The sequence below is a fragment of the Neomesorhizobium albiziae genome, assembly GCF_900114255.1.
Classification (GTDB): Bacteria; Pseudomonadota; Alphaproteobacteria; order Rhizobiales; family Rhizobiaceae; genus Neomesorhizobium; species Neomesorhizobium albiziae.
The window spans coordinates 1-56,825 of record NZ_FOSL01000012.1; the positions used below are offsets into that span (position 1 = coordinate 1).

Annotated in this window: 52 protein-coding genes, 1 tRNA gene and 2 pseudogenes (1 of these 55 running past the window's edge); 29 read left to right on the forward strand and 26 right to left on the reverse strand. The window is 61.3% G+C overall.

From position 1 onward, the window contains the following. A partial coding sequence (locus F3H98_RS18360; protein ID WP_149761697.1) for a transposase occupies positions 1–258 on the reverse strand: 258 nt, incomplete at its 3' end. A 275-nt stretch (positions 259–533) separates the two neighbouring features. On the opposite strand from F3H98_RS18360, the gene F3H98_RS18365 reads away from it, so the two are divergent. The 4 genes and pseudogenes from F3H98_RS18365 (at position 534) to F3H98_RS18380 (ending at position 4,001) form a co-directional block, all read left to right on the forward strand. Then, positions 534–1,157, forward strand: coding sequence for a DsbA family oxidoreductase (locus F3H98_RS18365; protein WP_210249692.1), 624 nt, complete (start codon positions 534–536; stop codon positions 1,155–1,157). A gap of 85 nt (positions 1,158–1,242) precedes the next feature. Next, complete coding sequence (locus F3H98_RS18370) at positions 1,243–2,235, forward strand: cyclase family protein (RefSeq protein ID WP_210249693.1); 993 nt, start codon at positions 1,243–1,245, stop codon at positions 2,233–2,235. A 107-nt stretch (positions 2,236–2,342) separates the two neighbouring features. Continuing rightward, a pseudogene (locus F3H98_RS31805) lies at positions 2,343–2,447 on the forward strand (sulfite exporter TauE/SafE family protein); the annotation flags it as partial. 141 nt (positions 2,448–2,588) lie between these two features. Continuing rightward, positions 2,589–4,001: an alpha/beta fold hydrolase gene (locus F3H98_RS18380; RefSeq protein ID WP_149761703.1), complete on the forward strand. Its 1,413-nt coding sequence runs from the start codon at positions 2,589–2,591 to the stop codon at positions 3,999–4,001. A gap of 257 nt (positions 4,002–4,258) precedes the next feature. On the opposite strand, the gene F3H98_RS31125 is transcribed toward F3H98_RS18380, so the two are convergent. Then, complete coding sequence (locus F3H98_RS31125; RefSeq protein WP_188130459.1) at positions 4,259–4,582, reverse strand: hypothetical protein; 324 nt, start codon at positions 4,580–4,582, stop codon at positions 4,259–4,261. A 180-nt stretch (positions 4,583–4,762) separates the two neighbouring features. Here F3H98_RS31125 and F3H98_RS18390 point away from each other — a divergent pair, with 180 nt between their 5' ends. From F3H98_RS18390 to F3H98_RS18405, 4 genes and pseudogenes are all read left to right on the forward strand, one after another. Beyond that, on the forward strand, positions 4,763–5,695 hold the full coding sequence (locus F3H98_RS18390; RefSeq protein ID WP_149761707.1) for an EamA family transporter: 933 nt from the start codon (positions 4,763–4,765) through the stop codon (positions 5,693–5,695). Between the two features lie 89 nt (positions 5,696–5,784). Beyond that, positions 5,785–6,945 carry a hypothetical protein gene (locus tag F3H98_RS31815; protein WP_244621783.1) on the forward strand — a complete coding sequence of 387 codons (1,161 nt, stop codon included), beginning with the start codon at positions 5,785–5,787 and terminating at the stop codon, positions 6,943–6,945. A gap of 118 nt (positions 6,946–7,063) precedes the next feature. Continuing rightward, positions 7,064–7,732: an Ig-like domain-containing protein gene (locus F3H98_RS18400; protein ID WP_244621784.1), complete on the forward strand. Its 669-nt coding sequence runs from the start codon at positions 7,064–7,066 to the stop codon at positions 7,730–7,732. A gap of 13 nt (positions 7,733–7,745) precedes the next feature. After that, positions 7,746–8,084: pseudogene (locus tag F3H98_RS18405) on the forward strand (DDE-type integrase/transposase/recombinase); the annotation flags it as partial. A gap of 77 nt (positions 8,085–8,161) precedes the next feature. On the opposite strand, the gene F3H98_RS18410 reads toward F3H98_RS18405, so the two are convergent. Then, entirely contained in the window at positions 8,162–8,497 is a 336-nt protein-coding gene (locus F3H98_RS18410) for a cupin domain-containing protein (protein ID WP_188130460.1), read from the reverse strand. A 253-nt stretch (positions 8,498–8,750) separates the two neighbouring features. On the opposite strand from F3H98_RS18410, the gene F3H98_RS18415 reads away from it, so the two are divergent. Further along, positions 8,751–10,202, forward strand: a complete 1,452-nt coding sequence (locus tag F3H98_RS18415) for a toll/interleukin-1 receptor domain-containing protein (RefSeq protein ID WP_210249694.1) — start codon at positions 8,751–8,753, stop codon at positions 10,200–10,202. Then, positions 10,202–11,731, forward strand: a complete 1,530-nt coding sequence (locus F3H98_RS18420) for an argonaute/piwi family protein (protein ID WP_149761714.1) — start codon at positions 10,202–10,204, stop codon at positions 11,729–11,731. The genes F3H98_RS18415 and F3H98_RS18420 overlap by 1 nt, the downstream gene beginning before the upstream one ends. Positions 11,732–12,801: 1,070 nt before the next feature. Here the strand turns inward: F3H98_RS18420 and F3H98_RS18425 are convergent. Beyond that, a complete protein-coding gene (locus tag F3H98_RS18425) occupies positions 12,802–13,233 on the reverse strand; it encodes a hypothetical protein (protein WP_149761716.1) in 432 nt (143 codons plus the stop codon). A gap of 109 nt (positions 13,234–13,342) precedes the next feature. Then, on the reverse strand, positions 13,343–13,531 hold the full coding sequence (locus tag F3H98_RS18430) for a hypothetical protein (RefSeq protein WP_149761718.1): 189 nt from the start codon (positions 13,529–13,531) through the stop codon (positions 13,343–13,345). Positions 13,532–13,797: 266 nt separating this feature from the next. Between F3H98_RS18430 and F3H98_RS18435 the strand changes: the two genes are divergently transcribed. From F3H98_RS18435 to F3H98_RS31820, 6 genes are all read left to right on the forward strand, one after another. After that, positions 13,798–15,993: an adenylate/guanylate cyclase domain-containing protein gene (locus F3H98_RS18435; protein WP_149761720.1), complete on the forward strand. Its 2,196-nt coding sequence runs from the start codon at positions 13,798–13,800 to the stop codon at positions 15,991–15,993. A 445-nt stretch (positions 15,994–16,438) separates the two neighbouring features. Then, entirely contained in the window at positions 16,439–18,061 is a 1,623-nt protein-coding gene (locus F3H98_RS18440; RefSeq protein ID WP_149761722.1) for an MASE4 domain-containing protein, read from the forward strand. Between the two features lie 188 nt (positions 18,062–18,249). After that, a complete protein-coding gene (locus F3H98_RS18445; RefSeq protein WP_149761724.1) occupies positions 18,250–18,441 on the forward strand; it encodes a hypothetical protein in 192 nt (63 codons plus the stop codon). A 471-nt stretch (positions 18,442–18,912) separates the two neighbouring features. Then, positions 18,913–19,155, forward strand: a complete 243-nt coding sequence (locus tag F3H98_RS18450) for a helix-turn-helix domain-containing protein (RefSeq protein WP_149761726.1) — start codon at positions 18,913–18,915, stop codon at positions 19,153–19,155. 155 nt (positions 19,156–19,310) lie between these two features. After that, positions 19,311–19,895, forward strand: a complete 585-nt coding sequence (locus tag F3H98_RS18455) for a L,D-transpeptidase (RefSeq protein ID WP_149761728.1) — start codon at positions 19,311–19,313, stop codon at positions 19,893–19,895. 167 nt (positions 19,896–20,062) lie between these two features. Then, positions 20,063–20,197, forward strand: a complete 135-nt coding sequence (locus F3H98_RS31820) for an ABC transporter (RefSeq protein WP_149761730.1) — start codon at positions 20,063–20,065, stop codon at positions 20,195–20,197. A 572-nt stretch (positions 20,198–20,769) separates the two neighbouring features. Here F3H98_RS31820 and F3H98_RS18465 read toward each other — a convergent pair. From F3H98_RS18465 to F3H98_RS18475, 3 genes are all read right to left on the reverse strand, one after another. Further along, positions 20,770–21,912, reverse strand: coding sequence for a nucleotidyltransferase-like protein (locus tag F3H98_RS18465; RefSeq protein WP_149761732.1), 1,143 nt, complete (start codon positions 21,910–21,912; stop codon positions 20,770–20,772). 1 nt (position 21,913) lies between these two features. Further along, positions 21,914–22,540, reverse strand: coding sequence for a Cap15 family cyclic dinucleotide receptor domain-containing protein (locus F3H98_RS18470; protein WP_149761734.1), 627 nt, complete (start codon positions 22,538–22,540; stop codon positions 21,914–21,916). Between the two features lie 469 nt (positions 22,541–23,009). Continuing rightward, entirely contained in the window at positions 23,010–26,846 is a 3,837-nt protein-coding gene (locus tag F3H98_RS18475) for a vitamin B12-dependent ribonucleotide reductase (protein WP_149761736.1), read from the reverse strand. 630 nt (positions 26,847–27,476) lie between these two features. Here F3H98_RS18475 and F3H98_RS18480 point away from each other — a divergent pair. Both F3H98_RS18480 and F3H98_RS18485 read left to right on the forward strand, forming a co-directional pair. Beyond that, entirely contained in the window at positions 27,477–27,689 is a 213-nt protein-coding gene (locus tag F3H98_RS18480) for a hypothetical protein (RefSeq protein WP_149761738.1), read from the forward strand. A gap of 114 nt (positions 27,690–27,803) precedes the next feature. Beyond that, positions 27,804–29,690, forward strand: coding sequence for a CHASE3 domain-containing protein (locus tag F3H98_RS18485; protein ID WP_244621785.1), 1,887 nt, complete (start codon positions 27,804–27,806; stop codon positions 29,688–29,690). A gap of 62 nt (positions 29,691–29,752) precedes the next feature. Here the strand turns inward: F3H98_RS18485 and F3H98_RS18490 are convergent, their stop codons facing one another. The 7 genes from F3H98_RS18490 to F3H98_RS18520 all read right to left on the reverse strand — a co-directional run bounded on the left by F3H98_RS18490 (position 29,753) and on the right by F3H98_RS18520 (position 35,806). Further along, the gene (locus F3H98_RS18490) at positions 29,753–30,475 is read right to left on the reverse strand and encodes a helix-turn-helix transcriptional regulator (protein WP_149761740.1); all 723 of its coding nucleotides are present in this window, start codon (positions 30,473–30,475) and stop codon (positions 29,753–29,755) included. Positions 30,476–30,545: 70 nt separating this feature from the next. Continuing rightward, positions 30,546–32,099: an inorganic phosphate transporter gene (locus F3H98_RS18495; protein WP_149761742.1), complete on the reverse strand. Its 1,554-nt coding sequence runs from the start codon at positions 32,097–32,099 to the stop codon at positions 30,546–30,548. Positions 32,100–32,190: 91 nt separating this feature from the next. Next, positions 32,191–32,676: an NUDIX hydrolase gene (locus F3H98_RS18500; RefSeq protein ID WP_149761744.1), complete on the reverse strand. Its 486-nt coding sequence runs from the start codon at positions 32,674–32,676 to the stop codon at positions 32,191–32,193. 291 nt (positions 32,677–32,967) lie between these two features. Continuing rightward, positions 32,968–33,306 (reverse strand): hypothetical protein, encoded by a 339-nt coding sequence (locus F3H98_RS18505; RefSeq protein WP_149761746.1) that lies wholly within the window; start codon positions 33,304–33,306, stop codon positions 32,968–32,970. A 99-nt stretch (positions 33,307–33,405) separates the two neighbouring features. After that, the gene (gene gpt, locus F3H98_RS18510; protein WP_149761748.1) at positions 33,406–33,903 is read right to left on the reverse strand and encodes a xanthine phosphoribosyltransferase; all 498 of its coding nucleotides are present in this window, start codon (positions 33,901–33,903) and stop codon (positions 33,406–33,408) included. Between the two features lie 227 nt (positions 33,904–34,130). Then, positions 34,131–34,970 carry a universal stress protein gene (locus tag F3H98_RS18515; RefSeq protein ID WP_149761750.1) on the reverse strand — a complete coding sequence of 280 codons (840 nt, stop codon included), beginning with the start codon at positions 34,968–34,970 and terminating at the stop codon, positions 34,131–34,133. A 95-nt stretch (positions 34,971–35,065) separates the two neighbouring features. Further along, the gene (locus F3H98_RS18520) at positions 35,066–35,806 is read right to left on the reverse strand and encodes a competence/damage-inducible protein A (RefSeq protein WP_149761752.1); all 741 of its coding nucleotides are present in this window, start codon (positions 35,804–35,806) and stop codon (positions 35,066–35,068) included. 177 nt (positions 35,807–35,983) lie between these two features. Between F3H98_RS18520 and wrbA the strand changes: the two genes are divergently transcribed. Next, positions 35,984–36,583 (forward strand): NAD(P)H:quinone oxidoreductase type IV, encoded by a 600-nt coding sequence (gene wrbA / locus F3H98_RS18525; protein WP_149761754.1) that lies wholly within the window; start codon positions 35,984–35,986, stop codon positions 36,581–36,583. A 58-nt stretch (positions 36,584–36,641) separates the two neighbouring features. Here wrbA and F3H98_RS18530 read toward each other — a convergent pair whose 3' ends face one another. Further along, positions 36,642–37,538 (reverse strand): LysR family transcriptional regulator, encoded by an 897-nt coding sequence (locus tag F3H98_RS18530; RefSeq protein ID WP_149761756.1) that lies wholly within the window; start codon positions 37,536–37,538, stop codon positions 36,642–36,644. A 96-nt stretch (positions 37,539–37,634) separates the two neighbouring features. On the opposite strand from F3H98_RS18530, the gene F3H98_RS18535 reads away from it, so the two are divergent. The 4 genes from F3H98_RS18535 to F3H98_RS18550 all read left to right on the forward strand — a co-directional run bounded on the left by F3H98_RS18535 (position 37,635) and on the right by F3H98_RS18550 (position 40,548). After that, positions 37,635–38,258, forward strand: coding sequence for a glutathione S-transferase (locus tag F3H98_RS18535; RefSeq protein ID WP_149761758.1), 624 nt, complete (start codon positions 37,635–37,637; stop codon positions 38,256–38,258). Between the two features lie 7 nt (positions 38,259–38,265). After that, on the forward strand, positions 38,266–39,192 hold the full coding sequence (locus F3H98_RS18540; protein ID WP_149761760.1) for a pyridoxamine 5'-phosphate oxidase family protein: 927 nt from the start codon (positions 38,266–38,268) through the stop codon (positions 39,190–39,192). A gap of 101 nt (positions 39,193–39,293) precedes the next feature. Further along, on the forward strand, positions 39,294–40,268 hold the full coding sequence (locus F3H98_RS18545; RefSeq protein WP_149761762.1) for an alpha/beta fold hydrolase: 975 nt from the start codon (positions 39,294–39,296) through the stop codon (positions 40,266–40,268). A gap of 58 nt (positions 40,269–40,326) precedes the next feature. Then, positions 40,327–40,548, forward strand: coding sequence for a hypothetical protein (locus F3H98_RS18550; RefSeq protein ID WP_149761764.1), 222 nt, complete (start codon positions 40,327–40,329; stop codon positions 40,546–40,548). 67 nt (positions 40,549–40,615) lie between these two features. On the opposite strand, the gene F3H98_RS18555 is transcribed toward F3H98_RS18550, so the two are convergent. Then, positions 40,616–40,852 carry a hypothetical protein gene (locus F3H98_RS18555; protein WP_149761766.1) on the reverse strand — a complete coding sequence of 79 codons (237 nt, stop codon included), beginning with the start codon at positions 40,850–40,852 and terminating at the stop codon, positions 40,616–40,618. Between the two features lie 46 nt (positions 40,853–40,898). Continuing rightward, positions 40,899–41,819, reverse strand: a complete 921-nt coding sequence (locus F3H98_RS18560; RefSeq protein ID WP_188130461.1) for a LysR family transcriptional regulator — start codon at positions 41,817–41,819, stop codon at positions 40,899–40,901. A gap of 120 nt (positions 41,820–41,939) precedes the next feature. On the opposite strand from F3H98_RS18560, the gene F3H98_RS18565 reads away from it, so the two are divergent. Together F3H98_RS18565 and F3H98_RS18570 are read left to right on the forward strand one after the other, a co-directional pair. Next, positions 41,940–42,851 carry a DMT family transporter gene (locus F3H98_RS18565; protein WP_149761770.1) on the forward strand — a complete coding sequence of 304 codons (912 nt, stop codon included), beginning with the start codon at positions 41,940–41,942 and terminating at the stop codon, positions 42,849–42,851. 115 nt (positions 42,852–42,966) lie between these two features. After that, a tRNA-Leu gene (locus F3H98_RS18570) sits at positions 42,967–43,052 on the forward strand. Positions 43,053–43,173: 121 nt separating this feature from the next. Here the strand turns inward: F3H98_RS18570 and F3H98_RS18575 are convergent. The 5 genes from F3H98_RS18575 to F3H98_RS18595 all read right to left on the reverse strand — a co-directional run bounded on the left by F3H98_RS18575 (position 43,174) and on the right by F3H98_RS18595 (position 49,666). Next, a complete protein-coding gene (locus tag F3H98_RS18575) occupies positions 43,174–44,682 on the reverse strand; it encodes a tripartite tricarboxylate transporter permease (RefSeq protein ID WP_149761772.1) in 1,509 nt (502 codons plus the stop codon). A 10-nt stretch (positions 44,683–44,692) separates the two neighbouring features. After that, complete coding sequence (locus tag F3H98_RS18580; RefSeq protein WP_149761774.1) at positions 44,693–45,154, reverse strand: tripartite tricarboxylate transporter TctB family protein; 462 nt, start codon at positions 45,152–45,154, stop codon at positions 44,693–44,695. A gap of 99 nt (positions 45,155–45,253) precedes the next feature. Then, positions 45,254–46,231 (reverse strand): tripartite tricarboxylate transporter substrate-binding protein, encoded by a 978-nt coding sequence (locus F3H98_RS18585; RefSeq protein WP_149761776.1) that lies wholly within the window; start codon positions 46,229–46,231, stop codon positions 45,254–45,256. A 211-nt stretch (positions 46,232–46,442) separates the two neighbouring features. Beyond that, positions 46,443–47,789 carry a sigma-54-dependent transcriptional regulator gene (locus F3H98_RS18590; RefSeq protein WP_149761778.1) on the reverse strand — a complete coding sequence of 449 codons (1,347 nt, stop codon included), beginning with the start codon at positions 47,787–47,789 and terminating at the stop codon, positions 46,443–46,445. After that, on the reverse strand, positions 47,786–49,666 hold the full coding sequence (locus F3H98_RS18595; protein ID WP_425294856.1) for a sensor histidine kinase: 1,881 nt from the start codon (positions 49,664–49,666) through the stop codon (positions 47,786–47,788). Before F3H98_RS18595 ends, F3H98_RS18590 begins: the two co-directional genes overlap by 4 nt. 142 nt (positions 49,667–49,808) lie before the next feature. On the opposite strand from F3H98_RS18595, the gene ade reads away from it, so the two are divergent. Together ade and ilvA are read left to right on the forward strand one after the other, a co-directional pair. Then, the gene (gene ade / locus F3H98_RS18600; protein WP_149761780.1) at positions 49,809–51,626 is read left to right on the forward strand and encodes an adenine deaminase; all 1,818 of its coding nucleotides are present in this window, start codon (positions 49,809–49,811) and stop codon (positions 51,624–51,626) included. A gap of 285 nt (positions 51,627–51,911) precedes the next feature. Further along, complete coding sequence (gene ilvA / locus F3H98_RS18605) at positions 51,912–53,168, forward strand: threonine ammonia-lyase IlvA (protein WP_149761782.1); 1,257 nt, start codon at positions 51,912–51,914, stop codon at positions 53,166–53,168. Here ilvA and F3H98_RS18610 read toward each other — a convergent pair. Next, on the reverse strand, positions 53,161–53,679 hold the full coding sequence (locus F3H98_RS18610; RefSeq protein ID WP_149761785.1) for a hypothetical protein: 519 nt from the start codon (positions 53,677–53,679) through the stop codon (positions 53,161–53,163). The two genes, ilvA and F3H98_RS18610, sit on opposite strands and share 8 nt — an antisense overlap. Positions 53,680–53,797: 118 nt before the next feature. Here F3H98_RS18610 and F3H98_RS18615 point away from each other — a divergent pair, with 118 nt between their 5' ends. Further along, positions 53,798–54,334, forward strand: a complete 537-nt coding sequence (locus tag F3H98_RS18615) for a DUF1697 domain-containing protein (RefSeq protein WP_149761786.1) — start codon at positions 53,798–53,800, stop codon at positions 54,332–54,334. Positions 54,335–54,348: 14 nt separating this feature from the next. On the opposite strand, the gene F3H98_RS18620 is transcribed toward F3H98_RS18615, so the two are convergent. Beyond that, positions 54,349–55,677, reverse strand: a complete 1,329-nt coding sequence (locus F3H98_RS18620) for a DNA polymerase IV (RefSeq protein WP_149761788.1) — start codon at positions 55,675–55,677, stop codon at positions 54,349–54,351. A gap of 64 nt (positions 55,678–55,741) precedes the next feature. On the opposite strand from F3H98_RS18620, the gene F3H98_RS18625 reads away from it, so the two are divergent. Continuing rightward, positions 55,742–56,317 (forward strand): GNAT family N-acetyltransferase, encoded by a 576-nt coding sequence (locus F3H98_RS18625; RefSeq protein ID WP_149761791.1) that lies wholly within the window; start codon positions 55,742–55,744, stop codon positions 56,315–56,317. On the opposite strand, the gene F3H98_RS18630 is transcribed toward F3H98_RS18625, so the two are convergent. After that, on the reverse strand, positions 56,305–56,825 hold the 3' portion of the coding sequence (locus F3H98_RS18630; RefSeq protein WP_149761793.1) for a hypothetical protein. Its footprint extends 151 nt past the window's final position; the window shows 521 of its 672 coding nt (coding positions 152–672); the start codon falls outside the window, past its right edge; its stop codon occupies positions 56,305–56,307. The genes F3H98_RS18625 and F3H98_RS18630 overlap by 13 nt on opposite strands.

Here is a 56,825-nt window from a genome sequence, read left to right on the forward strand (position 1 = left end):
CGACATCGCCGCGAAGATGCGCCACCAGACACCTTTGTGGCTCCACCGGCTGAAACGGCGGAAGACGCTGTTCCAGTCTCCGAAGACATCGGGCAGATCGCGCCAGGGCGAGCCCGTGCGCACGATCCAAAGCACCGCTTCCACGAACATCCGGTTGTCGCGGCCCGACGAACCCCGCGTCCGTTCGTCACCGATGATGTGGACCGACATGCGCTCCCACTGGTCGTCGCGAAGTATCAGACGGTCGAGAACACCCATGGCTGCCTCCAAAAGACAGCCTTGAATCTGATTTGCTCAGCCTTGGGAATCCCAAGAGTCCACACCACCTAGCGTCCCAAAGCACGCAGGCTGGCAACCAAATCCTGTAATCCTGCTGCTGCCTACCGGTATTCTTGACCGGCAGCGAAAACTGTCCGTACCACGACGGGCTTACTCCCCCGCCCCGCTGTCCGTAAGTTGATGTCATCGAACAGATCGACATCACAAAGGACAGGACGATGACGCCACAAACCCCCACCGGCCACACAGCCCCGTTGATCGTCGATTTCTTTCACGATGTCGTTTGCGGCTGGTGCTATGTCATGTCACCACGTTTGCGGCAGGTCGCAGCCGAGCTAGATATCGCGGTCCGCCATCGCAGCTTCGTCCTGCAGGATTCCCGTGAAAGGATAATGGAGGCTTTCGGCACGATGGAGAAGGCTAAGACCGAGATTCTTGGCCATTGGGAAGCCTGCGCGAAACAGGATGACGAGCAGCGCATCGATATCGAAGGCATGCGCGCAGAAAGCTTCGAATATCCTAGTGGTCTTGCTGGCGCGCTCGCCTGCCAGGCAGCCCATATCATAGGCGGCGATGCTGCCCACTGGGACTATTTCGATGCCGTCCAGAATGCCCACCTCAGCCAGCATCGCAATATCGGCAACCCGTCCGTGCTGCTCGACATCGCTGTCGATCTGGGTTTCGCGCGCGACGTCTTTGCCTCCCGCATGAACAGTGAAGCCGCCGATAGCCGGGTGCAGGCAGACCGCGACGAGGCCCGCAAGCTGGGCATTCGCTCTATTCCCACCCTGATCGTCGGTCCAGATCTCGACCGATTGCAAACCATGCCTGCACCGGCGCTGAAGGCCCGGCTGCAAGCTGTCATGCAGAATGCATGACAGCATCTCGGAAACTCTCGGCCCCAACCTCCGAAAGGAAAGAAACATGAAACGCTCCCGTACACTTCGCGTATTCGGCCTGCTATTGCTCGGCAGCGCCAGCCTTTCGACCGAAGCACAAATAGCCCATGCCGACGGTAACGCAAAAGCGCCCGTTGCCACCAGCGGTCAGGAAGTTGGCATCAGCCCGTGGGGTCCGGACGATGAAATCGGCCGCCTCAACCTGATCACGCCGGAATCGCGCGCCGCCGTCCTGTCGCGGATCAAGGGCGGCAAGGCATACGATCTGGCGACGGACTACTATATAGGCATGCCGAGCTGGCAGGCTGCGGGCGATCCACATTACCAGTTCTGGATGACCCATACGCCGCGCGGCACGGAGGTGGATGACCCGATGGGCGTCGGCAAGGAAATGAATGCCACCCGTAGTTACACGGGATCGGCGTTTTCCATGTATAGCCATACCGGCACCCACATCGACGCGCTCAACCATTTCGGTATTCATGGCAAGATCTGGAACGGTTTCAAGGCCGACGAGCAGCTAGGCGATCGCGGCTGGAAGCGCACCGGCATTGAAAAGTTCCCGCCACTCATCGCCCGGGGCGTCATGATCGATATTGCCGCGGCCAAGGGCTTGGACATGCTGTCGGACGGTTATCGGATCACCCGTCAGGATATCAAGGACGCACTGGCACGCCAGAACTCCACCTTGCAGGAAGGCGACATCGTTCTGATCCGAACCGGCCGTATGAAACTGTTTAACGACCCGCAAGCCTATATGGCAAACCCTCCCGGCATGGGATTGGATGCGGCACGCTACCTCGTCGAAGAAGGTGGCGCGATGGTGGTCGGCGCAGACAATCTGAGCTTCGAAGCCTTTCCTTCGGAAGTGCCGGACGATTATGTGCCGCTCCACACCTACCTGCTGGCGCAGCAGGGCGCTCCGATCATCGAGTTGCTCGCACTTGATGAGCTGTCACGGGACAAGGTCTATGAGTTCGCCTTCATCGGCGGCCCGCTGAAAATCCGTGGCGGCGATGCAGCCCCTCTACGTCCGGTTGCTCTGCCACTCCAGTAGCTGAAAACCGGCTTTCCAATTTCGAAGCGGCGGCAGAGCACCCTCAACCGGGCGACGATATCGCGATGGCGGCCTCGGTTCTATTTCTCGAAGGGCGTATTCGGCGGCGGCTTCGCGGATTACTCGACCAACGGCAGCTCGATCGCGCCTGCTATGGATTGCTGGTCGTCACGGCATTGAAGCTGCTGTGGGACGGGGTCTCCGGGTATCTAGGCGGGTGGGGATCGGGCCGCGATTGTCCGCTTTTAGCCCCCGATGAAAAAGCGGAACGTGAGCACGCCCCCGTGGCTACACACAAATGATGGCAAGCGGCGCAATCAGGCGGCCGCACCAACCAGACCTCGAGGTACGAAATGAGTAATACACGCAAATTCGTCGTCGTTGATGGCGCATCGCAGAATATCGGCTCGGGCCCAGAAGATGCCTTCCTGAACGAGGGCAATCGCGTTGCCGCCGTACCGCGCTCGCGACAATCACTTCGAAGGATGCTCGCCGCGGCTTCTGTCGGGACAATCGGGCTTTTGGTCGCAACAGCTGCAACCGCGGAAGGGTCAGCCACCGAGGCCCCAGCCGTTGCCACGCAGCCAGCCCAGAACGCCTCGATCCGCCCGTTCAGCTTCCAAGCGTCCGAGGCAGCACTGGCTGACCTCAAGCAGCGGGTCACAGCGACGCGATGGCCGGACCAAGAACTTGTTCAAGACGACACCCAGGGCGTGCGGCTGGCGACGATGCAGAAGCTCGCCGACTACTGGGCAAGTCAGTACGACTGGCGCAGGGTCGAGGCAAACCTCAACAAGTATCCCCAGTTCGTCACCAACATCGACGGCGTGGATATCCACTTCATCCATGTGAAGTCCAAGTACAAGAACGCCTTACCGGTGATCATTACGCATGGCTGGCCGGGCTCGATCATCGAGCAATTGAAGATTATCGACCGGCTGACCGACCCGACCGCGCATGCCGGCACCGAAGCCGATGCGTTCGACGTGGTGATCCCGTCGCTACCCGGCTACGGCTTTTCAGGCAAGCCCACCGAACTCGGCTGGGGTCCCCAGCGTGTCGCGCGGGCCTGGACCGTGTTGATGGACCGTCTGGGCTACAAGAAATACGTCGCCCAGGGCGGCGATTGGGGTGACGCTGTCAACGAGCAGATGGCGGTACAGAAGCCGGCCGGACTGCTCGGCATCCATACCAACATGCCCGGCACGCTTCCCGACAATATATCGGCGGCACTGGGCGGCGCTCCGAAGCCGACGGGCCTGTCGGACGACGAGGACTACGCATGGAAGCAACTCGATTTCTTCTACAAGCATCGTGTCGGCTACGCGCTGGAAATGGGTGCCCGCCCGCAGACCCTCTATGGCCTGGACGATTCGCCGATTGCGCTTGCCGCCTGGATGATCGATCATGACCCGGAGAGCCAGAAGCTGATCAATCGCGTCTTTGACGGAGCGACTGAGGGGCTGACGAAGGATGATATCCTCGACAACATCACGCTCTACTGGCTGACCAAGACAGGGCTCTCCTCCGGGCGCTTGTTCTGGGAAAGCAAGCTCGCTTTCTTCGCGCCCAAGGGCGTGACCATCCCGGTTGCGGTCAGCGCTTTCCCGGATGAGATCTACACGGCCCCGGAAAGCTGGTCGCGCAAGGCTTTCCCAAACCTGATGTTCTACAAGCGCCATGAGAAGGGCGGTCACTTCGCCGCCTGGGAGCAGCCGCAGGCTCTTGTCGAGGATATTCGCGAGAGCTTTCGGTCGCTGCGCTGAGGTCATTGGCGGGCGGCGATACGCTGCCCCCGGTCTTGTTGAGAAAGCACGCCGCCTGCGTCCCTCGTCGGGGGCGCAGGCGGCTTTCGTCACCGCTGCCAGTCAAAAATCCAGGCAGAACTGCCCGACTAGCTGCAATCCGATCGTCGCTCCGTGGTGGTCGAGGAGACTGCCGACGCGCGGCGCTATAGGTAAAGGCCTTCGTGGAATTTCTGGCGCGTCGCCTGCCTTCCGTCATGAATGACTACGGCTGGCCCCTAAAGCCGCACCATCTCTTTGCCCTCACATATTCCAAATTGCGCGCAGTCTGGCATCCAAATTCTGTGATCGTGCTGCTGCTGCTGACCGGTATTCTTGACCGTCAGCGAAAACTGTTCGTCCCACGGCGAGCTTTTTCCCCGGCCACGCTGTCCGTAAAACAAGCAGATCGACACCACAAAGGACAGGATGATGATGCGAGCGGAACGTGCCAATGTCACACGATTGACAAGCCTCGCTGCGTTGACGGCCTCAATCGCGCACGAAGCGGTTCGCAGCGCTACGCTCGGCGCTTCGATGCTGATGATGGCTGCATCCGCCATGGGGTTCTCGACCGGCCCGATGGTCGACTCCAACGCCCATTCGTTGGTTGCCGAATTCGGGCTCGCGTCAGACGAATTGCCCGTGATGCTTGTCGCCCTGGGTCGCTGCCTGCCGCGAAACTGGCCGCAAAAGCCGCGACGGCCGATCGAACCCGTCCTCGAACTTGTGTGAGGGGGCCTATGACCAGCCGCTTTGCCGATGTTCTCGCGGCCGCGGTCGCACCCGCAATATGGGGAACGACGTACATCGTCACCACCGAATTTCTACCGCCGGACCGGCCGTTGACCGTCGCCATGCTGAGAGCGCTTCCGGCGGGTTTGTTGCTGCTCGCAGCCGTGGGTTCGATGCCAAGCGGCAAATGGTGGGGTCGCGTTTTTCTTCTGGGCGCGCTGAATTTTTCCATCTTCTGGTATCTGCTGTTCGTTGCCGCCTATCGACTGCCTGGCGGCGTCGCGGCCACGATAGGGGCGATGCAGCCGCTTTTCGTACTTGTCCTGGCGCGCTTCATGATCGGAACGCCGGTACGCCTAGTCGCCGTCGTTGCTGCGCTTGCAGGAGTTCTCGGCGTCGCGATGCTAATACTGCAGCCCAATGCGAGGCTCGATCCGCTGGGACTGATAGCAGGTCTCGGCAGCGCCGTATCTCTTGCGGCGGGCTTAGTGCTGAGCAAGCGCTGGCAAGCGCCGGTCTCGGCGCTCACTTTCTCGGCCTGGCAACTAACCGCCGGCGGATTGCTGCTTTTGCCGGTCGCTCTTATGATGGAGCCCGCCCTGCCCATTCCGAGCGCGAAGAACCTGGTCGGCTTCATCTGGCTTGCCGTGCCCGGCGCGGCTTTGACCTACATCGTTTGGTTTCGCGGCATTGCCCGGCTCGGGCCTGCGGCTGTCGCCCCGCTTGGCCTGTTAAGCCCGGTCGTCGCAGTGATGATCGGCTGGATAGTATTGGGCCAGAGCCTCGGAGCGCTCCAATTAGCTGGTATGACGATCGTGCTGCTTAGCGTTTGGGCGGGGCAGAAGGTCCCGCAGGCCGCTCAGGTACCTCGACCTAGCAGCATGCGTGACCGCATCTCCCGAAAACTCTCAACTTCCAACCTCGAAAGGAAGGAAACATGAAAGTCTCCCATGCAATTCGCGTAATTGGCCTGCTCTTGCTCGGCGGCGCGAGTCTTTAGACAGAAGCACAAATCGCCCATGCCGCCGACGTGAAGTCCGTATCGAGGCTCACATTCGGCCCCGACAACATTCTCTTTGTTGCCGACTGGAAAGCCGCCCAGGTGCATGCGCTGGCGTTGCCGGTGCCCGTGCCCAGAAGCGGCGAAGGCACCTTCAATATCCTGGACCTGGAGGCATTGCTCTCCAGGTCGCTAGGCGGTGGCAAGGTCAAGGTCGAAGACATGGCGGCGCGCTCGGGCGAGGTGTATCTGGCAGTAAGCGTCGGAGCGACCAAGACGCCGGCGGTTGTTGCAGTCACTTCCGACCAAAAGGTGCGCAAGCTCAACCTTGCGAGCATGAAGTCGACGGCGGTGACACTGACGAACCCGAACAACTCCAAGTACGAGTTCTGGAAGGAAACACCGGAACGCAGCTTCACGGTCACGGACATGAAGTGGAACAACGGCGAGTTGTTCGTTGCGGGCCTGTCAAATCAGGATTTCGCGTCGACTCTGCGTCGCATCCCATACCCGTTCACCAGCCAACAGACGATGACGTCGGTGGAGATCTACCACACCACGCACAACCAGATTGAAACGCGCGCTCCCATTCGCGCAATCTCGTTCGCAACGCTTGGTGGAAAGCCTTACGTCGTCGCCGCGTATCTCTGCACTCCGCTCGTGACCATCCCGCTCGAGGACTTGAAGGACGGTGCGCACATCAAGGGCAAGGCAATCGCGGAACTGGGCTATGGCAACACCCCCGCGGACATGATTTCGTACAGCGCCAAGGACCCGAGCGGCAAGCCGCAAGACATGCTGATGCTTTTGAATTACCAACGCTCGGGCAACATCATCCCGGTCTCAGAGGTCGAGGCTGCGAACGAGAAACCCGGCATCGACAAGCCCGTGCCTGCTGGCCACATCGTCGGCGTGCAGGAGACGCCGGCACCGCTGGTGGGGGCCACCCGCATTGACAACCTCGACGACCAGTTCTTCATCGTTGTGCGCCGAGAGCTGGAGAAGGATGCCCTGCAGTTGGTGTCGTTCGACAAGGCCATGCTGTTCCGGCTAACCGATTACGTCTCCGAGTACGACTTCCCCCAGTACCGCTACAACAACGACGAGTTCCAACTCAAGTACTTCAAGCCTGCCCATGACATCCTGATGAAGCAGGAAGGGTTCCCCGAACTCATCGGTTCGCACGAGTGAGACCGCTGTGACGAAGGCGTTAAGCGTTCTATGTATGCTGACCCTGTGGGTAGCGACTACAGCTCAGGCAGTCGCTACCCAGCTGGTGCCTGTTGCCGTCCAACCTTCAGGACCGGAGGTGCCAGCGAACCTGTTGCGCATCTCCCTGGTGTTCGCGCAGCCCGTCGGCGAGTACGTCCTGCCACGGCTGGAACTTCGCCGATCAAACGGCGATGTCATCGACAAGCCGTTCTTGGAGCAGCAGCTCTGGTCGCCCAGCGGCAAGATTGTGACGGTGCTTCTGCATCCTGGGCGCGTGAAGAGCGGGCTTATCGCCCATGACACCGTCGGACCTGTGCTCCACGCCGACGAGTTGGTGGTGTTGACGTTGGACGGTCAGGAAATCAAGCGCTGGAATGTGGGTGCGAACGACCACGATGGCCCGCGCCCGTCTGGCTGGAACGTCGGAAGCGTCATTGCTGGCACACGCGAGCCGCTGGTGGTGGGTTTGGACGTTCCTATCGACGGTCGGGATGTCGACTACCTTGCGATTGCGAACTCGAGTGGTCGCCGAATCCAAGGGCGCGCTCGTCTGGATGTCGGCGAAAAGAGATGGACCTTTACCCCCAATACTCCCTGGACTGAATCGCGGTACACGCTGGCCGTCTTCGGCAACCTCGAGGATCCTTCTGGCAACCGGCTGAACGGACATTTCGAGTCGCCCGGGACTGCGCCTGAGCCGGCAGCTGCGGACGTCTACATCCCCCTGACGATTGATCGAGCGCCGGTGACGCACAAGCGGCGCTGACGCTGCGGCGGCCAAACGACTGCTGAAAGGGAAAGGTTCTGCCCCGCGCGTCCCGATCACCGACAAGCTTCGATGCTGTGATGCCGCGAAGCGGGAGCCCGGCATCGAGCATCGTTCACACAAGGGTCTAAACAACAGTGCGGAGAAGGTTCATCAGCCGATCCGACAACAGGAAAGGATCATGAAGAGCTTCAAGTCATCACGGCAGTTGCAGCGCTTCGTCTCGATCCATGATCCGATCGCCAACCTCCTCCACATACTCCGACACGACATACCATCTCAACATCATCGCAAGCTGCGAGCGGCCGCCATGCATCTATGGAAAAGGATCGCCCATCTTCCGGCCGCATGAGCACATGCTGCCTGCCCGTCCTGTCTCGGCTATCGGTAAGTTTACAGTGTCCTGGCGGTCTGTGGGCAAATGAACGGCTATAAGTCCTCTTGGATGAAATGTGGACTGACATGTACGTCAAGTTGCACCAGCGGCGAATCGCCGATTGCTTTGAAACTGTGAACCTCTCCGGCCTTGATGACAAAGATGTCGCCACCACGGCCTTCGAAAGTCTTGCCACCGACGGTCCACACTCCGCAGCCTTCACGAATGAACTGAATCTCGTCATAAGGATGCCGATGCGGACCCGGCCCTGAACCGGGCTTCCCGTGGAACAGGAAGACCGACACACCGGTGTCGCCCTGATCGGCTCCGACAAACTCATGGACAATACCACCAACAAAGGGCAAGTCCTCTTGACGAACGTGATGCATTCCCATTCCTCCTATGCGATTAGATGAGTGTTGCGACAGCTTGGTTTAAAGGTTCTATTTTGGGAAAGGCCCGGAGGTCGGCTCTTGGCATTACGCGCGGATTCAGGGCAGTCGGCTTAGACGGCAAGAATTGACCCGAAGCCGCCTTTCATCTTCCCTTTTCGTTGCTTGATGGCGGACGTTCACTGTAACCGACGTTCCTAACCTTAGCTTGGCATTTCTGCTTTGCCTTCAGGTAGCGCGGAGGCATGTTGTGGCTGTTACACTCACAGCCGAATCATACTTCCTTCAAGGCACAAATCCGGGCATGTCAGTCCCAGCCGGACGCGATGTCGTCCTGATCACCCATGCCAATCCCGAGGACAACATGTTCTCGCGTTGGCTCGGCGCGCGCCTGTCAGCGGCTGGCTACAAGGTTTGGGCTGATTTGCGCTCATTGCGCGGTGGCGACGACTTCTGGGATGTGATCGACGAAACGCTCCGCACAGTTACTATCAAACAAATCGTAGTCGTTTCTCCCCATATCGCCAAAAGTGGAGTCAAGAAGGAACTTGCTATTGGCGACTACATGAGCAAGCAACTCAACGATCCCAGTTTCATGATCCCGATCCGGGTTGCGGAGGTAGGCTTCGGGACCCTCCCGCCTGAGTTGCTCCGTCGCAATGTGATCGACGCCTTCCCCAACTGGGCTGCATGCCTCAAGCCACTTTTGGAAACGTTAGAGGACGCCTGCGTTCCTCGCCTGCAGACAACCGACGGCGCTCTGTTGCGGTCACTGATCAACGCCCAGGAAGCCGGTCGACTGGCAATCTTGGAGGAGCCTGAGACGCTTTGGTCGAACTGGTTCGCTATCGATCCGTTGCCCGAAATGCTTCTGCTGTTCGGTGCGAAGGGAACTCGGGACCAGTTTGAACGCTGGCTCAAGTCCAGCGGAGTACCTCACGTGGTCCACAGTGGACTTGCTGCCACCTTTTGCGATCCGGCGTCGTTTCAGCAATCGGGTGGCAATGGCCCGGAACTACAAACTCGGTTCCGGATAACTTTTCCGAGTCTGTTGGATGGCAATGACATAGACCCTTTCGTAAATCGAGCAGATGCTCGAGTCCACGTCGTCAACATGCTCAGGCAGCACTGGGATCGGGCGATGTCGGTCCGAGGGTTGCAACGTTTCGAGTTCGCCGCCGGCCGGGTTGGCTGGTTCTTTCCCGACGGTCTCGTCGATGGTCCCGTGAAATTTGTCCTGCCCGACGGCCGTAAGGTGAGCCGCCTGGTATCCGGCAAATTCAAGGACCGGCGGTGGCATCTCTGCCTCGTCGCCAAGCCCATGTTGTGGCCTCTGCCTTTTTTCCGAGTGCATGCAAACATGGCACTCTCTCAAGATGGTCGAACTCCTTTGCCAGGCGCGCAAACGCAACGTGTACGCATGCGACTCACCAAATCTTGGTGGAACGATAAATGGCGCGACCTGTTGCTGGCTGGCATGAACTGGATCGCGCAAGGACAGTCCTCGATCAACATCGCCGCGGGCAGCGAAAGCCTTGGCGTCTCCAGCCTCCCGCTCAGGATGGAAACGGCGGTTTCATACCGTGCCGAAGAAGTTCGGTCGTCTGAAGAGGACGAGAGCGGGGAGATTTGGCTCGACAGCAACTTAGACGAAGACGGCTTCGCCGACGATGATCAGGCTGATCCCGAGGGGACGGCCTGATGTTTCGCGTTCACCAGCTGGACGAACCGCTGCTCCGCGTTGGTCATGATCAAGCACTTGAAGCCCCGAAGGACGGACTTTTCCTTTTCGGGCCAGTCGAACGAACGCCGGGACTCGCCTTGGCGCGGGTCGGTGTCATTGGTACCTCGACGGGGCTCGGACTTGCGGGAAACTGGATGCAGCGCCTTGCTGGATGGATCCCGGGTAAGATGGATCGGCGGAACGAACCCGTCATCTGGGCACCGGCTTGGCCGGGCTTCGAGGCCTGTTTCGGCGTCGGTTTGCCGGAGCGGTCACTTGCCAACGTTGCGGTGGATGGCGCAGCCGTAGAAGCGGCGATTAAACGCAGCAACCGCGCCGATGCCGTACGAACTGCAGTGAAGATATTTGCCGATGCGATTCGCGCGCACCTCCGCACTGAAGAACAGCGGCCCGACCTTTGGCTCGTGGTTATTCCGGATGTTGTGTATCGCTATGGCCGACCCGAGGTTGCTGCACCTCCAAGGGCCGAACGCCGTGTGTCCGACATCATCTCGGCCAGGGCCGCGAAGCGTTTTTTTGAGGGTGGCGATCTGTTCCCGGAAACTATGGAAGATGCCGAGACGTACCTGTTCTCAAGCAACTTCCATCACCAGCTAAAGGCCGAGTTGCTGATCGATCAAATCGCTCTCCAACTGGTGCTGGAAAGCACGCTGGCCGATCGCAGCATCGTCGATCCGCACAGGCGACCGCGGGGCCTGCAGGACGAAGCGACAGTTGCGTGGAACTTCGGCACCACTCTCTACTTCAAGATGGGTTCAAAGCCTTGGGCGCTGGCAAATGTGCGACCGGGCGTCTGCTATGTGGGCCTTGTCTTCAAGAGAAATGAGACGCCCCACCAGGTTGGTGAAGCGTGCTGCGCGGCTCAAATGTTCCTGGACTCGGGCGATGGGCTCGTTTTTCGCGGTGCTTTGGGTCCCTGGTACTCAGACAAGAACCGCGAGTACCATTTGTCGAGCAGCGCCGCCCAACAACTTATGTCTTCAGTCATCTTGGGCTATGAGGCCAAGCACGGCCATCCGCCCGCGCAACTCTTCATTCATGGTCGCCATCGGTTCAACGAGGCGGAGTGGGCGGGCTTCAAAGCCTCAGTGCCAAGCGAGACGTCACTGGTCGGCGTTCGTATACAGAGAGGCGACGACATGCGCCTGTTCCGGCCGACGGCATCAACTCCCGTTTTGCGAGGCACGGCGGTCGAGATTGGAGCAAAGCACGCTTTTTTGTGGACCCGCGGCTATGTACCGAGGCTTGCCAGCTATCAGGGATTCGAGACGCCGAAGCCGTTGTCGGTTCAGATTACTCATGGCGAGGGCGACCTTGCCCAAGTACTTGCTGACGTGCTTGCCTTAACCAAGGTCAACTACAATGCCTGCGATTTCGCATCGGGGCTGCCAGTCACCTTAAAATTCGCAGACCGGGTAGGAGAAATCCTAATGGCCTCACCCAAGCTGGTGAGTGCGCTGCCGCTTCCCTTCCGATACTACGTCTAGGGCGAACGGGACGCGAAGCATCGGACGGCGCTTCCAAAACTTCGGGAGTGCCTTTCGGGGCATTGAAGGCACTCCCGAGAGAATTTCCCGCCCGCCGCAACTCTAATGCGAAATATCGTGACGTTGGCGAGCTCCACACCCTAAAAAAGGCCGGCGCGAATGCCGGCCTAATCGTGGTCGGGTTTGTCGGCGATTTGGGGTGGGAGGATAGACGGGATCGCCGATGGGTGGCCTGATGCCCGGCATGTTAACTACCCACGTTACTTATACGTAATATACCGGGAACAGCCGGCCAACGATCTGAGAACGGAAGGGGTAAAGCGGGCCGGCCTTCGGGTTTCAGCCGGCCCGGCGGGCTGCTCAGGAAGGTGGCGTAGGAACAAATTCAAGGCGGCGGGCGTCGGATCATTCTCCACACGAGGACGCAGACCACGGCGATGACGACAACCGTTCCGACGATCTCGGCCAAGAGTATCAGTTCATCGGTCATCGGTCGCTTCCCTGCGCATCTGACGGATGTAGGCGGGCGATCCCCCGTCCGTGGAAACCTGCGGAACGGTTGCCGGAGAGCCTGCGCCGTTTCGAGTTCTCGGTGGTGAAATGAGCCGGGTGTCGCGTGTTTGCCCCTGGCGTATCTGGAGTATTCGGTCAGGTTTAGGGCCACCTTCCGCCCACTACGGCCTTTTGGAAATGCCCAATACCTGGCGAGCGCTACTTGCTGATGTTGTGACCGCCAGATATCAGGCGCTTCGAAACCACCGGTCGCGGCCGTCCCGTCTAGAGACTGAGATTTGGCTCCGAAATCTGATACTTTCGGTTGGTTTCAGCTACGTCGTCGAGCCGAGTATCGGCGGGAACCATATCCACCACCCGTAGCATTCCCAATTCGGCATCGGGGGCAATGTCCCTCAGCCCCAGTGAGTTTCCAAATGTCTCCAGTGTCGCGGTGTCAGGAAACCTCTGCGAGGCCACCTCGAACCTCGTGGGCTTGAGGACTTTCACGAAGAGTTCGGTCGCCAGCCTGGTGCATCGAATATCCGACATCTTCTGCGGTGTGGCCGACCGGGTGGTCAGTCTTGCTGAAGCCGCAGTTTCGTCACGGTGCGGCGCACAACACAATGCTTGAAGCCCTCGTACCCTTCGCCATGGTGAAGGCATTGTGAAACATCCGGGCTGAAGCCGAAAAGGTCCATGCACTGCTCGGTCATTGGGACCAAGGATTGCAGTTTCTGAATTGGTCCTACACCCTTCAGTTCCGCAATGGTGGCCTTTTGGCAATCGCTATATTGCCACACAGCAGCTCGCCAAAAGTCCCTGTCAACCCTGAGGGTCTCGGCGAAACCAGTGGGCACGGTCGCCGCAAGCGCCGCCGCCGCGAAAAATGCGGCTCTCATACCAGGCGTGCCTTTCGACGCAGCAAACACAGCCGCTGGCAAAAGCCCGAGCAGCCATGACAGCCATGCCCGGACGGCGAACGCCGACCGCCCATAGTCGCTGAACACATTCTTCGGATCCTGCGCGTCGATTTCGATGCCCAGGAACCCTGATGACAGATGCCGGGAATGACTGCAAGCGTCTGTCCGACATGTCAGCAATGCTGGAAGCCGGGAACTAAACCTGAGGACGGCAGGCCTCCAAGAGCTGAGCGCACATGAAGGCAGGCGGGCTCTCCCCATCGCTTTCCAGGGAGCGATACAAACGACGGATATCGGCCGAGACAACGCCGTCTGCTTTCATCACCTGGCGGATGATCGGTTCGGATAGGATTTCGTCAAGCGTCGGTTCGCGCTCGTCCAGCATGAATCGCCTCCAATTTTTCTGATTGTCCCGGATATAGCCGAGAACCGTGACCGGGTGATGTCAGCCGTTTTGGCGTATGTAGGAACCCGAGCGTCCAATGTCACGGATTCGGATCGGTCGAACGCGCCGTCCGCCGCGTCAACAATCCAGCAGCAACTTACCGGGCGAGGAGCAGGATGCTGTGAGGGTCGGCTTACGAGCGGTGCCCATCGCCTGCTTGTGTGATATCTTGAGGATTGTCTTCCAGACCGGGCGACAGGCTTTCCATGGAACGCAAGCTGGCTGCAATCCTCTCTGCCGATGTTGTCGGCTACAGCCGCCTGATGGGTGCCGACGAGGACGCCACGCTGGAGGCGCTCCGCTTGCATCGCGAGATCGTTGACGCACTGATTGAAGCGCACCGGGGAAGGGTGTTCAACAGTGCCGGGGACAGTGTCGTCGCCGAATTTCCGAGTGCCGTTGAAGCGAGTCTTTGCGCCGTCGAAATCCAACAGGATATAGCCCGACGCAACGAGCTCGTCCCCTCCGACGAGCGGCTACAGTTTCGCATTGGCATCAACATCGGTGACGTCGTCGCCGAGGGCGGCAATCTGTTTGGCGATGGCGTCAATATCGCGGACCGTGTTCAGAAGCTTGCGGAGCCTGGCGGGGTCTGCGTCTCCCGCAACGTTTACGATCAGCTTACGAGCAAGGTTAGTTTCAAACTGGAGTCTATGGGCGAGCATCGGGTCAAGAACATTGCATCGCCAATCTCTGTTTACCGAATTCTCGTCGGCGACGTGTCCAAGCCAAGGTCGGTCATCAAGAAGCTTGCCGGGTTGGTTCGGCAGCCCGGCCGTATCGCCGCGATCGGCGCGCTGCTGTTGGCTGTCGTTGTCAGTTTGGGGGTCTGGCAGTGGCAACAGCGAGCGCCGGTCCGGGAAGGCTTCCCTTCCCTAGCGGTGCTGGCCTTCCAAAACTTCAGCGACGACCCTGCGCTCAATTCACTTGGCCGCGGCATCGCCGAGGACCTCACGACCGCAATGTCCCGCTTTCCCGGCATAACGGTGCTGTCGCGAAACTCGAGCTTTGGCACTGATTCTACCCACGCGAATGCGGGGCAGGACCTGAAGGTCGATTACATCGTTGAAGGCAGCGTGCAGAAGAAGGGGGATGGGCTGGGCATCAATGCCCAGTTGATCGATGTCCATACCGATGCCCACATATGGGCAGAACGCTACCAGGGCAGCGAAGCCTCCGCCCTTCAGAACACGGCCATCGGAAGGATCGCAAACGCGCTGGCAAGCGAAGGCGGAGCAATCAGAAAGTACGAATACAAGCGGACCGAAGGCAAGGCCAAGGCCGACTTCAGCGAATACGACTACTTTCTCAGCGGTCACGAGATTATCGCCCGGTTCCCAACCATTGAAGAACACGACCGCGCGGGAGCGATTTGGCGGGAAGGACTTGAGAAATTCCCGACCTCCGCGCTGCTGCGCGTCTCGCTGGGCTGGTATCATTTCTTCCGCCCCTGGAATTTCAGCACCGACAAAGGGGCGGCAGACTATCGGAGAGCCGGGGAACTCGCACGAGGAGCCCTTGCCGAACAGAATACTTCACCGCGTGTCCAATGGAGCGGCCGCAAGCTCATGGCCTACATCCATTGGCTCGAAGATAATTTCGAGCGGGCTGTTGCGGATGCCGAAGCCGCCGTTGCCCTCGCCCCCTATGATGCCGACACCCTGTCGTTCCTGTCTCGGGTGCAGGCCGCGTCAGGCAACACGGCCCGGGCATTGGAATGGGTAGAAGAATCCGTCCGCAGCGACCCGACCGTTCAAAGGAACACACGCATACTGGCCTGGATTTACTACCTGACTGGCGAGTACGAGAAGTCGGTGGAGGCCGCAAAAAGACATCAGGAACTGAGCCGTGTGTTCGGTGACGATGCCAGCTTTTACATGGTTGCGAGCTATGTCCGTCTCGGCCGCCTGGAGGATGCACGGATGGCGCTCAAGCAAGCGCTCGAGCCTGAACCGCAATGGACCCAGCTGAACGAACGGAATAGTCATCTTGAAAGGCCCTACAAGGATTCGGCTGTCTTCGAGCGCCAGCTCGCGGACCTCGCGGCCGCCGGACTGCCGGAACTGCCGTTCGGATATGATGGCGGGTCAAAGGATCGGCTTAATTCGGAGGAGATCAAGGCGATGATGTTCGGGCACACACTCCGCGCAAAGGATATGCGCTCCGGCTCGTCCTTCACGGATGTAGTTGCCAGTGACGGTACGATCCAGTCTTTGGGGACCTTCGGCCAGGATACCGCGACGATCCAATATCTTGGCAACTCCCTGATCTGCTATCGGTGGAAAGATGCGGGACCCAATTGTGCGGCCATCTTCCGTAGCAGGAACGAAACATCGAAGTCGGCTGGCGTGTTCATTTTCGTGGATGCTTGGGGCGAATATCGGTACTCGGTGGAAAAGTAGTCGGCTTGATGTGTCCCTGGAATAGGTCCTCGAGCCGAGCTCACACCGGTCCGGCCGTGGCTGGCGTGATCGGCACCGGCAAGGGGGAGGCGATGAAAATTTACATGCGCGAGCGCAACAAACCTGACGGGCAGACGTCAGAAAGCGTTGAACGTGAACCTCCCATTTGGCAGTTGGAAGATGCAATCTGCTAACGCCTTTCTGAATCTTTCCACCTCGAGCCCCATTGAATCTTGCTGGCCAAACGAGTTGATCGAAGGGAATGTGGGCGACAGCCGAGATCGCGGCCAGGCGAAAGATCACCGGGAAAAAGCGGCATACATTGGGCGGTGACCGCTGAAGCGGGCAGGGGTCTGAGTCGGCTTTCTGGTTTTTCAGTTACCACCAGTTAGCGTAGAATGCCGGAAGCGCGCCGCTGGAGGACGCGTCAAGGTGGAACGCAAGCTTGCTGACTCAATCCCAGGCACGGCTGATCCCAAGCGCGCCGCCGAGCCGAGTGCAGAAGCGCGCGGCATTGGTCACAGCTATGCTGCTTCTGGTCGTGTTTTTTTCGGTGCTGCCGTTCGCCCATGTTCGCCTTAAACGGCTTGATGTTTTCGTCCCGGTTTTCGCGACCATCCTGTTTCTTACCGACTTGATCTCCGCCGTACTCCTGTATGCCCACTTCGCAATTTTACGTTCTTGGTCTCTTCGAGTGCTCGCTGGCGGTTATCTGTTCTGCGCGTTGATCATCATTCCATATGCTCTCACCTTCCCCGGAGCATTTGCACCAAACGGCTTGTTGCACGCCGGTCTGCAAACCTCGCCGTGGCTGTTTACCGTCTGGCAAATGGCCTTGCCGGCGACCATCATCCTGTACTCGATATCGCGGAAAGTCCCCCAGCAGGTCCCGCAGCAGCAAATGGTCCGCAACTCTGTTGCGACCGCCGTTGCCGCAGACGCTTGCATCGTGACTGCCTTGGTGTGCGCCATGACTTGGTTCCTCACGACGCACGAGGACATGGTGCCACCCTTGATCGTCACCGTAACCGACACGGCTGCTTTTGTGAAATTCGTTTCCGCCTTCATGCTGATCGTAAGTATAGCCGCATTGGCATCGATTTGGTTTTCACAGCGCTCGGTGCTTGATCTATGGCTGCTGATTGTCGCGCTGGCCTGGCTCTTGTCGTCGATCCTCTTGAACCTCGTCGGCGTTCGCTTTGACGTGGCCTGGTATGCAAACCGCATTTTCGCGGTTGTGTCAGACAGCTTGGTCTTACTCGTGTTGCTCGCCGAGTCGACAATGCTTTACGCAAGGTTGGCCATGTCGGTGCTGGCTCGCCAAAGCGAGCGCGAAGGCCAACTGATCTCAATCAATGCGGTGTCCGCGGCGATGGCGCATGAAATCAGGCAGCCGTTGACTGCCATTGAGGCGAATGCCGGAGCCGGTTTGAATTGGATCAGAAGGTCGCCGCCTAATCTCGAGAGAGCCCAACGGGCATATGAACGTATTATATCGGATACCGGCAGGGTCAGCGAAGTCATTCAATCGGTGAGAGAAATGTTCGCCGGCGGCGAGCGACAAAGAACGCTAATCGATGCCAACGAAATCATCAAGGAGACCATCGCACTGGCTCGAGGAGAACTGGAGGATGGTAACGTTCTGGTCGAGTTGGACTTGAACGAGCCAATTCCGACGGTACCAGTTCATCGAGGTCAGATTCGGGAGGTTTTGTTGAACCTTGTCAGCAATGCGATCGAGGCCATGCGACACACGAACGGTCGACCGCGAGTCCTTCGCATCAGGTCGGAACCGGATGAGCACAATGGTGTAGCGCTATCCGTGGAGGACAATGGGATCGGGGTAGCTCCGGAAAACACGGGGCGGATATTCGACGTGTTCTTCACAACCAGGTCTGATGGAATGGGTATTGGCTTGGCCGTCTGCCGATTGATTGTGGAAGCACACGGCGGTGCATTGTACATTGCGCGCACGGACTCTCATGGATCTGTTTTCCGAATCGCGCTGCCGGGATCGATTGACTCGGAGGCTGAGGCATCTCCAGCGCCAGTTCGAATGCAGCGATGAAAGAATAAAACAACATCCGGCCAACTTGGAGTCCGCCGCACGTTCCCTGAAAGTGATTAGACCTCTCGCCCGCGCCGTTCCAGGATGGTTGCCCCGCTGAAACGCCCGAACACACGTTTGCGCGGGCAAGGCCCTGGCCGCCGAAGCGCGACGGCCGGGGCTGATCCAGCTGCACCGGGAGAGATGCAATGAGCCGCACCAACTACAAGGAGGCGCTTCCTTCTCAGGCGCATGCCGAAGAGCTGCTCGAGAAGTGCCTCGCCGATGGAGAGATCATCGAAGCTGAAAGGGCGGAGATCGAAGAATACGAGGGCAACTTACCGGACGACGAGGATGGTGAACTTCTCAAACTCTGGCGGATTACCATCGTGGGTTCCTGATCCAGGCTTTGGCGCACCGATCGCGACGCGCGGCAAGCATGTACAATTTATGGCAACGATCTGCTAATTCGTGGCCAATACTAGGGTGGGATGACTGATCGGGACGCTGCCAATATAGCGCCGTTCTCGCCGCCGCCGGAATGGCCCCCTCATGTGAAGATGCTTAGTCTACATGGCTCAGGTCTGCTCGGTGTTCACGAGCAGACCCACGAATTGTATCGGGATTGGCGGAAAGTCGTCACCGAACGGAAGCTCGCTCCGTTTGAAAGGCTGATGATTGGCCTTGCGACGGGATCGGCGCTGGCCTTGGAGCTGAAAGGGAGGAAGCGAGGACCTGAAGCGTCTCTACATGGAGTGATTATTGCTGAAGGGAGCCGCCCCGTCTGCACGCTGCTGACTGTATTCGAGAGATAATGGAGGAGGTCTCATGGATGAATCCGAGCCCGACATGGTGGGGCCGAAACGGCCAGCATGAATATTGCAGAAATCTTTGCCGCCAACCTTCGGGCCGTGCGCGTTGCGAGAGGAATCTCACAGGCAAAACTCGCCAACTCGGCCGGGTTGAACACGAAATATGTCGGCAGGCTTGAGCGTGGCAGACAGTCGCCGGCGCTGACGACCGTCGCGGCGATCGCCGACGCGCTGTCCATTGAGCCTGCAGAGTTTATCGCGCACGACCCTAGTCGAGTGATCAAGCTGGCGTCCAGCACGTGAGAGTTGATTTCGGCCGCAACCTCGCAAAGTTCGAGAATGGATCAAGCATCGCGACTGCCAGCAGATGCCAGAGCACAGCCGCACTTGCTGGGATTGGCTCTTGGTGCAGAACTAGGGTACACGATACGCAGATTGAAAGCTTCCAAGGTACGGAAATGAGCGACAATGGTGTTTCTCGCCGGGGGATAATGCTGGGCGGCTTGGCACTCATGCTTTCTGGATGCGCACAGGCGTGGGGCACCAGGTCAATTGTGATTCCAGAGCGCTCGCGCCTTGACCCTCGCCTCCAGCAGCAGCTTGTGCCGTATGACGGACGCGAAAGCCCCGGCACAATCGTCGTGGATACTTCGGAACGCTTCCTCTATGCGGTCGAGCAGGGCGGCTGGGCGACACGCTTCGGTGTTGCCGTTGGCGAGGAAGGCCTTACGCTCAAAGGCAAAGCGACCGTCGGACGCAAGGCGCAGTGGCCATCGTGGATGCCCACCGACAGCATGATCAGCCGCAAGCCGCATCTGGTGCAGTATGCTGGCGGGGTTCCCGGCGGTCCAAACAATCCGCTGGGTGCGCGGGCCCTCTATCTCTATCGCGGCAACCGTGACACGCTTTTCCGGATACACGGTACAAACGAGCCGTGGCTGATAGGCACAGCGGTGTCGAACGGGTGCATCCGTCTGACAAATGAAGACATCATTGACCTCTACGACCGCACGCCTTTGGACACGCCGGTACTGGTCATCTGAACTCCGGGAGCTTTTTGTCCCCTGTTCCGGAGTGATGAACTTTGTCATTGGGCCGTATCGATAGCCCGGATACCAACTGTGTCTTTTGTGCACTAGTTATAGCGCAGTTCCCCAGTAGCTTGGATGTGTCGTACCAGCAACCCATTCCGCCTGGAGGGAAGTGCCTGATGAACAAATTTCTAGTTGCAGTTGTGGCCGCGTTGGCCGTCGCCAGTCTCAGTGGCTGCGGCACAATCGGCAAAGGCAAGGGGAAGGCCCCACCGCCAGTCGAAGAACCGGTAGCCGCGCCCGTTTACAAATAGCGATCTAACTCAGGTCATGAGGGAAGGGGGCCACACGGCTCTTCCCCTCGCAGCTGACTTATGCGTAAAAACCGCAACTTATGAGTCAAAGGACAGTCGACAGCCGTGTCCTGTGACCCATAAGTTGCCTCAGTTGCCCCTCTATTTCTCCAGAGTTGACGTCCACGTTGACTCATAAGTTGCGTGGCTTTTGACTCATAAGCTGCGCAAAACATGATTTTTGACGCATACGTTAGGTAAGGGTCGTGTCCCATGAGGTGGTGTAGCTCGGCGGATTTGAGCCGCTCGCGAGCGCGCGGTTGATAGTGCTGTAGCGAGCGAGCGGCATCGAGGTGGTCATCGGCGCTTTCCGGTAGGGTCTGGTTGTTGACGCCAACCCCTTCGGAAGGACCACCGATGACCGACGACATGATGCACCTAACCTGCGCACGCTCGTGGAGAAGACCCTCCTTTATCCTGCGGCGCACGTTAATCGCGATAAATGAAATCGATTGACTTCGATGCGATGTCACACCTGAAAGACGATGCTTGTTGCCGGCCTTCAAAGCCCTCCACCCAAGGCCGCAGCGACTTCAGCTGGGAACTAAGACGGTCGAGATAGCTTTTCGGCTTTCCTCGAGTGGGATAGATTGCTGATAGCGAAGAGCTTCGTTCTGTTCTCGTGCTACCTCGCGTGCCAGGTCATCCATCTCCGAAGACAGGGTGAGGAGGCCGTCAAACTTGCCCTCGTTGTCAAATATACGGCGTGAGCCGTCGGGCACATCCAGTGTCCGAGCAAACTCCTTATTGTGCCACAATTGATCTAGGAAACGCTGTGTTTCGGCAAGAACCGCCAACTCGTAAAAGACGCCTGTCCGCAACACGGCTTGGTTAGCGTGGTACATGATAGCGGCAATGTCGAAACTTGGCAGTTTAATAGTCTTTCCGTCTTCGATCGCGTCGTTTTTGACATTCTTGCATAGGCGGATTGCCTTTTTCAGCCCGCCTTGCGCCTCATTTTGATCCCTGTCATGCACTCGGGCAATATGCAGGAAAGGCAGGTTGTCGATCGTTTCTGGCACCTTCTTGTTCAAGATCGTGACACCACGATCGCGCTCAAGGTTCGAAGATTGATATTCAACGGTGTCGTTCCAGTGTGAAGGCACGACGTCGACCGGCCTGGCTAGCGAACCGCCAGAAATGGCGATTGCCTTTCCTCCTGATGTGTCTACGTCAGCGGCTGGGTATGCATCGATCAAGGCTTTTTCTGATCCTTTGCGCAACCGCATCAACCGCTCGACAGACTTTTCGCTTGTTGGACTAGTGTAATGGCCGAGGCGGGCCTTAAGTCCCGAAGGGAAGTAGGTGAGGAAACTGGCTTCGAGACTCAAAAGATCGACGTCGCTAACACCTCTTATGTGGACGTTAAGCGGCACCGATCCTTGCAGCCGAAACTCAACGGACCAACCCTCAGCCTCAAGCTTTTGCTTGAGTTGCTTGCCGACTCGTTCTGCCGTCTCGATGCTGATCCGGGTGTAATCTGGGCCTACTTCCTGCATCCCACCCAACGCATAACGAGTGTAGGGTTGCGATGGGGCTCGCTTTTGCCAACTCTCGTCGAGGAGACTTTTCTGCAAGACGTCAGTCTGCGCGGCTGTACTAAGGCGTCCCAGGCGATCGATGCCTGTTCGGCGAGTATTCAGGTGTTTAAGACGCTTCTGAATATCCGTGGCCATACTACAACCTTTTGAGGCTCATCCGGCCGAAGGTATAACGGCCGTGCCCATTGAAATATTCGCCGTTAGCCGACTGCAGGTCCTTGGCGAAAGTGATCTCTGCCGATCCGCGGTGGCTCCTTAGTTCGGTCTCGCCAATGTTGGGGTCGTTTTTGTAACTGTAGAAAAGCCTGTAACCGTCAGCTTCATCGCATATCAAGGCGGCGCTGGTGCTGTTGGAGCCAGATTGAGCCGTTTTGAGGCGGACCCGTATGCGATCCCAACTCTGAACGATGGTGATTTTTGCCTTCCACGGATAACCAAGTGTGCCGTCAGGATTTATTGTCTGGCCCTCACAGTCCCAACTGCCCGTCAGGTCGGGTACTTTGAGCAGCTTGGAAAGACCATTCCACTTCCAGGCAAACCGATCGAGAATCCAATAGAGAGCGAAGAAGACAGTACCAGCGCCTGCTAAGGAGAGGACTGCGGGGGGCAGATTTGCCGAGATACCGAATTTACTCGCCAAATCGATTGCTGACAGCAAAACGAATACGACACTCGCCGAAACAGCGCTGGATATGATTCCCACGTAGTGCCCGATCCGAGCGCGATTCACGCCGCCCAACACAGTATATTCATGTTCCAACATGAAAAGTGCGTCCCAAGCCCTTAGCTAAGCTAATTTGCTGTTCCTTCGTCGCTGTCCGGCAGGTCGGTCATTCAGGCAAGTGTTTGTTTTCTCTACCTGCTGGACGGAACTTTGGCTCCTAAATACAGAACTTTGGGTCTCCCACCAACTGAGGCGCTCGCTCTCTTAACTCGCTCGTTGCAACACACGTGTCGCATTTACGTCATCCGCCATTTGTCACCATGAGTTTCGGTCCTGGACGGTCGGGAGCCTTTGTTGAGACAGACTTTATCCCCAAGGGGAGATCTATGCGGTTCCAGGGCAGGACATTATGTCCATCCACCCAGAGACAGGCCTTAGGTCCCACTGGAGCCAGAATGCTTCTCACAGAGACAAAATCAGGTCGCATCCTCAATTACTTAAACATCTAGCGACAGCAAGTCGGCATACCAGTAATGGGTTCTTCTCCATTTTTTACCGCTCGGCATACTCAGCTGCACCCGGATGTACTTCCGCAGGTGTCGCACTTCTCGCAGGTGCCGTTGCGCACCATGGTGAAGTTCTGGCACTCCGAGCACATGTTGCCGGTGTAGCCCTGCATCACCGCCTTGGCGCGGCGTTCGGCGGCAAGCGCCTTGGCTTCGGCCTTGGCGGCCGCCGCGTCGGCCTGCGCCTTGTCGGAGAACAGCGCGGTCGTGGCCGAGCCTTCCGTCTCGTCCTCGAAGAGGTCCGGATGGTTTTCCTCGGCGATCTCCTCGGCCAGTTCCTTCGCCCGTTCCTCATAGTCGCGCTTGAAGGCGGTGGCGCCTTCGCTGAGCTCGGTCACCACCGGCTTCAGCGCCGTCACGGTGGCTCCCGACGAGATGGCGCGCACGTTGGAGCCCGAAAACGCGGTGGGAGCGGCGCGCTGCGGGGCGGGGGTGACCGTTGCGGCCGAGCCTTTCGGCTCGCTGCTGCCGGCGACCAGCATCGGCTTGTGGCCGCGCGTCCAGCCGGTCGACACGAGGTTGGTCTTGCCTTCCTGGATGCCCTTGCCGAGCGCGGTGTTGCCGAAGTCGGACGTGTCGACATGGGCGAGGTCGTGGCGGCCGAGATAGGAGACGGCAAGCTCGCGGAACACGTAGTCGAGGATCGACGTGGCGTTCTTGATCGCGTCGTTGCCCTGCACCATGCCGGCCGGCTCGAACTTGGTGAAGGTGAAGGCCTCGACATATTCGTCGAGCGGCACGCCATATTGCAGGCCGAGCGAGATGGCGATGGCGAAGTTGTTCATCATGGCGCGGAAGGCGGCGCCTTCCTTGTGCATGTCGATGAAGATCTCGCCCAGCCTTCCATCGCCGAATTCACCGGTTCTGAGATAGACCTTGTGGCCGCCGACGATCGCCTTCTGGGTGTAGCCCTGCCGGCGGTTCGGCAGCTTCTCGCGGTCGCGGTAGAGCCGTTCGACCACGCGCTCGACGATCTTTTCGGTGACCAGCGCGGCCTTGGCGGCGGCAGGTGCGGCGGCGATCTCGTCGATGATGTCGTCTTCCTCGTCGTCACCGGCCAGCAGCGAGGCATTGAGCGGCTGCGAGAGCTTCGAGCCGTCGCGGTAGAGCGCGTTGGCCTTCAGCGCCAGCTTCCAGGACAGCATGTAGGCTTCCTTGCAATCCTGAACGCTAGCCTCGTTGGGCATGTTGATGGTCTTGGAAATGGCGCCCGAGATGAAGGGCTGCGCGGCGGCCATCATGCGGATATGCGATTCCGCCGAGAGATAGCGCTTGCCGATCTTGCCGCAGGGGGTGGCGCAGTCGAAGACGGCCAGGTGTTCGTCCTTGAGGAACGGTGCGCCTTCGAGCGTCATGGCGCCGCAGACATGGATGTTGGCGGCTTCGATCTCCTTGCGGGTGAAACCCAGCGCCGGCAGGATCTCGAACGAAAAATCGCCGAGCTGCTCGTCGGTGAAGCCAAAGGTCTCCTTCACCCAGTCCGCACCCAGCGTCCACTGGTTGAAGACGAACTTGATGTCGAAGGCGCTCTTCAGCGCGGCGTTGACGGCGGCGATCTTCTCGTCGGTGAAGCCTTTTGCCCTGAGCGAACCGGGATTGACGCCCGGCGCCTGGTTGAGATTGCCGTGGCCAACCGCATAGGCCTCGATCTCGGCGATCTGGCTCTCGGAGTAGCCCAGCGTGCGCAGCGCTTCGGGCACGGCGCGGTTGATGATCTTGAAATAGCCGCCGCCGGCGAGCTTCTTGAACTTCACCAGGGCGAAGTCGGGCTCGATGCCGGTGGTGTCGCAATCCATGACCAGCCCGATGGTGCCGGTCGGCGCGATAACGGTCGCCTGCGCATTGCGATAGCCATGCTCTTCGCCGAGCTCGATGGCGCGGTCCCAGGCAGCCTTGGCGTGTTCGCCAAGCTCGACCTGCTTCAGGTCGGAGGCGTTGAGCGGCACCGGGTTGACGGCAAGCTTCTCGTAGCCGTCGCGGTCGCCATAGGCGGCGCGGCGGTGGTTGCGCATGACGCGCAGCATGTTGGTGGCGTTGCGGTCGTAGTCGGGGAAGGCGCCGAGTTCGCCGGCCATCTCGGCCGAAGTCGCATAGGCGACGCCGGTCATGATGGAGGTCAGCGCCGCGCAGATGGCGCGGCCTTCCGCCGAGTCATAAGGAATGCCCGACGTCATCAGCAGGCCGCCGATATTGGCGTAGCCGAGGCCGAGCGTGCGGTATTCGTAGGAGAGCTTGGCGATCTCCTTGGAGGGGAACTGCGCCATCATCACCGAGATTTCGAGCACGACCGTCCACAGGCGGACGGTGTGTTCGTAGCGGGAAATGTCGATGGTCCCGTCGGCGTTGCGATAGGGCAGAAGGTTGATCGAAGCGAGGTTGCAGGCCGTGTCGTCGAGGAACATGTATTCCGAGCACGGGTTCGACGCGCGGATCGGGCCGGCGGCCGGCGAGGTGTGCCAGTCGTTCATGGTGGTGTTGAAGTGCAGGCCGGGATCGGCCGAAGCCCAGGCGGCGTAGCCGATCTTTTCCCACAGGTCGCGCGCCTTCAGGGTCTTCAGCACCTTGCCGTCCTTGCGGGCGGTCAGGTGCCAGTCGCTGTCCTGCTCGACGGCGCGCAGGAAGTCGTCCTTCAGCGAGACCGAATTGTTGGAGTTCTGGCCGGAAACGGTGAGGTAGGCCTCCGAATCCCAGTCGGTGTCGTAGGTCTTGAACTCGATGTCCTTGTAGCCCTGCTTGGCGAACTGGATGATGCGGTAGATGTAGTTCTCCGGCACCGAATTCTTCTTGGCGGCCTTGATCTCGCGCTTCAGCGCGGGATTGACGGCAGGATCGAAGCAGTCGTCGTCATGGCCTTCACAGTTGACGCAGGCCTTCAGGATGGCGGTCAGGTGCTGGCGCACGATCTTGGAGCCGGTGACGAGAGCCGCGACCTTCTGCTCTTCCCTGACCTTCCAGTCGATGTAGGCCTCGATGTCGGGGTGATCGGCGTCGACCACCACCATTTTGGCGGCGCGGCGCGTGGTGCCGCCCGACTTGATGGCGCCGGCGGCGCGGTCGCCGATCTTGAGGAAGCTCATCAGCCCCGACGACTTGCCGCCGCCGGAAAGTTTTTCGCCTTCGCCGCGCAGCATCGAGAAGTTGGAGCCGGTGCCCGAGCCGTATTTGAACAGGCGCGCCTCGCGCACCCACAGGTCCATGATGCCACCCTCGTTGACGAGGTCGTCCTGCACGCCCTGGATGAAGCAGGCATGCGGCTGCGGATGCTCATAGGCCGACTTCGACTTGGTCAGCTTGCCGGTGAACGGATCGACATAGAAGTGGCCCTGTCCGGGACCGTCGATGCCGTAGGCCCAGTGCAGGCCGGTGTTGAACCATTGCGGCGAATTCGGCGCGACGCGCTGGGTGGCGAGCATGTAGGCGAGTTCGTCGCGGAAGGCGCGGGCGTCTTCTTCCGACTTGAAGTAGCCGCCCTTCCAGCCCCAGTAGGTCCAGGTGCCGGCAAGGCGGTCGAAAACCTGGCGGGCGTCGATCTCCGAACCGTAGCGTTCATTTTCGGGAAGCTTGGCGAGTTCGGCCTCGTCAGCGACGGAGCGCCACAGGAAGGAGGGGACGTTATTCTCCTCGACCTTCTTCAGGCGGGCCGGCACGCCGGCCTTGCGGAAATATTTCTGGGCCAGGACGTCCGTCGCGACCTGGGAGAACTGCGCCGGCACGTCGATGCCGTCGAGGCGGAACACGACAGAGCCGTCCGGGTTCTTGATCTCGGAGAGCGCCTTGCGGAATTCGATCTCCGCATAGGCCGATTGACCGTCCTTGGTGAAACGCCGTTCGATCCGCATTTTTCTGGTCCTCAGTCCCTATATATAGCACCTTCTGGGGGAAACCGCAGTCTCCGCGAAAGGCACAAATGTCCACCGCATTCCGGCCGTCCCCCAAGACTGCCGGTTCTCCATTCGCAGGTTCCCGCAGGCGGCCCGGCCACCCCCGGATTCCGGGGCTTCTGCCGGCTTTGCGCGGGACCCCGCGGTCCCTTGTCTGACGCCTGATTGTGTTTCCCCTCGTCGAGGAAGTTCACACTATCTGGTGTCGTATGCTGCCCGCAAACACTAAATATAGTGTTAACAACATATTTATTCCAGTGCCCGATCCCCGTTTTCGACAACCAATCGGCACGCAAAAACCCACCGCTTCCGCCTGCCTCGCAGCAGGGGCGGAAAGCTGAAAACTTCACACATAATCCGGAAAAAGACCGGCCCGAGAACACTCCGGCCACGCCCGCAACAGGAGCGCATGATCAATAAAAGGCGACTCGTACCGGCGCGTCAAGGATTCGTTTTTGTAGGAATTGTGACCCCAATATCTTGTGTGTCACTAATGTGGATAACGGGGAGAAGAAGGCCCGGAAAAGCGTGCTTTGTCGGGGTGCGGTGAAGGTGAGGAAATATTCTGATGGCGTATGATTTGCCGCCGTGCTTGCCCCAGGTCGGCGAATCACCCGCGCGTCAGACGCGTGGGCGAGCGGTCGGTGGCTGGCAGGTTTCGGGGAGGCAGGGCTGGCGGATTTCCACGTCGGCAAGCTCGCCGCGCTGGGATTGACCAACGGGCATTTCTGGCGTCCGCGGCTGGACTACAAGCGCGATGATGCGACCTTTGTCGTGGTGATCTGTCAGCTCTGGCGGTAACGCGGCTTGGCGTCATTCCCTCAAAATAGCGCTTGCGTCGAGAACTTCGCCTGCCTTACCAACTGGCGGATAGGGCGGATCGGGCCTTAGAGGCAATGGCGGGATGATCATCGAATGATTGCAAGGCTGCGCAGGGCCATGCGCTTGCAGCTGTTGCCGCTGCTGCTGGGTTTTGTCGTTCTCACGGCGCTCGTCGGCACCCGCTCGTGGATGATCGAAAGCCAGCGTGAAGCCAACGAGGCGGCGCGGCGGAGTTTTGAGATCGAGCGCCGCATGCTGGCAATGCTGTCGACGGTGCAGGATGCCGAAACCGGTCAGCGTGGTTTCCTTTTGACCGGTGAAGAAGCCTATCTGGAGCCCTACAGTTCCGCGGTCAAATCGCTATCCGGCGAAGTGAAAGCGCTAAGGCAGTTGCTCGCTGGCAATTCCGCGAACCTGACGCAGATCGATCAGCTGCAGGCTGCGATAAGCGACAAGTTTGGCGAACTCGGGGAAGTCATCAAACTTTACCGCGATGGCAATCTGGACGGCGCCCTGGCGGTCATCCGCACGGATCGTGGCAAGGCAGCGATGGACCGCATCCGCGAGATCATCACCGAAGTTCGGCGCGCGGAAAATGCCACCATGCAGCAGAACCTGAGCGCTGCACATGCCTTGGACGCAAAGCTCCGCTGGGCTTCGATCGGGGCGCTTGCCGGCGTGCTGCTGCTGGGTATCTATGGCGTCGTTGATGCCCGGCGGCGCATGCACGTCGTCGAGGAGGCGCATGACAATCTGACCGCGACGAACAAGGCGCTCGAGAGTGAGATCGCGACGCGGCAGAAAGCGGAAGATCAGGTCCGCCAGATGCAGAAGCTGGAGGCGATCGGCCAGTTGACCGGCGGCATCGCTCACGATTTCAACAATATGCTCGCCGTCATCATAAGCGCGATGAACCTGATCCAGCGTAAGCTTGCGCGTGGCGAGACCGACATTGACAAGCTGGTTGATGGCGCGACGGACGCTGCCGGCCGCGCTGCCAGCCTGACCCAGCGCCTTCTGGCGTTTGCGCGCCAGCAGCCGCTTGCGCCGCAATTGCTCGATGCCAATCGCATGGTGGCCGGCATGTCAGACATGCTGCGGCGGACGATCGGCGAAACCGTTCGCATCGAGACGGTGCTCGCCGGCGGGTTGTGGCGCTGCCATGCCGACACCAGCCAGCTTGAGAATTCGATCATCAATCTTGCCGTCAACGCGCGCGACGCCATGTCGGAAGGAGGCAGGCTGACCATAGAGACGGCCAACTGCCATCTCGACGACAGTTATGCCGCCGCGCACGCCGAGGTGCCGGCCGGCCAATATGTGCTGATCGCCGTCACCGACACCGGCGCCGGCATGTCGAAGGATGTGATTGCCAAGGCGTTCGAGCCGTTCTTCACCACCAAGCCGGTCAGCAAGGGCACCGGACTTGGGCTGAGCCAGGTCTTCGGTTTCGTCAAGCAATCCAACGGCCATGTCAAAATCTATTCAGAGCCGGGCGAGGGGACGACGGTAAAAGTCTACCTGCCGCGCTACTTCGGCGACGAGCAGACGGACGCTACGGCCACGGCGCGGCCATCGGCGGCAGCGCCCACCGAGCTGGTGCTGGTGGTCGAAGATGACGAGCGGGTCCGTGTCGGCAGCGTCGAATCGCTGCGCGAACTGGGCTACCGGGTGGTGCATGCCGCCGGCGGCGAACAGGCGCTGGCGCTGCTCGACAAACATGCAGACATTTCGCTGCTGTTCACAGATATCGTCATGCCCGGCATGAGCGGCCGCAAGCTAGCCGACGAGGCAACGGCGCGGAAACCACATCTCAAGGTTCTTTATACGACCGGTTTTACCCGCAATGCCGTGGTTCACAACGGCACGCTCGATCCCGGCGTGAACTTCCTGGCCAAGCCGTTCACCATCGATCAGCTCGCAACGAAAGTGCGCGAGGTGTTGGATAAGGAAGAGGCCATAGTGGAAGCGGCGAAATAGCTTTTCACGGCTGATCGAGGGCCGGTTTGGCTTCTCCGCCAAAGCTTGACGTCGATCGTTAGCTAGCTGTCCGCTTTTTCGTAGCGGGCGCGGCGTGCCTGCCGGTCCGCCTGCCAGGCCTCTTCCCACATCTTCATCAGCACGACACGGCGCTTGCCGAAGCGCTCGTCGCCCTGGCGGGCCGACCGCACCCGGTCGATGCGGAAATTGCGCAGCGCCTGCCGCATCGTGCACCAGGCGGCGAGGATGTGCTTGTCCTCGTAATAGGCGAGCGCGATCGGCCAGATCGGCCGTTCTGTCTCCGCGCCGTTCTCGTCGGCGTAGGAGATGTGAAGCGTCTTTTCCACCCGCATCGCCTCGCGCACGACGCCGAGCAGCGGCTCCTTGGCGGGTATGGCCGCGGCCTGGACCGGCCATAAGCCGGTGGCGCCGATCTTGTCGCGCAAATCCTCGGGCGTCGCCGTGGCGATCTTGCCGAGCGCGCGCGCCGCCGCCTTGGCCAGGCTTTCGTCGGGGCGGCCTTCAACCCAGCGGGCGCCGAGCACCAGAGCTTCCAGTTCTTCCGGCGAAAACATTAGCGGCGGCAGGAAAAATCCGGGCCGCAGGATATAGCCGACGCCGGCTTCGCCATCGATCGGCGCGCCGAGGCCGATCAGCGTCTGCACGTCTCGGTAGAGCGTGCGCACCGAAACGGAGAATTCCTCGGCCAGCCTTTCGGCCGTGATCGGCTGGCGATGGCGGCGCAGCGAATCCATGATGGCGAAAAGGCGCTGTGTCTTGTCCATGATAATCGCTTCGATGCCGCTCGGTCCTGGCGCGATCAGAACATGCCGGGAGGACCGGCGGCAAGTTGTACTAGGACACGATGCCGAGCAGGTAGAAAAACAATGCGGCCAGCCCCGCCGAGGCTGGCACCGTGGTCACCCAGGCGGCGACGATCGTCCTGACATGCGCGCGGCGCACCAATCGGCGGCGGATGATCTCCTGCTGCGAGCCTTTCTTGCCGCCGGCGCGCGGGTCCGCGGGGACAGGAGACGCAACGACCGGTTCCGGCAGCGCGGCCTCGTTGCGGAGCAGTTCGCTCTTGCGATGCAGGTAGGCGCGGCGCCGGATCGAGCTGATGGCTGACCACTCGCGGTAAAAGCCGACACCGAAGACGGAGCCCACCGCGATGTGGGTGGTGCTGACCGGCAAGCCGAGCCATGACGCGACGATAACCGTGAATGCCGTCGACAGCGCAATGCAGAAGGCGCGCAGCGGATTGAGCTTGGTGATCTCGGCGCCGACGATCCGGATGAGGCGCGGCCCGAACAGAAGCAGGCCGACGGAAATGCCGAGGGCGCCGATCAGCATCACCCAGAACGGCACCGTCGCTTCTGTGGAAACCGCGCCGGCGTTGGCCGAGATGATCGCTGCCAGCGGTCCCACAGCATTGGCGACATCGTTGGCACCGTGCGCGAAGGACAAAAGCCCGGCCGAAATGACGAGCGGGATGACGAACAAGCGCCTGAGCGACTGGTTGCGGTTTTCCAGCCCCTTGGATTGCCTGGCAACGATGCGATGGAAAACGACCCAGGCGGAGACGAAAAAGCCGGCGCCGATGGTGGCGACAGTCGGTGTTTCCAGCACGATCACCTTGCCGATGCCGAGCGTTGCCAGATAGGCCGCGAAGGCGCCTGCCATGGAGGCGATCAGCAGCGGCACCCAGCGGCGCGCCGCGGCGATCTTGTCGTCCTTGTAGATGATCGCCGTTTCGACGAAGGCCAGCAAAAGGGCTGCGATGGCGCCGCCGAGCACCGGCGAAAAGACCCAACTGGCGGTGATCGCGCCCATGGACGACCAGTTGATTGCTGAAAGCCCGGCCGCAGCCGCGCCGGCGCCGACGACGCCGCCAACGATGGCGTGGGTGGTGGACACCGGCGCGTGCAGCCAGGTCGACAGGTGGATCCACGATGCCGAGGCAACGAGGGCGGCCACCATCACCCTGACCAGAATATCCGGATCGGAAACGGTTTCCGGAAAGATGATGCCGCTGGCTATGGTCTCGACGACCCGCCCGCCTGCAAGCAGGGCGCCAGCGGTTTCGGCGACCGCCGCCATAATGAGTGCGCCGCCCAGGGTAATGGCACGGGCGCCGACCGCCGGCCCCACATTGTTGGCGACGTCGTTGGCGCCGATGTTGAGCGCCATGTAGCCGGCGATCGCGGCGGCGGCGATGACCATCGCGCCGCGTGGTTCGCCGAAAACGTAGAATGAGGCAACGATGGCCGCCGAGGCCAGGAAGAGCAGCGCCAAGCCCGGCGCGAAGAGGCCGCGTCCCAGGAAACGGGCGGCTTCCTCGACATTGGTGAATTTGTCGAGGTCCTTGTCGAGGATGCGTTTGGGGATCTTGCGGTTGGCCACGCTCATGTTCGAATCCGCAATCCCCGCGACAGATTACGGAGGCGATGCTGCAGTTTCATGTCGTTTACGGGAAATGCAAGCGGCAGGCCGGTGCAGATCAGGCGTAGGCGCGGGGATTTTTGGCGAAGCGCGCGATCAGCTCGCCCAGATCCGCTTCCTTGACCCGGCTGACCGCATCGGCCGGCGCAAACCACTTGCGGTCGCGCTGCTTCTTTTCCGGCCAGGCGGTTGCCACCTCGTCGACTTCGAGCGGAAAGACCAGCACTTCGCAGCGCCGCTCCATGCCGCTCGAAAGCACCTTGCTGTAAAAATAACTGCCGATCTCGAAACGCGCGATGGCGCCGCCGATGCCTGCTTCTTCGGCGGCCTCGCGGGCTGCCGTGTCAAACAACTGCTCGCTGCCCTCGGGCCAGCCCTTGGGCAGCACCCAGCGGCCGGTGTCGCGGCTGGTGATCAGCATCACTTCCACGCCGGTCGGCGTCTTGCGCCAAGGCAAGGCAGCCACCTGCAGCCGGCAAGGCTTGCCTCCGAAGAGGCGCCTGACCCGCTCAGTTATGCGGTTGCGCGTGGTGTGGCTGACCATGCCGGACAAGGGTTTCCCTTACGTTGATTCGTTTGCCGCCTCAGGATTATCAGCGTTAATTATGTGTTTTAAAAGTAAAAACAACATGTAAATCCACCAAAAAATGTTGGCTATGCGACGGTAGCCTTTCAATGTCAAACAACATCAAAGCTGATGTCGTACAGAAATCCGCTCGAGTATCAGGCGGGGGTTAAGTTGGGCACAAGTATGCCGGCGCTCCGGAGGCTGCAAGATCGCTGCAAATTTAAACCGGAGCCCCGGTCCGCGTCTTCCCAACGCTTGCGCTAGGTATCAATCCTTGCAGGCATCGTCTTCAGCCTTTGCGGCTGCTGTCTGATCGCCTTTTTGCTGCGCCTCGATGTCTTGCTGCGATGTTGCAAGGTTCTTGTTGCCGCCACCTTCCTCTGTCGCCAGCGGCATGGTCTTGCCGTCCTTCTTCACAGGCTCGTTCTGCATGGCGGACGCATCATTTTCGAGCGGTGCGTGGGTGCCGTCCTTGGCGATGCCGGTACTCGACTTGTCGTTGATCGACGCGGTCGTATCCGGATCCGGGCAGGCTGCGCCCGCCGATCCGGCAAACAGTGCCGCCACGGCGGCGACGGCGATAAATGTCGGGCGAATGTGTCTCATCTCCGATCCTCCAAAGTTGCTGGTGGACTATGCCAACAGCCGAAGACCGGAAATGTTCCCGGATTTCCAGGGCGATCGGAACCGACGAATTGCGGCTGTTCAGCCGCGGTGATGTTCGGCGATCGGCTTCTGGTAGGTGAAACCCATGTCCCATGGAAAATAGATCCATGTATCCTGGCTGACCTCGGTGACGAACGTATCGACCAGCGGGCGGCCCTTTGGCTTGGCGTAGACGGTGGCAAAATGCGCCTGCGGCATCATCGCGCGAACGATCGCAGCGGTTTTGCCGGTGTCGGTCAGGTCGTCGATGATCAGAATGCTGCTGCCTTCATTTTCGAGGAGCGACGGCGAAACCTCCTTCAGCACGTCGAGCTGACCTTGCTCGACATATTCGTGGTAGGACGCCACGCAGACCGTCTCGATGAGGCGGATGCCGAGTTCGCGCGAAATGATAGCCGCCGGCACCAGGCCGCCGCGGGTGATGCAGACGATGGCCTTCCAGTTGCCGTTGACACCGGCGAGCCGCCAGGCAAGCGCCCGCGCGTCGCGGTGAAACTGGTCCCAGGAGACGGGGAAGGCTTTTTCAGGAAGAGACATGGAAGGCGCACTCCAGAGCGCGCACGCGGGCGCGGACAAGGTCAGGGAATGCGGGCGGAATTAACCGGAAAGCCAGTGACTTGGCAAGTGCCGCTGCAGCCTGAAGCGCGGCGGCATGCCTTCAGAGCGGAATGCACTCATGTTGGACCGGCATTCCGCTCTATCTGTTTGTTTAGCCGCATTTATGCGGACGCCAAGTGATTCCATTTGGCTGAAAAATGCCCCATTCAGCGCGACATAAAGGTCGGCACCGGCATCGACTGCAGAAGCGTGCGGGTGACGCCGCCGAACAAGAACTCCCGCAGCCAGGAATGGCTGTAAGCGCCCATCACGATCATGTCCGGTTTGGCTTCGGCGGCGTGGTTCTCGATGACCGTACCGATCGACAGTCCTGCTGACTTCTCGTTGACAACCGTGACGTGAACGCCATGGCGGCCAAGACTGGCGGCGATATCGGCCGCGGCCACCGCGGCGTCCTGCTCCGCATCATCCTCGGCGTCGACGACAAGAATTTCGATCTCGTCGGCGTCCATGATGAAGGGCAGCGCATCGAACACGGCGCGCGCTGCTTCGCGCGAGCCGTTCCAGGCGATCAGAACCTTTCGGAACGTGCCGGTGACGGAGGCGGCGTAGGGAACAAAAAGAACCGGACGCCCGGCCTCGAACAGCAAGCCTTCGAGATTGGCACTTGAGATGGAATCGCCGTCCGGATTGGACTGGACGGCCACGATCAGGTCGGCGCAGCGTGCCGACGCAAGCGAGGAGAGGGCGCTGTCGCCGGAAAAACTCTCAAGACTGCGCCATTCGCCGGAAATACCCTCGGCGAGGCAGCGCGCCGAGTAACGCTGGCCAAGCTCGGCGGCCCGTTTTTCGTTCCGTTCGCTGCTGATGTGGATGAATTCCGCGTCGGGAAAACCCATCGGCGTGGTGTAGGCAACCGGCATAGGCTCCGCGTGGACGCCGATCACATGGCTTTTGAAGTGGTTGGCCAGCGGCAATACGCAATCGAGCAGGCGGTCTTCGTCTTTCTCGCCCTGGACCACGGCAACGATCGTTTTGAACGTCATGACAGCCTCCATCAGAGCGGCGCATTTCCGGGGCGCCTGCGAAGGAAACTATATCATAACCGGCCTGGTTCCGTGATGAGGTTCATCAGCGCATCTCAACTGCGCGGCGCAAGCCGCAGGACCATCGCCTCGACTTCAGCGCGGGCGGCGTCGAGCGCTTCCTTCGTGCGGGCGCGCACCACGAGTTCGGTCCAGAAGGTGCCGTCGAGATATTTCGGATAGGAGCCGATGATGGTGTCGGGATGCGCCTTCTGAATGTCGGCCAGCGGCCCGCCGATCATCCCTTCGCCAAGCGGGCAGTGAACGGTCGCGGAAAGCAGCTTGGCGCCGGTCTTCAGCGTCGGCACCACATTGTCGAGCATCGCCTGGAAGATAGACGGCACGCCGGCCATCACGTGCACATTACCGATACGGAAGCCCGGAGCCAGCGAAACCGGGTTGTCGATGTGGTCGGCGCCGCGTGGCATGCGCGCCATGCGCTTGCGCGCATCGGTGAACTCCATCCCGCGGCTGGCGTAGCTCGCTTCCATCATCGCATAGGCCTTCGCATCGTATTCGCACGGCACACCGAACGCCCTGGAGATGGAATCGGCGGTGATGTCGTCGTGGGTCGGGCCGATGCCGCCGGTGGTGAAAACGTAGGCGTAGCGGGCGCGCACCGCATTCACCGCGGCGACTATCTCGTCCTCTTCGTCCGGCACGATCCGCACTTCCTTCAAATCGATGCCGATCGCCGTCATCACGTCGGCGAGATGGCCGATGTTCTTGTCCTTGGTGCGGCCAGACAGGATTTCGTCGCCAATGACAAGCATGGCGGCGGTGACGATTTCGGCCATTTTGAACTCTCCGGAAAAGTGACCGCTTGCTCTAACGCGGGCACGTCAAGCGGACAATAGGTTCGGTTTGGTGAACGATGCGTCGATCATCTGCTGACTTTCGTTGAACAAGAGAATGCCTAAATTGCAGGTTGAAAAGAGACGGCAATGCAACGACAACAGGCTTTGGAGACTGACATGGCGAAGGTACTGGTGCTTTATTACTCAAGCTGGGGCCACATGGAGCAGATGGCGAAGGCAGCCGCAGAAGGCGCGCGCGAAGCCGGTGCGACTGTGACCATCAAGCGGGTGCCGGAACTGGTGCCGGAAGCGGTCGCCAAAGCGGCTTACTACAAGCTTGACCAGGAAGCGGCGATCGCCGACCCGCTGGAGCTTGCCGATTACGATGCAATCATCTTCGGCGCCTCTACCCGCTTCGGCGCCATGGCCGCGCAATTGAAAAACTTCCTCGACCAGACGGGCCCGCTGTGGTTGAAGGGCGCGCTTGTCAACAAGGTGGCGTCAGTGATGTCGTCGACGGCGACGCAGCACGGCGGCGCCGAAGTGGCGATCATTTCCACCCAGGCGTCGCTGCAGCACCACGGCATGATCATCGTGCCGCTGTCCTATGCCTACCAGGAGCAGATGGGCAACGACGTGGTGCGCGGCGGCTCGCCCTATGGCATCACCACGACGACCAATGGCGACGGCTCCCGCCAGCCCTCGGAACAGGAACTGGACGGCGCGAAATTCCAGGGCAAGCGCGTCGCCGAGATCGCCAAGAAGCTGCACGGCTGACCATATCTGGGTGGGAGTTCGACGGGCCGTCCATTGGCCGCCCGTTTCATTTGAGGGATCAGCCAGCCGCCGGACGGATGACCGGGAGACCGCGCAATTCCGCGGCCGCATGATCGAGAAACGCACGGACTTTCGGCTGCATGTGAGGACCGCTGCGCGCCACCAGTTGCACCGGCAGCGGCGGCGGGACGAACCCTTCGAGCAGGCTCACCAGCGTGCCGGCGGCGACGTCGTCGGCCACCTGATAGGACAAAACCCGCGCGATGCCGCGCCCGGCGCGCGTCGCCAGCAATTGCGATTCGACATCGTTGACGAGGAGCCGGGGCGAAATGCGGACGGCAACGCGTCCGCCGAACCGCCATTCGCTGGGGCCGGGCCGCAGCGAATTGAAGATCGTGTCGTGGCGGGCAAGGTCCGCCGGGCGCTGCGGCACGCCGCGGCTTTCGAGATAGGCAGGGCTGGCAACCACCAACCGCCGTACCTCACCAACCCGGCGCACCAGCAACGTGGAATCCGACAGCGGGCCGATACGCACCGCAACGTCCAGCCCTTCCTCTAGCAGGTCGAGATTGCGGTCGTGGAGGATCAGCTCGACCCGCATTTCGGGAAAGGCGTCGAGGAAGCTGCTGACGACGGGCGCTACGTGGCGGCGGCCGAACTGCACGGGCGCAGTCACCCTGAGCAGGCCACGCAGCGGCGCTTCGGAAACGCCGGAAAGCATATGGTCGTAGTCGGCGAGCAACGCGCGGGCCTTTTGCCCCATCGCATGGCCGGCTTCCGTCGGCGACAGGCGACGTGTGGTGCGTTCGACCAGGCGCGCGCCGGCGCGGTTTTCGAGATCGCTCAGCGCGCGCGTCACTTGCGGCGGCGAGCGGCGCAGCTTGCGGGCCGCCGCCGCCATGCTGCCGCTGTCGATGATCGCCACGAAGACCGCGAGCTCGTCCAGCCTGTCCAAGATTATTCCAGTTTCCGAAATTCTGCTTTTCGAATTTAGCAGATTGGCTCTGAAATCAGCAAGGATAGACTGGGCGAAAAATCGAAGGAGGCTGTCATGGCTCAGACGGAAATCGTGCTGCATGGAACCGCGCTGTCGGGCCACGCGCATCGGGTGGAACTTCTCCTGCGCATGCTGGGACTTCCCTATCGGCTTGTCGATGCGCCCGCCGCCGTCAGGCAAAGCGAGGAATTCCGCAAGCTCAACCCGATCGGCCAGATTCCGGTGATCGAGGATGGCGAGCTTGTGCTTGCCGACAGCAATGCGATTCTCGTTTATCTGGCCAAGCGTTATGCGCCGGCCAGTTCGTGGCTCCCTGAGGACGCCGTGACGGCGGCATATGTGCAACGCTGGTTGTCGATCGCTGCCGGCGAAATCCGATATGGTCCCGGCAATGCGCGCCTCATCGCCCAGTTCAACATTCCAGGAGATGCAGCCACATGCGCGGCGATCGCTGGCCGCGTTCTGAAATTCATGGACGGGCATCTTGCCGGCCGAACCTGGCTGGCCGCCGATCATCCGACGATTGCCGATCTGGCCTGCTACTCCTATGTCGCCCATGCGCCGGAAGGCGGCGTCGAACTGGAGCCGTATCCGGCCTTGCGCGCCTGGCTGGCGCGGGTAGAGGCGTTGCCGCATTTCAAGCCGATGCCGGCGTCGCCGATCCCGCAGGTCGCGTGAGGCCGACATGGACCGGGAAATACCCTTCCATGCGGACGAACTGGCTGCACAGCGACTGGCTGGCGGCGGTTCGGGTGGCGGTGGTATCCGCGATTTCATGCCGGACCAGCACCGCAGCTTCTTTGAATTGCTGCCCTATCTGTTTGCCGGCACGTCGGACGTCGGGGGATGGCCGATGGCGACCATGCTGACCGGCCCCGCCGGCTTCGTGCATTCGCCGGATCCTGTGAGGTTGCGGATCGATGCGTTGCCGGACAGCAACGACCCAGCGACCGGGACATTTGATCAGGGCGCCGACATCGGGCTCCTCGGCATCGATTTTTCGACGCGTCGGCGCAACCGCGCCAATGGCACGATCACCGGCATGGACGCCGGTGGCCTGACCGTCTCCGTCCGCCAGAGCTTCGGCAACTGCCCGCAATATATCCAGGGCCGCGTCGCTCATGCCGGCAAGGCGGCGCCCGCCGAAGCCGAGCCGCTCGCCGGCCTTGACGACGAGGCGAGGGCAATGATCGCGCGCGCCGACACATTCTTCGTGGCGTCGCGCTCGCGCCCGCAAAACGGCGAGGCTGGCGGCCCCGACATTTCGCATCGCGGCGGCCGGCCTGGTTTCGTATCCGTCGATGGCGATACGCTGACCGTCCCGGACTTTCGCGGCAACCGCTATTTCAACACGCTGGGCAACCTACTCGGCGAACCGCGCGCCGGCCTTTTGTTCGTCGATTTTGAGCACGGCGATCTCCTGCAATTGCAAGGGGTTACAGAGATCGATTGGAGCGGCACTGCAGGTCGGCTGATCGACGGCGCCGAGCGTTCATGGCGCTTTCATGCGGTGCGAGGCTGGCGCCGCCGCGCGGCATCGTCGTTGCGCTGGTCGTTCGTCGATTATTCGCCGTTCACCCAGCGCACAGGAATCTGGCGCAAGGCGGGCTGAACGCAACGCCGATGCCGCAACCACGCCGGGTTTGATATCCGCTTCTCTTGCCGCTTGGGGAAAGCCCATTAAAGTGCGGGCACAAAGGGCGGCGAAGCGGCATGGCATTTCTTTCTCTTTTTCTCTGGGTTCTGGCTGCGCTTTTCGTCCTTGCGGCGCTCGCCGCCGGCTATTTCGCCTATGCGACGCGCCGCATTGCAGCCCAGTCGGAAAAGCTGGTGCCGGCCGCCGGAAAATTCATCGATATCGACGGTAACCGTATCCACTATGTCGACCAGGGCGAGGGCCCCGCGATCCTCTTCGTCCATGGCCTTGGCGCGCAACTGCTGCAATTCCGGCATCCGCTGTTCGACAAGTTCGACGGCTACCGGCTGATCGCCATGGACCGGCCGGGCGCCGGCTATTCCGTGCGCGCTAGGGGAGCCAGCGCACGATTGACGGAGCAGGCGCGCGTGATTAGCCGCTTCATCGACGCGCTTGGCCTGGAAAAGCCGCTGCTGGTCGGCCATTCGCTGGGCGGCCTGGTGGCGCTAACCACAGCCCTTGAACACCCCCGCGCCATTTCCGGCATCGCGCTTTTGGCGCCGCTGACCCGCTACCAGGATACCGTGCCGCCGGAATTCAAGGCGCTCTACATCCGCTCGCCGCTGAAACGCTGGCTGATGGCCAACACGCTGGCGATCCCCACTTCGCTGAAATACGCACCGCAAACGCTTGCCTTCATCTTCGGGCCGCAACCGCCGGACGATGACTACCTGATCAAGGGCGGCGGTTGGGTAGGCTTGCGACCGAGCCACTTCTACGGCGCCGTCAGCGATTTCACCGCGATCGAACAGGACATGCCGGCGCTGGAAAAGCGCTACGGCGAGATAAGCATGCCGGCGGGCATCCTGTTCGGCACTGAGGACCGCGTGCTGGGCTACGAGCGCCACGGGCTTGGCATGGAGGGTGCAATCCCCGGGCTCGAAATCGAAATCCTCCACGGCGTTGGCCACATGCCGCACTACGCAGCGGCGGAAAAGGTGGCGGCCTTCATCAAGAGAATCGCCGATCGCGCCTTCGCATCGCGCCGCTAGGCATCTGACACCGGAACGGAATGCCGGCCCGCCGGTTTCTCCATGGAAGGAGAAAGCCATGGCTGGTGTGAACAAGGACAAGATCGCTATCGACAGCGTTCATCTCGGCGAGACCGGAGCCCGCAAATATCCGGCGCGGCCTGGGGTCGGCAATGTGCAGGACGGGATAAGCCGCGGTGGAACGGAAACCGGAGACCCCAAGGACCATCCGCCGAAGGATGGTTACGGGCTCACGGAACCGGTTCCCGGCGGCAAGGAAAGACCGCGGAAACAACGGTAGAAGTCGACCGAGCCGAAATAAAACCAATGGAAGACGCTGCCAAGATCTGTGTTGAACGGCAACGCACTCAGTCGCTGGCCGGCGTATCCTGTTGTTCGGCCATTTCCTGCGGCGGCGACTGTCTTTTCAGATGTTCTGCGGCAAGAATCATCACGGCATAGGTCGCCTGGTGAAGTTCCCAGCCGGCCCGCTCGGCCATTTCCAGCAACTTTGTCAGTGAAGGTTCGAGAGCCAATTGGCAATCGCGTTGGTAATTAAGTTCCGTGACGTCGCGAGTGGGTGGGTTGATCTTCGCCTTTGCCATCTTTTCCTGCTCAGGGTCGCCCCACGGCCCTGGTAATGATGGACATTCACTCCACTGGGCGGCTGCCGTCAATAGCCCCTTCGATTAGCCGGCGCTGGCTTTGCAGCTCGTTGCCGACAAATTCCATGAAGGCGCGGATACGCGCCGTCCGCCGCAGGTCCTCGTGGGTGAGGATCCAGAGCCCGGTGCGGACCGCTTCCAGCGGCGGGGTCAGCCGCCGCAGCGCCGGTGAACCGTCGCCGAGATAACAAGGCAGAATGGCAAGCCCGATACCGGCTTCGGCGAGCCGGCACGCACTGACCAGCGAATCGGCCTGGATGGCGATCTCTATCTCTGGCAATGCCGTGGGCATCCAGCGGCCTACCGCGGTCATGGAGAGGCTGTCGTCCGGCGCGATCCAGGGGTAGCCGCCCAGCGCCTCTGCCGTCGCCTGTGGTTCGATCCCGAGCATCGCCGCGCCGTAGACCGCAAAACCGATCGAGCAGAGGCGGCGGCCGAACAGGCCGGGCGGCGGATCGTCTGCCGGGCGGATTGCGATATCGGCCTCGCGCTTTGTCAGGTTGAGGAAAAGGTTGGAGACGACGAGGTCGACCCCGATGCCGGGATGCGCCGATTTGAGCGCCGCCAGGATGCCGGGCAGCAGCGATGCGGCAAGCGTGTCGGCGGTGGTGACGCGCACCGTCCCTGAAATCTTGAGATCGCTGCCGGCCAGTCGCCGCTCCAATCCCGTCACCGCAACGCCGATCCCGCGGGCCGTCTCGATGAGTTCCTCTCCGCCGGCGGTCAGTTCGTAGCCGCCGGGCAACCGTTCAAAGAGCCGCATGCCGAGCCGCTCCTCGAAGGCGGCGATGCGCCGCATCGCCGTGGTGTGGCTGACGCCAAGCTTCTTCGCACCGGCGGCCAGCGAGCCGCCTTCGGCCACTGCAAGCGCGTAACGAAGATCGTCCCAGTCGAGTGTCGTGCGCACAGTTCGGTTGCCTCCATCATGTGCGAATCTGCACATCGATGGTGCGCAATTTACGGCTGAAATTGCGTCGATGCACGAATTATCTCCGCCTTACGGTTTCGATTCTGCTGGAGCACCGAAATGCTGTCGACCTTTGTCTTGCTGTCCTTCGCGGCCGGCGCCTTGCTCACCTTGCAGGCCGGCGCCAACGCGCAACTGGCAAGGGCGCTGGGTTCGCCGCTTGTCGCCACCACGGTCCAGCTGTTCGTGGGCGCCGTCTTGCTGATGCTTGTCACCGCGCTTTCGGGCCAGCTCGCCGCTTTCACCGGCCTGGCCGGCGTGCCGCTCTGGCATGCGGTGGGCGGCACGGCGAGCGCCTTCTTCGTTGCTTCGACGATCGTTCTTTATCCTCGCATCGGCGCGGTCACGGCGGTCGGCTTCATCATCAGCGGACAGATGCTGGCCTCGCTGGCGCTCGACATTTTTGGCCTGTTCGGCATTCCGGTGCACGGCTTGAATGCGGGCATGGCGGTGGGGGTGGTGTTGATGCTTGCCGGCGCGGCGGCGATCGTGCGCGGCGGCGCGGGGCAGGCGAGCTTCAAGCCGGGCTGGCTTCTGCTGGCGCTGGCGGGCGGAGCTGTGCTGCCCCTGCAGGGCGCGGTGAACAGCTTGCTGCGGGCCGATCTCGGCGCGCCGATGGCGGTGGGGGCGATCAGCTTCATCGTGGCAACGATTGCGATGTTTGCGGTGGCGTTCGCCGTGCGCCTGTTTTCAGCCGCAGGCGCCGCCACTGGCGAAGGGCTTGCCAACATGCCCTGGTGGGGCTGGCTCGGCGGCTTTGCCGGTGCTGCCTACGTCACCACCGTGTTTTCCTCGATCCCCGTGATCGGCGCCTCGGCGACGATCGGGCTCACCGTCGCCGGCCAGCAGATCGCCTCGCTGTTCGTCGACCAGTTCGGCTTCTTCCGCCTGCCGAAACGCGAAATCTCCGCCGCGAGGCTGGCGGGCGTGGCGCTGCTGCTCGGCGGCGTTCTCGCCATCCAGCTCTGGTGAGGACGTGGCGTGCCGCAGGACAGAGCATGATCCCGAAAACCGGTTTCCACTTTTCGGGATCATGTTCTGGATCGGGCTTTGCAACGGCATTCGTCTGCATTACCAGTGGCGGCGCGCGGACGTGGCGGAATTGGTAGACGCAAGGGACTTAAAATCCCTCGATCCTCGATCGTGCGGGTTCGACCCCCGCCGTCCGCACCACCCGCGACCATTTTGCGTCGATAGGATATTTCGCGGAATGCATTCGGGTCGAACCCGGCATTCCGCTCTTTCTGTTTGCTTTAGGCGCATTTCTTGGCGACGCCAGGTGGTTCTACGAGGCTCAGTTCTCCTCGACGAACACCTCTTCGCGCTTCTTCTTGACGCTTGGCAGGAAGACGACGACCAGCACGGCGACTGCGATCAGCAGCAGGCCGGCGCTGATCGGCCGGGTGATGAAGGTCGACGGGTCGCCGCGCGACAGGATCATCGCGCGCCTCAGGTTTTCCTCCAGCAGCGGCCCAAGCACGAAGCCCAAGAGCAGCGGCGCCGGTTCGCAGCGCAGCTTCACCATCAGGTAGCCGATGAAGCCGAACAGGGCGACGGCATATAGGTCGAAGACGTTGGCGTTGACGCTGTAGACGCCGATCGAGCAGAACGCCATGATGATCGGGAACAGTACGTAGTAGGGAACGGTCAACAGCTTCACCCACAGCCCGATCAGCGGCAGGTTGAGGACGATCAACATCAAATTGCCGATCCACATCGACGCGATGATGCCCCAGAAAAGCGCCGGCTGTTCGGTGGCGACGTTGGGACCGGGCACGATGCCCTGGATGATCATCGCGCCGATCATCAGCGCCATCACGGGGTTGGCGGGAATGCCGAGCGTCAGCATCGGAATGAACGACGTCTGAGCGCCGGCATTGTTGGCCGATTCCGGCCCGGCGACGCCTTCGATTGCGCCCTTGCCGAATTCCTGGGGCGTGTTGGAGATGCGCTTTTCCACTGTGTAGGAGGCGAACGCCGCGAGGATGGCGCCGCCGCCAGGCAAGATGCCGAGCGCCGAACCGATCGCCGTGCCGCGCAGGATGGGTGCCGCCATGCGCTTGAAATCCTCGCGCGTCGGCAACAGCCCGCTGACCTTCTTGATCAGCACCGAGCGCTCATGCTCGTTTTCGAGGTTGCGCAGGATCTCGGCGATGCCGAACACGCCGACCGCGACGGCGACGAAATTCAGCCCGTCGGCATATTCGCGGATCCCCAGCGTGAAGCGCGGCGTGCCGGTGTAGATGTCGGTGCCGACCAGGCCGAGCAGCAGGCCGAGAACGACCATGCCCAGCGCCTTGACGATGGAGCCGTGCGCCAGCGCGATCGACGAGACCAGACCGACGATCATCAGCGAAAAATACTCCGCCGAACCGAATTCCAGCGCAATCGCCGTCAGCGGCGGCGCAAACAGCGCAACGAGGAAGGTCGAGACCGTGCCGGCGAAGAAGGAGCCGATCGCGGCGATGGCGAGGGCCGCGCCCGCGCGGCCGTTGCGGGCCATCTGGTAGCCGTCGATGGCCGTCACCGCCGACGAGGATTCGCCCGGCATGTTGATGAGGATGGCGGTGGTGGAGCCGCCATACTGGGCGCCGTAGTAGATGCCGGCCAGCATGATCAGCGAGGAAACCGGATCGCCGATCTGGAAAGTGATCGGCAAAAGCATGGCGATCGTCGCGGTGGCGCCGATGCCGGGCAGAACGCCGATAAGAGTTCCGAGCAGCACGCCGATCAGGCAGAACAGCAGGTTCCACAGCGTCGAGGCAGTGGCGAAACCGAGCGCGAGATTGTCAAAGAGTTCCATCTCGATCTCCTCAGAAAGGCAGCCACGGGCCAAAGGTCTGGAACGGCAGACCGAGCCCCTTGCTGAACACGGCGTAGGAGAAGAGGGTGACGCTGGCCGACAACGCGACCGCCGCGAGCGGTTTCATCTTGGTGCTGGCGAACGAGGCGATCAGCGCGGTGAGGAAGATCGAGGGCAGGAAGCCCAGGCCGCGCACGGTCAGGCCGAAGAAGATCGGCGCCGGCAGGATGAAAAGCATGCCGCGCCAGGCGATGGGGCCGATCGGTTCGCCTTCAACACGCGTCGCCTGGATCAGCACGATAATGCCGAGCAGCACGAGGATGAGACCGAGCAGCAGCGGGAAATAGCCGGGTCCCATGCGGAAAGCGGTGCCGACCTCGAGTGTGAGCGACTGGTAGGCGAAGAACAGCCCAAGCGCGATGAAAATCGCGCCGCAAAGGCCGTTGGTGGTGTCGATGGCGATCGATTTCATGCGCGTGATCCTCCAAGCCGCGACGGCGGCAGGCTGTGATGCAGGCGGAAAATGCGGATATCGAAAGGGCGCCTGGCGGCGCCCCCCGATCATGCCAAATCAGTCGGCGTACTGGCCGGCGGCGTCGATAACCGGCTTCCAGCGGGCGATTTCGCTCTCCAGCTTAGCCTTCAGCGCGGCCGGAGTCGCGTCGGCTTCCGACGAGGGCAGGGTGCCGAGTTCCGCGAAACGAGCGACGACGTTCGGATCCTTCAGCGCCAGCTGCAGCGACTTCGACAGGCGGTCGGTGGCCTCGGCCGGCGTGCCCTTCGGCGCGTAGATGCCATGCCAGATGCCGACCTGGAAGCCGGGAAGGCCACCTTCCTCGGCGGTCGGAACGTCCGGCAGCACGTCGAGACGCTTCGCCGAGGTGACGGCATAGGCCTTCACGGTGCTGCCCTGGATCTGCTTCGTGGTGTTTGTAGTCTGGTCGCACATGATGTCGACCTGGCCGCCGAGCAGGTCGGTCATCGCCGGGCCGGTGCCCTTGTACGGCACGGTGACCAGCGGGGTCTGGATGGCGCTCATGAACATCATGCCGCACAGATGCGAAGCAGCGCCGATGCCGGCGTTGGCGACGGTCACGGTGTCCTTGTTGGCCTTGGCATACTCGATCAGGCCTTTCAGGTCGGTCGGCTCAAGGTCCTTGCGCGCCAGAATGGTCATCGGCACGTCAGTGACGAGGCCGACATACTCGAAGGAGTTCAGCGTGTCGTAAGCGAGCTTGCGGTAGAGCGTGGCGGATGTCGCCATGCCGATGTGGTGGAGAAGCAGCGTGTAGCCGTCTGCTTCCGCAGCCGCCACGCGGCCGGCACCCAGCGTGCCGCCTGCGCCGCCGACGTTTTCCACCACGATCTGCTGGCCGAGATCCTTCGACATCGCCTCGGCGACCAGGCGGGTAACCGTGTCGGTCGGACCGCCGGCGGCGAAGGGGACGACCATGGTGATGGTGCGATCAGGATAGGTCTGCGCATTGGCGGCGGTCGAAAGCGCGAAGGCCGCGGCGGCAACGGCAAATGTAGCGAGCAGTTTTTTCATGTTTTCCTCCCAGGGTTGCAAATGTTTCTACGTGTCTAGCGTGCATGGCTCCTCCCTGCACCCGACATGGTTGGGCCATTTGAGGGTTTGCCGGCGACGATTGCAATTGCAGCAGGCGCGTTGGGGCATATTTTCTATGATCTCACCGGTCGAATGGGTGGAAATCGTAACATCTGCGAAAAAGGCATGGGTGCAAATCCACCCAGCCCGTTCAGTCGGTCGCCGATTCGCCCTTTTCAAGCCCGTATTTCTGCATCTTTTCATACAGAGTCTTGCGGGAAATTCCGAGAGATTCGTAGACCGGTTTCAGGCTGCCGCCACTTGCCGCCAGAGCCCCGGCGATCACGCCGCGCTCGAATTCGGCGACGCGGACCGCAAGGCGGACGCCGCGTGCATCGTCGTCTCCGCCGTCTTCCGCCGGTGAGAGGCCGAGCCCCAGCACGAAACGGTCGGCGGCGTTGCGCAGCTCGCGCACATTGCCCGGCCAGTCGCGACGGGCGATGTCCGCGACGACCTGCGGCGGCACCTCGATATCGTCCCGGCGGTAGCGAGCCGCCGCCTCGTTGACGAGCTGCAGGAAAAGCAGAGGCACATCCTCGCGCCTCGCCGCAAGCGCCGGCAGCCTGAGCGTCACCACATTCAGGCGATACAGCAGATCGGCGCGGAAACGCCCGACGGCGACTTCCGGCTCGAGGTCGGCCTTGCTGGTGGCGATGAACCGCACGTCGAGCGGCACCGCCTCGTTGGAGCCCAATCTCGTGATGACGCGCTCCTGGATCACGCGCAACAGGCGCGCCTGCAGGTCGAGCGGCATCGAGCCGATCTCGTCGAGCAGCACCGTGCCGCCACGTGCATGCTCGAACTTGCCGTAGCGCGCCCGCATCGCGCCGGGGAAGGCGCCGGCCTCATGGCCGAACAGTTCGCTTTCTATGAGATTTCCGGGCAGCGCCGCGCAATTGATCGCCACAAACGGCTTCGTCGCCCGACCGCTGATGTCGTGGAGGGCACGCGCCGCGACCTCCTTGCCGGAGCCGGTGTCGCCGATGATCAGCACGTCGGCGTCGGTTGGGGCGACTGCCCGCAGCCGGTAGCGCAGGTCGATCATGGCCTGGGTGCGACCGGGCAGGCGCGACTCGATGTCGTCGCGCTTGCCGGCGACGGCGCGCAATCGCCGGTTTTCCAGCACCAGCCGCCGGCGGTCCATCGCACGCGCCGCAATGTCGGCCAGCGCCTGGCCGTTGAACGGCTTTTCTATGAAGTCATAAGCGCCTTCGCGCATCGCCTTGACGGCGAGTTGCACGTCGCCATGACCGGTGGCCAGGATGACCGGAATGTCACCGTCGATCTCACGCACACGGCTCATCAGCGTCATGCCGTCCATGCCGGGCATGCGGATATCGGTGATAACGACGCCGTTGAAGCCCTGGGTGACGAAATCGAGCGCACGTTCTGCGTTGGCGAAATCGCGCACCGCAAAGCCGGCGAGGTCAAGCGATTGCGCGGTCGAGCGGCGCAGTTCGTCCTCATCGTCGACCAGCAGGATCTCCGCCCGCTTCATTCCGCCGCCTCGCGCAACGGGGCTCGCACGGCATCGAGCTCGATGGTGAAGACGGCGCCGCCCTCCGGATCGTTCGAAACTGCAAGACTGCCGCCAAAATCCTTGATTATGTTATATGAAATTGACAAACCGAGGCCGAGTCCCTTGCCCACGCCCTTGGTGGTGAAGAAGGGATCGAAGATGCGTTCGGCGATCGCCGCGGGGATGCCCGGACCGTGGTCGCGCACGCTGACCACAACCTTGCCGGCCCTGCGTCGCGCCGAAACCCTGATCTCGCGGTCAGCGAGGCCCTCCACGGCGTCGGCCGCGTTGGAAATCAGGTTGACCAGCACCTGCTGCAAGCGGACGGAGCCGGCGCGCACCACCAGCGGCGTCGGCCCGAGATCGACGTGCACCGTGGCATTTGCCGCCTTGAGCCGCCAGGCGACGATTTCCAGCGTGTCCTTGACGACATCGGCCAGCGGCACCGCGCCGAGCTTCTGGTTGGGCTTGCGGGCGAAGTTGCGCAGATGCTTGCTGATCGAGGCCATGCGGTCGGCTAGGGTCGAAATGCGCGAGACGTTGTCGCGTGCTTCCTCGACGCGGTTGCGCTCGATCAGGATCGCGGCATTGTCGGCATAGGTCTTCACCGCCGTCAGCGGCTGGTTGAATTCATGCGACAGCGCCGCCGACATCTGGCCCAGCGCCGCCAGCTTTCCGGCCTGGATGAGGTCCGATTGCGTCTGCCTGAGCTGTTTTTCGGTGGCGCGGCGCTCCGCCACTTCAGTTTCGAGCCGCCTGTTCACCAGCGCAAGGTCCGCGGTGCGTTCGTCGACTCGGTGCTCCAGCTCGGCCCGCGCGCTCGCCTGCAATTCCATGCGCTCGGCAAGCCGTGCGCGGCGTTGCAGGATGATGGCGCCGGCGAGCGTCGCCAGGCCAAGCAGCAGCAGCGCCGCAGCGACGCCGGTGAGGGCCTGTGCGTGCGCAGAACGTGTGTCGAGCAGTACACTGACGGTCCAGCCGGCCTCCGGCATCGCCTCGGCCAGCACCAGATATTCGTGAGCAGTCCCCGACGCGGTGATGGTCATCAGATCGTGGGCGCCGTGGAAGCTGCTGCGGCTGATCGGCAGTTCGCGCAGCGTTGCATTGGCATAACGCCGCGAAGTCTCGGTGCGGGCTAGCCGTTCCCGCGTCAGCGGTAGCAGGCTGGAATAGAGCCATTCGGGCCGGCCGGTCATGAAGATGATGCCTTCCGGGTCCGACACCAGGATCTCGTAATCGCCGCCTTTCCACGAGGCCTCGATGGGCTCGATGTCGACCTTGAAGGCGACGACGCCGCCGATCTTGCCGTCCACCACCACCGGAGACGAAAAGTAATACCCACGCTTCAGCGAAGTGGTGCCGAGCGCAAAGAAACGGCCGTGTTCGCCTTTCATCGCGTCCTGGTAGTAGGGACGGTAGCTGAAATTCTCGCCGACGAAGCTTGCCGACCCGTCATAGTTACTGGCCGCGATCGTGTCCCCGCCAGGCATCATGACGTAGATGTCGGACGAGGCGAGAAGGCCGTTGATTTCCTGGAGGTATACATTGGCGTTGCGCCGCAGCCGTTCGTTGAGCGGGTCGGCGAGAAGTTCCTTGATGTCGTCATGGTCGGCGATCAACGCCGGCAGCGACCGGTAGCGGCTCATCTGTCCGCGCAGCACGGCGACCGCCAGGCGCAACGTCGCCTGGCCGCGGGACGATGTCTGATCGAGATAAGCACGTGTTGCGAAGACAGTGCCGTAGACACCAATCGCCGCCGCCGCCGCGAGCACCAGCAGCACAGCCCAGACCAGCCGGCGTTTCAGAAACAGCTTCGTCAAATCCTCACCGGGCGCAACCGCGCCTTCCTCCTTCAGTTTCACTACAATGACCGACTGTTCGCAGGCAAATCAAACGCCGGCGGCGAAGCGGATTTCGTGAAAGTTTTGCTAAAAGCTCGCCGGCGAACTGGCCAAATCGAGCGCGGCTTGGCACAGTTGGATGAAACAGGAGACTTTTATGCCGAAGCGCGTTCAAAACCCCTTCAAGAAGCCGGCCGCCTGGACCGACAGCGCCACGCTGCTGGTCGATGTTGCGACCGGTCGCAAGCCGGCCGACCTCGTCGTGCGCAACGGCCGCTGGGTGAACGTGCATTCGGGCGAGATCATCCCGGGAACCGACATCGCCGTCGTCGCCGGTCGATTCGCCTATTGCGGACCGGACGCCAGCCACGCGATTGGCACCGGCACCAAGGTGGTCGATGCCGGTGGGCGCTATCTGGTGCCCGGCCTGTGCGACGCGCACATGCATGTCGAAAGCGGCATGGTGACCGTGACCGAATTCTGCCGCGCCGTCATTCCGCACGGAACGACCTCCATGTTCATCGATCCGCACGAGATCGCCAATGTATTGGGCCTCGAGGGCGTGCGCCTGATGCATGACGAGGCCCTGGCCATGCCGATCAACGTACATGTGCAGATGCCGTCCTGCGTACCCTCGGCGCCCGGGCTGGAGAATGCCGGCGCCGCCTTGACGGTGGCCGATGTCGAGGAGGCGATGACCTGGGAAAACATCATCGGCCTTGGCGAGGTGATGAATTTTCCCGGCGTTGCCGCCAACGACCCGGTGATGGCCGGCGAGATCGCCGCCACCGTGAAGGCCGGCAAGACGATCGGCGGCCATTATGCCTCGCCGGACCTCGGCCTGCCGTTTCATGGCTATGTCGCGGGCGGACCGGAGGACGACCACGAGGGTACGCGTGCCGAGGACGCCATTGCGCGGGTGCGGCAAGGCATGAAGGCGATGCTGCGCCTGGGCTCTGCCTGGTATGATGTGGCGTCGCAGATCAAGGCGGTGACCGAACAGGGGATCGACCCGCGCAATTTCATTCTCTGCACCGACGACAGTCATTCCGGTACGCTGGTCAATGACGGCCACATGGACCGCGTCGTCCGTCATGCCATCGCGCAAGGGCTGAAGCCGGTGACGGCGATCCAGATGGCGACCATCAACACCGCACAGCATTTCCGGCTCGAGCGCGAGATCGGCTCCATCGCGCCCGGCCGGCTGGGTGACTTCCTGGTCGTGTCGGACCTGGCCCAGCTCTCCATCGACGCCGTTTACGCGCGCGGTGTGCGGCTGGCCAGGGACGGCAAGCTGGAGGTCGACATCCCCGTCTATGACTATCCGGCGCGGGCGAAAAACACCGTCAAGCTCGGCAAGAAGCTGAAAGCCGCGGATTTCGACATCGCAGCGCCCCACGGCGCCAACGAGGTGCGGGTGCGCGTCATCGGCGTCATTGAAAACCAGGCGCCGACGCGCGCGCTGGAAGCTGATCTCGGCGTCGAGGACGGCATCGTCGCCATGGACCGGCGCAACGATGTCTGCCAGATCGCGCTGGTGGAGCGCCATCGCGGCACCGGCGGCGTGATCAACGGCTTCGTCTCGGGTTTCGGCTACATGCAGAACTGCGCCATGGCGTCGACCGTGGCGCATGACAGCCACCACATCATCGTCGTCGGCACCAACAAGGAAGACATGGCGCTGGCCGCCAACCGGCTTGGGCAGGTCGGCGGCGGCGTCGTCTTGTTCTCGAAGGGCAAGGAATTGGCGCTGGTCGAGATGCCGATTGCCGGCCTGATGTCGGACGAGCGCGCCGAAACCGTGGCTTCCAAGGCGGAGAAGCTGGTCGAGGCCATGCGCGCAATGGGCTGCAGCCTGAACAACGCCTACATGCAGCACTCGCTGCTGGCGCTGGTGGTGATCCCCGAACTGCGCATCTCGGACGTCGGCATCATCGACGTGACGACGTTCAGGAAGGTCGATCTTTTCGTTTGATCCGACTGCAACATCTTTCTTGGCGCCGTGCGATTGCCGCCGTTCGGTCTCGCGCCGTGCGGCGGAAGCGCCCATTTGCCCGCACGGCAATGATCCGCGCAGGGGGATAGTAGTGGTTTCGTTATCCGGGATGTGCAATAGAGCCTGTTCCATTCCGATTGAATAGGAATTGGCTCTATCTCTTTGTTGGAGCATGATCTTTTCCGAAAACCGGTTTCCACTTTTCGGGACCATGCTTTAGCGCAGAAGCGGCTGAGTTGACCGGACGGAGCGAGGATCGCGACGATGACGAGTTTTGTGGACCGGGTTTCGGCGGCGGCCCAAGCCATTCGCACGCTTTTTCCCGAAACCCCGCTGCAGCATAACGACTATCTGTCGAAAAAGACCGGCGCGCATATCCTGCTCAAGCGCGAGGACCTGACGCCGGTGCGCTCCTACAAGATTCGCGGCGCATTCAACTTCTTCCGCAAAGAGCTTTCCGACGGCGAGGCGCCGGCGCTGTTTGTCTGCGCATCGGCGGGCAATCACGCACAGGGTTTTGCCTTCGTCTGCCGGCATTTCGGCAAGCGCGGGGTCGTGTTCATGCCGGTGACGACGCCGCAGCAGAAAATCGACAAAACCCGGCTGTTCGGCGGCGAGTTCGTCGAGATCAAGCTGGTCGGCGATTTCTTCGATGACTGCTATCGCGCAGCGCTCGAATTCTGCCAGGCAAGCGGTGGCCACATGGTGCCGCCCTTCGACCACAAGGACATCATCGAGGGGCAGGCGACCGTCGGCCATGAGATCGCGACCCAGGTGGCTGGAGGCCGCGCCCCTGACATCGTCGTGCTGCCGGTCGGCGGCGGTGGGTTGTCGGCTGGCGTTACGCGCTATTTCACGGAGCGGGGCAGCGCGCCGCGTTTCATTTTCTGCGAACCGGCCGGTGCGCCCAGCCTGCGGGAAAGCCTCGACGGCCAGAAACGGGTGAAGCTCGCCAAGGTCGACAATTTCGTGGATGGCGCCGCAGTCGCCGAGATCGGCCGCGAAAATTTCCGCCACCTCAAGGAGTTTCCCGCAGACGCTGTGCGGCTAATCCCGGAAAACCGGCTCTGCGCGACGATGATCGAGATGCTCAATGTCGAGGGCGTCGTGCTGGAGCCGGCCGGCGCGCTGGCGATCGATGCATTGAAGGATCTTCCGAAAAAGGAGATCCGCGGCAAGACGGTCGTGCTTGTCGTTTCCGGCGGCAATTTTGATTTCGAGCGGCTGCCCGACGTCAAGGAGCGGGCGCTGCGCTTCGAGGGGCTGAAGAAATATTTCGTCTTCCGCTTCCCGCAGCGCCCGGGCGCCTTACGCGACTTCCTGCAACTGCTTGGCCCCGACGACGACATCAGCCGCTTCGAATACCTGAAGAAATCGGCGCGGAACTTCGGCTCGGTGCTGATCGGCATCGAGACCAAGGACAGGAAAAATTTCGACGTGCTGACCAAGCGTTTCCACGACGCCGGCTGGGCCTATCAAGACATCACCGACAACGAGATTCTGGCGGGTCTGGTTATTTGAGTTCGGCTTCCTTGAGGCCGATGCAAGAGCGAAACTCGTTCATCATGTTGTTGTAGTTCTGAGAGATTTCCTCTTTGGGCGTGGGCGTGCCCGAGGCGAACATCGTGTTCCAGGCTGCTTCCCATTGCCCTTTGAACGCGGCGCGCCGATCGCCATCGGTGCTGGTTATTTGCGACCGGATCTTTGCGTCCTCGCCCGGGCCGTTGAATGTCTGGAAAACGCTTTGGATAAAGGTGTCGTAGGAATCGTAGAAGCCTTCAGTCAGAAGGTGTCTGTAGACGTTCACGGTCTTGTCGGTGCTGCGCTTCAAACTGATCATGTCGGCTGGCGAGGTGTATTTCCAATCGCCGATCCACATGCAGAAGCAGAACATGGAATTCAATTTTGGGGAGATATCCTTGTAGATATCGAGTCTTATCTCGATGATCTTCCTGTTTTGCCATTGAGCCTGGTCGATGGACTTTAGCCGCTTGTTCAAAGCCAGGCCAAGGTAGGCGAGGATCGCCGGCACGGATGCGCCGACCAAAAGTTTGACGACCTCGAGGCCGATTTCCCAGTTTCCAGACATGGCGGAATGTTAAAGGATCGTTGTTCAACGGCAATCCTCAGACTCAGGGCAAGTTGTCACAATGACTGTCTATATCCTGCTTTTCCGTGGCGTCGGCGGGGCGACGCAACTGCCGACCAAACCGCTGCGCGAGGCGCTGACCAAGGCCGGCTTCGAGAATGCCGGCACCTACATCAACAGCGGCAACGCCTATCTCAAGACCGATATGCCGCGTGGCGAAATGCTGAAGACGGTGGCGGAAATCTGCAAGACGGAATTCGGCTTCACCAAGGCGATCCACGCACCCTCGCTTGCCGAGTGGAAGAAGTTGGTCAAGAACAACCCGTTTCCGGATGCGCTGGAGGTGCCGAAATTCCTGCATGCGGCGGTGCTGGCGGAAAAACCCCAGGCGGCGAAGGTCGGGGCGCTGCGTGCCGTCGCCAGCAATGGCGAGCGCATCGAAATTATCGACAAGGTTGCTTACCTCCACACGCCGAACGGGTTCGGCACCTCCAAACTCGCGGAAAAATTCGACAAGGGCATCGGCGTGGAAAACACCGCCCGCAACTGGAATACGGTGCTGAAGCTGCTGGAACTGGCCGAACAAGCAGCAAAATGACGATCAGATAGGCCTCAGTCGTCGAGGTGCTCCGGCGGGTGGGCGTTGCGGCGTTTGCCGAATGTGTATCCGGTTTCAACTGCATGACGGCCGAACTTGTCGCGCAGCGCGTCCATGGCGCCCTCGGCCATTGCCCGCTTGCGCGACTGCGTATCGACGAGATCGGGCGGATCGGCCCTTGCATCGTCTGACAGATCGGAGACGCCGATGCCGATCAGGCGGAATTTGGTGCCGTCGGTTTCCTTTTCCAGAAGCTGCATTCCGGTCTGGAAGATGCGGTCTGCCAATCGCGTCGGATCGCTGAGCTGCCGGTTGCGGGTGCGCAGCTTGAAATCCTGCGTCTTCAGCTTCAGCACCACGGTGCGGCCGGCGATGCCCGCTTTCTTCAGCCGCGCCGAGACTTTTTCGGACAGAGCCCGCAAGATCGGCACGAGGTCGGCTGCAGAAGCGAGATCGGTATCGAACGTCGTCTCCGCCGAGACGCTCTTGGCCTCCTGGTCGGCGTGCACAACGCGCTGATCCATGCCGCGCGACAGGTGAAACAGCCGGTCGCCCATGGTGCCGTAGCGCCGCATCAACTCGTTGCGTTCGAGCTTCTGCAACTGGCCGATCATGCGGATGCCGTCGCGTTCCAGCACTGCGGCGAAGGCCTTGCCGACGCCCCAGATCAGCGTCACCGGCTGCTCGGCGAGGAAGCCCACGGCTTCCGCTTCACCGATCACCGACAGGCCGCGCGGTTTGCGGAAATCGGAAGCCACCTTGGCGAGGAACTTGCAATAGGAAAGCCCCGCCGAAACGGTGATGCCGATCTGGCGCTCGACATCCAGCGCGAACTGCGCGAGCACCAGCGCCGGCGGCCTCCCGTGCAGCCGTTCGGTACCGGCAAGGTCAAGAAACGCCTCGTCGATGGAGAGCGGTTCCACCAGCGGTGTCAGCGCCTGCATCATGGCGCGCACCTCGCGGCCGACGCGCACATATTTCTCCATGTTGGGCGGGATGACCACCGCCTGCGGGCAGGCTTCCAGCGCCTTGAACATCGGCATTGCCGAGCGCACGCCATGGATGCGGGCGATGTAGCAGGCGGTCGAGACCACGCCGCGCTTGCCGCCGCCGATGATCAGCGGCTTGTCCTTCAGGTCCGGGTTGTCGCGTTTCTCGACCGATGCATAAAACGCGTCGCAGTCGATGTGGGCGATATGCAGGCTGTAGAGCTCCGGATGTCGCGCCAGCCGCGGGCTGCCGCACTGGACGCAGCGTTTCGACAGGTCGCGCTGCAAGGTCAGGCAGTCGCGGCAGAAACCATGGTTCGGATCGTTGACAGGAGCGGGCATCGCTGCGAACATAATGAGAACATCAGAATGGTATTCTACGCGGCCGAGTCGAACAAGGCGACCGGAGGAAAGGCCAATGGCTGTTACGATAAAACCTTTGACGCCGGACCTGTGGCCAGCCTTCGAGGAACTCTTCGGCAAGCAGGGCGCCTGTTACGGCTGCTGGTGCACGCATTTCCGGCTCTCGCCGGCGCAGCGGCGCGAAAGCGACAAGGAACGCAACAAGGACCTGATCAAGGCGCGCATCGAAGCCGGCCCGCCACCCGGCCTGCTGTCGTTCGAGGATGAGGTTGCGACAGGCTGGATGCAGATCGGGCCGCGCGCCGACGTGCCCGAGTGGAACAACAAGGGCAGGGGATCGGCTCCGCTCGATCCGGCGGAAGCCGAGGATCCGGCGGTGTGGGCGATCTCCTGCTTCTTCATCCACGCCAGGGCGCGAGGAAAGGGGCTCAGCCACCGTCTTGTCGGCGCCGGCATCGATTTCGCCCGAAAAAACCATGCGCGGTTTCTCGAGGCCTGCCCGATGGACCAGTCGAAGGATTCGCATTCGATCGGGCTATTCGTCGGCTCGACGCGGGTATTTGAAAAAGCCGGCTTCGAAACCGTCGCATCGCGAAAACCGGGCAGGCCGCTGATGCGCTATGTGCTGTGAGCCGGCTGAATGCCGAGCGCTGCCGCTATCCGTGGCGCCGCCTCATGCCAGTCCTGCACCATGACGATACGGTCTGGAACCGGCGGCAGGAATTCCCGCAGCGAGTTGTCGGCCATCAGGTGGAAAAGATGCACGTCGTCGATGGCCTCGCCCGCCGAGATAAGGTTGCGCGGCTGGTCGTCGACAAAGGCGATGGGGCGGCGCGTCTTGCCGCGCAGCCTGGCCAGCGAAGGCCCTTTGGCCATTTCGGTTGTCAGCAGCGGGTAGGGGAGACCCAGCGCATCGAGATGGGCGCGGCGGGTTGCGCGGTGCTTGTGCGGCATTGCGGTCAGCAGGACGATCTCGACACGGTCGCCAAACATCGCCAATGCTTCGGAGGCGCCATCTGTGATGCTTTGCCAGTCGGCCTGGCTGCCGAAGAATTCATCGAGCAGGGCCGTCACTTCGGGCTGCTCGATCAGCCTTCCGCTGCCTTGCTCGGCAATGTTGCCGGTGAGACGAAACGAAT

Bases quoted from the DNA above. Each gene is read 5' to 3' on its own strand.
- F3H98_RS18380 (WP_149761703.1), top strand. From the start codon at position 2,589: ATGAGTAATACACGCAAATTCGTCGTCGTTGATGGCGCATCGCAGAAT.
- F3H98_RS31125 (WP_188130459.1), bottom strand. From the start codon at position 4,582: ATGGCGGATGCAGCCATCATCAGCATCGAAGCGCCGAGCGTAGCGCTG.
- F3H98_RS18390 (WP_149761707.1), top strand. From the start codon at position 4,763: ATGACCAGCCGCTTTGCCGATGTTCTCGCGGCCGCGGTCGCACCCGCA.
- F3H98_RS18410 (WP_188130460.1), bottom strand. From the start codon at position 8,497: ATGCATCACGTTCGTCAAGAGGACTTGCCCTTTGTTGGTGGTATTGTC.
- F3H98_RS18420 (WP_149761714.1), top strand. From the start codon at position 10,202: ATGTTTCGCGTTCACCAGCTGGACGAACCGCTGCTCCGCGTTGGTCAT.
- F3H98_RS18430 (WP_149761718.1), bottom strand. From the start codon at position 13,531: ATGCTGGACGAGCGCGAACCGACGCTTGACGAAATCCTATCCGAACCG.
- F3H98_RS18435 (WP_149761720.1), top strand. From the start codon at position 13,798: ATGGAACGCAAGCTGGCTGCAATCCTCTCTGCCGATGTTGTCGGCTAC.
- F3H98_RS18445 (WP_149761724.1), top strand. From the start codon at position 18,250: ATGAGCCGCACCAACTACAAGGAGGCGCTTCCTTCTCAGGCGCATGCC.
- F3H98_RS18450 (WP_149761726.1), top strand. From the start codon at position 18,913: ATGAATATTGCAGAAATCTTTGCCGCCAACCTTCGGGCCGTGCGCGTT.
- F3H98_RS18455 (WP_149761728.1), top strand. From the start codon at position 19,311: ATGAGCGACAATGGTGTTTCTCGCCGGGGGATAATGCTGGGCGGCTTG.
- F3H98_RS31820 (WP_149761730.1), top strand. From the start codon at position 20,063: ATGAACAAATTTCTAGTTGCAGTTGTGGCCGCGTTGGCCGTCGCCAGT.
- F3H98_RS18465 (WP_149761732.1), bottom strand. From the start codon at position 21,912: ATGGCCACGGATATTCAGAAGCGTCTTAAACACCTGAATACTCGCCGA.
- F3H98_RS18470 (WP_149761734.1), bottom strand. From the start codon at position 22,540: ATGTTGGAACATGAATATACTGTGTTGGGCGGCGTGAATCGCGCTCGG.
- F3H98_RS18475 (WP_149761736.1), bottom strand. From the start codon at position 26,846: ATGCGGATCGAACGGCGTTTCACCAAGGACGGTCAATCGGCCTATGCG.
- F3H98_RS18485 (WP_244621785.1), top strand. From the start codon at position 27,804: ATGATTGCAAGGCTGCGCAGGGCCATGCGCTTGCAGCTGTTGCCGCTG.
- F3H98_RS18490 (WP_149761740.1), bottom strand. From the start codon at position 30,475: ATGGACAAGACACAGCGCCTTTTCGCCATCATGGATTCGCTGCGCCGC.
- F3H98_RS18495 (WP_149761742.1), bottom strand. From the start codon at position 32,099: ATGAGCGTGGCCAACCGCAAGATCCCCAAACGCATCCTCGACAAGGAC.
- F3H98_RS18500 (WP_149761744.1), bottom strand. From the start codon at position 32,676: ATGGTCAGCCACACCACGCGCAACCGCATAACTGAGCGGGTCAGGCGC.
- F3H98_RS18505 (WP_149761746.1), bottom strand. From the start codon at position 33,306: ATGAGACACATTCGCCCGACATTTATCGCCGTCGCCGCCGTGGCGGCA.
- gpt (WP_149761748.1), bottom strand. From the start codon at position 33,903: ATGTCTCTTCCTGAAAAAGCCTTCCCCGTCTCCTGGGACCAGTTTCAC.
- F3H98_RS18515 (WP_149761750.1), bottom strand. From the start codon at position 34,970: ATGACGTTCAAAACGATCGTTGCCGTGGTCCAGGGCGAGAAAGACGAA.
- F3H98_RS18520 (WP_149761752.1), bottom strand. From the start codon at position 35,806: ATGGCCGAAATCGTCACCGCCGCCATGCTTGTCATTGGCGACGAAATC.
- wrbA (WP_149761754.1), top strand. From the start codon at position 35,984: ATGGCGAAGGTACTGGTGCTTTATTACTCAAGCTGGGGCCACATGGAG.
- F3H98_RS18535 (WP_149761758.1), top strand. From the start codon at position 37,635: ATGGCTCAGACGGAAATCGTGCTGCATGGAACCGCGCTGTCGGGCCAC.
- F3H98_RS18540 (WP_149761760.1), top strand. From the start codon at position 38,266: ATGGACCGGGAAATACCCTTCCATGCGGACGAACTGGCTGCACAGCGA.
- F3H98_RS18545 (WP_149761762.1), top strand. From the start codon at position 39,294: ATGGCATTTCTTTCTCTTTTTCTCTGGGTTCTGGCTGCGCTTTTCGTC.
- F3H98_RS18550 (WP_149761764.1), top strand. From the start codon at position 40,327: ATGGCTGGTGTGAACAAGGACAAGATCGCTATCGACAGCGTTCATCTC.
- F3H98_RS18555 (WP_149761766.1), bottom strand. From the start codon at position 40,852: ATGGCAAAGGCGAAGATCAACCCACCCACTCGCGACGTCACGGAACTT.
- F3H98_RS18565 (WP_149761770.1), top strand. From the start codon at position 41,940: ATGCTGTCGACCTTTGTCTTGCTGTCCTTCGCGGCCGGCGCCTTGCTC.
- F3H98_RS18575 (WP_149761772.1), bottom strand. From the start codon at position 44,682: ATGGAACTCTTTGACAATCTCGCGCTCGGTTTCGCCACTGCCTCGACG.
- F3H98_RS18580 (WP_149761774.1), bottom strand. From the start codon at position 45,154: ATGAAATCGATCGCCATCGACACCACCAACGGCCTTTGCGGCGCGATT.
- F3H98_RS18585 (WP_149761776.1), bottom strand. From the start codon at position 46,231: ATGAAAAAACTGCTCGCTACATTTGCCGTTGCCGCCGCGGCCTTCGCG.
- F3H98_RS18590 (WP_149761778.1), bottom strand. From the start codon at position 47,789: ATGAAGCGGGCGGAGATCCTGCTGGTCGACGATGAGGACGAACTGCGC.
- ade (WP_149761780.1), top strand. From the start codon at position 49,809: ATGCCGAAGCGCGTTCAAAACCCCTTCAAGAAGCCGGCCGCCTGGACC.
- ilvA (WP_149761782.1), top strand. From the start codon at position 51,912: ATGACGAGTTTTGTGGACCGGGTTTCGGCGGCGGCCCAAGCCATTCGC.
- F3H98_RS18615 (WP_149761786.1), top strand. From the start codon at position 53,798: ATGACTGTCTATATCCTGCTTTTCCGTGGCGTCGGCGGGGCGACGCAA.
- F3H98_RS18620 (WP_149761788.1), bottom strand. From the start codon at position 55,677: ATGTTCGCAGCGATGCCCGCTCCTGTCAACGATCCGAACCATGGTTTC.
- F3H98_RS18625 (WP_149761791.1), top strand. From the start codon at position 55,742: ATGGCTGTTACGATAAAACCTTTGACGCCGGACCTGTGGCCAGCCTTC.